This window comes from Pseudomonas aegrilactucae, assembly GCF_019168305.1.
In the GTDB taxonomy this organism is placed as follows: domain Bacteria; phylum Pseudomonadota; class Gammaproteobacteria; order Pseudomonadales; family Pseudomonadaceae; genus Aquipseudomonas; species Aquipseudomonas aegrilactucae.
Genome location: NZ_JAHTBI010000004.1, coordinates 1 through 56,795, shown reverse-complemented (window position 1 = coordinate 56,795; position 56,795 = coordinate 1). Strand labels below are relative to the sequence as shown.

50 protein-coding genes, 1 tRNA gene and 3 pseudogenes (1 of these 54 running past the window's edge) are annotated in these 56,795 nt (G+C 63.1%); 25 read left to right on the top strand and 29 right to left on the bottom strand.

What is annotated here, in order from left to right; genetic code table 11:
• Positions 1-366, top strand: partial view of a TonB-dependent siderophore receptor gene (locus KUO17_RS01440; RefSeq protein ID WP_255263344.1) — the end only. It extends 1,956 nt beyond the left edge of the window; 366 of the gene's 2,322 nt are visible here — the last part of the coding sequence; its start codon lies off the left edge, out of view; its stop codon occupies positions 364-366.
• 11 nt (positions 367-377) lie between these two features.
• Positions 378-1,217 carry an alpha/beta hydrolase gene (locus KUO17_RS01435; RefSeq protein WP_217973268.1) on the top strand — a complete coding sequence of 280 codons (840 nt, stop codon included), beginning with the start codon at positions 378-380 and terminating at the stop codon, positions 1,215-1,217.
• 172 nt (positions 1,218-1,389) lie between these two features.
• Here KUO17_RS01435 and KUO17_RS01430 read toward each other — a convergent pair.
• The 5 genes and pseudogenes from KUO17_RS01430 to rpsU form a co-directional block, all read right to left on the bottom strand.
• Positions 1,390-1,466: transfer RNA gene (locus KUO17_RS01430), tRNA-Ile, on the bottom strand.
• 13 nt (positions 1,467-1,479) lie between these two features.
• The gene (locus KUO17_RS01425) at positions 1,480-5,223 is read right to left on the bottom strand and encodes a bifunctional diguanylate cyclase/phosphodiesterase (RefSeq protein WP_217973267.1); all 3,744 of its coding nucleotides are present in this window, start codon (positions 5,221-5,223) and stop codon (positions 1,480-1,482) included.
• A 126-nt stretch (positions 5,224-5,349) separates the two neighbouring features.
• Positions 5,350-7,203: an RNA polymerase sigma factor RpoD gene (gene rpoD / locus KUO17_RS01420; protein ID WP_217973266.1), complete on the bottom strand. Its 1,854-nt coding sequence runs from the start codon at positions 7,201-7,203 to the stop codon at positions 5,350-5,352.
• A 67-nt stretch (positions 7,204-7,270) separates the two neighbouring features.
• Positions 7,271-9,251 (bottom strand): annotated as a pseudogene (dnaG, locus tag KUO17_RS01415) (DNA primase).
• 324 nt (positions 9,252-9,575) lie between these two features.
• Positions 9,576-9,791: a 30S ribosomal protein S21 gene (gene rpsU / locus KUO17_RS01410; protein ID WP_002551877.1), complete on the bottom strand. Its 216-nt coding sequence runs from the start codon at positions 9,789-9,791 to the stop codon at positions 9,576-9,578.
• Between the two features lie 202 nt (positions 9,792-9,993).
• On the opposite strand from rpsU, the gene tsaD reads away from it, so the two are divergent.
• Entirely contained in the window at positions 9,994-11,019 is a 1,026-nt protein-coding gene (gene tsaD / locus KUO17_RS01405) for a tRNA (adenosine(37)-N6)-threonylcarbamoyltransferase complex transferase subunit TsaD (RefSeq protein ID WP_217973265.1), read from the top strand.
• A 26-nt stretch (positions 11,020-11,045) separates the two neighbouring features.
• On the opposite strand, the gene plsY is transcribed toward tsaD, so the two are convergent.
• Positions 11,046-11,615, bottom strand: a complete 570-nt coding sequence (gene plsY / locus KUO17_RS01400) for a glycerol-3-phosphate 1-O-acyltransferase PlsY (RefSeq protein WP_217973264.1) — start codon at positions 11,613-11,615, stop codon at positions 11,046-11,048.
• Between the two features lie 74 nt (positions 11,616-11,689).
• On the opposite strand from plsY, the gene folB reads away from it, so the two are divergent.
• Together folB and folK are read left to right on the top strand one after the other, a co-directional pair.
• Positions 11,690-12,043 (top strand): dihydroneopterin aldolase, encoded by a 354-nt coding sequence (gene folB, locus KUO17_RS01395; RefSeq protein WP_217973263.1) that lies wholly within the window; start codon positions 11,690-11,692, stop codon positions 12,041-12,043.
• Complete coding sequence (gene folK, locus KUO17_RS01390) at positions 12,034-12,543, top strand: 2-amino-4-hydroxy-6-hydroxymethyldihydropteridine diphosphokinase (protein WP_217973262.1); 510 nt, start codon at positions 12,034-12,036, stop codon at positions 12,541-12,543. The genes folB and folK overlap by 10 nt, the downstream gene beginning before the upstream one ends.
• A 21-nt stretch (positions 12,544-12,564) precedes the next feature.
• Here folK and KUO17_RS01385 read toward each other — a convergent pair whose 3' ends face one another.
• The 11 genes and pseudogenes from KUO17_RS01385 to KUO17_RS01335 form a co-directional block, all read right to left on the bottom strand.
• Entirely contained in the window at positions 12,565-13,794 is a 1,230-nt protein-coding gene (locus KUO17_RS01385; protein ID WP_217973261.1) for a multifunctional CCA addition/repair protein, read from the bottom strand.
• Between the two features lie 61 nt (positions 13,795-13,855).
• A complete protein-coding gene (locus KUO17_RS01380; protein WP_217973260.1) occupies positions 13,856-15,418 on the bottom strand; it encodes a SpoVR family protein in 1,563 nt (520 codons plus the stop codon).
• Entirely contained in the window at positions 15,415-16,686 is a 1,272-nt protein-coding gene (locus KUO17_RS01375; RefSeq protein WP_217973259.1) for a YeaH/YhbH family protein, read from the bottom strand. Before KUO17_RS01375 ends, KUO17_RS01380 begins: the two co-directional genes overlap by 4 nt.
• A gap of 80 nt (positions 16,687-16,766) precedes the next feature.
• Positions 16,767-18,690 (bottom strand): annotated as a pseudogene (locus KUO17_RS01370) (PrkA family serine protein kinase).
• Positions 18,691-18,972: 282 nt separating this feature from the next.
• Entirely contained in the window at positions 18,973-19,302 is a 330-nt protein-coding gene (gene glpE / locus KUO17_RS01365; protein ID WP_217973258.1) for a thiosulfate sulfurtransferase GlpE, read from the bottom strand.
• Positions 19,303-19,315: 13 nt separating this feature from the next.
• A complete protein-coding gene (locus KUO17_RS01360; protein WP_217973257.1) occupies positions 19,316-20,191 on the bottom strand; it encodes a symmetrical bis(5'-nucleosyl)-tetraphosphatase in 876 nt (291 codons plus the stop codon).
• Positions 20,191-20,571, bottom strand: a complete 381-nt coding sequence (gene apaG, locus KUO17_RS01355; RefSeq protein WP_217973256.1) for a Co2+/Mg2+ efflux protein ApaG — start codon at positions 20,569-20,571, stop codon at positions 20,191-20,193. The genes KUO17_RS01360 and apaG overlap by 1 nt, the downstream gene beginning before the upstream one ends.
• A gap of 104 nt (positions 20,572-20,675) precedes the next feature.
• Positions 20,676-21,482, bottom strand: a complete 807-nt coding sequence (gene rsmA, locus KUO17_RS01350) for a 16S rRNA (adenine(1518)-N(6)/adenine(1519)-N(6))-dimethyltransferase RsmA (RefSeq protein ID WP_217973255.1) — start codon at positions 21,480-21,482, stop codon at positions 20,676-20,678.
• Positions 21,479-22,468, bottom strand: coding sequence for a 4-hydroxythreonine-4-phosphate dehydrogenase PdxA (gene pdxA / locus KUO17_RS01345; RefSeq protein ID WP_217973254.1), 990 nt, complete (start codon positions 22,466-22,468; stop codon positions 21,479-21,481). Before pdxA ends, rsmA begins: the two co-directional genes overlap by 4 nt.
• Complete coding sequence (gene surA / locus KUO17_RS01340) at positions 22,465-23,781, bottom strand: peptidylprolyl isomerase SurA (RefSeq protein WP_217973253.1); 1,317 nt, start codon at positions 23,779-23,781, stop codon at positions 22,465-22,467. The genes pdxA and surA overlap by 4 nt, the downstream gene beginning before the upstream one ends.
• Positions 23,762-26,542, bottom strand: a complete 2,781-nt coding sequence (locus KUO17_RS01335) for an LPS-assembly protein LptD (protein WP_217973252.1) — start codon at positions 26,540-26,542, stop codon at positions 23,762-23,764. Before KUO17_RS01335 ends, surA begins: the two co-directional genes overlap by 20 nt.
• 130 nt (positions 26,543-26,672) lie before the next feature.
• Between KUO17_RS01335 and KUO17_RS01330 the strand changes: the two genes are divergently transcribed.
• From KUO17_RS01330 to KUO17_RS01320, 3 genes are read left to right on the top strand one after another with little or no spacing between them, the layout of a single operon-like run.
• Entirely contained in the window at positions 26,673-27,698 is a 1,026-nt protein-coding gene (locus KUO17_RS01330; RefSeq protein ID WP_217973251.1) for an aminoglycoside phosphotransferase family protein, read from the top strand.
• On the top strand, positions 27,695-28,366 hold the full coding sequence (murU, locus tag KUO17_RS01325) for an N-acetylmuramate alpha-1-phosphate uridylyltransferase MurU (protein ID WP_217973250.1): 672 nt from the start codon (positions 27,695-27,697) through the stop codon (positions 28,364-28,366). The genes KUO17_RS01330 and murU overlap by 4 nt, the downstream gene beginning before the upstream one ends.
• Before the next feature lies 1 nt (position 28,367).
• Positions 28,368-29,132 carry a DnaJ domain-containing protein gene (locus KUO17_RS01320; RefSeq protein WP_217973249.1) on the top strand — a complete coding sequence of 255 codons (765 nt, stop codon included), beginning with the start codon at positions 28,368-28,370 and terminating at the stop codon, positions 29,130-29,132.
• On the opposite strand, the gene KUO17_RS01315 is transcribed toward KUO17_RS01320, so the two are convergent.
• Positions 29,129-30,130 (bottom strand): alpha/beta hydrolase family protein, encoded by a 1,002-nt coding sequence (locus tag KUO17_RS01315; RefSeq protein WP_217973248.1) that lies wholly within the window; start codon positions 30,128-30,130, stop codon positions 29,129-29,131. The genes KUO17_RS01320 and KUO17_RS01315 overlap by 4 nt on opposite strands.
• 94 nt (positions 30,131-30,224) lie before the next feature.
• On the opposite strand from KUO17_RS01315, the gene KUO17_RS01310 reads away from it, so the two are divergent.
• The 13 genes and pseudogenes from KUO17_RS01310 (at position 30,225) to KUO17_RS01250 (ending at position 44,416) form a co-directional block, all read left to right on the top strand.
• Entirely contained in the window at positions 30,225-32,627 is a 2,403-nt protein-coding gene (locus KUO17_RS01310) for a PAS domain-containing sensor histidine kinase (RefSeq protein ID WP_217973247.1), read from the top strand.
• A 2-nt stretch (positions 32,628-32,629) separates the two neighbouring features.
• Positions 32,630-33,259, top strand: coding sequence for a response regulator (locus KUO17_RS01305; RefSeq protein WP_217973246.1), 630 nt, complete (start codon positions 32,630-32,632; stop codon positions 33,257-33,259).
• 270 nt (positions 33,260-33,529) lie between these two features.
• Positions 33,530-34,654: an ABC transporter ATP-binding protein gene (locus tag KUO17_RS01300; protein WP_217973245.1), complete on the top strand. Its 1,125-nt coding sequence runs from the start codon at positions 33,530-33,532 to the stop codon at positions 34,652-34,654.
• Positions 34,655-34,695: 41 nt separating this feature from the next.
• Entirely contained in the window at positions 34,696-35,733 is a 1,038-nt protein-coding gene (locus tag KUO17_RS01295) for an ABC transporter substrate-binding protein (RefSeq protein WP_217973244.1), read from the top strand.
• A 65-nt stretch (positions 35,734-35,798) separates the two neighbouring features.
• On the top strand, positions 35,799-37,046 hold the full coding sequence (locus KUO17_RS01290) for an ABC transporter permease (RefSeq protein WP_163949917.1): 1,248 nt from the start codon (positions 35,799-35,801) through the stop codon (positions 37,044-37,046).
• An 11-nt stretch (positions 37,047-37,057) separates the two neighbouring features.
• Entirely contained in the window at positions 37,058-37,885 is an 828-nt protein-coding gene (locus KUO17_RS01285) for an ABC transporter permease (RefSeq protein ID WP_217973243.1), read from the top strand.
• 186 nt (positions 37,886-38,071) lie between these two features.
• The gene (rpe, locus tag KUO17_RS01280) at positions 38,072-38,746 is read left to right on the top strand and encodes a ribulose-phosphate 3-epimerase (RefSeq protein ID WP_043863783.1); all 675 of its coding nucleotides are present in this window, start codon (positions 38,072-38,074) and stop codon (positions 38,744-38,746) included.
• A complete protein-coding gene (locus KUO17_RS01275; protein WP_217973242.1) occupies positions 38,743-39,558 on the top strand; it encodes a phosphoglycolate phosphatase in 816 nt (271 codons plus the stop codon). The genes rpe and KUO17_RS01275 overlap by 4 nt, the downstream gene beginning before the upstream one ends.
• 70 nt (positions 39,559-39,628) lie before the next feature.
• Positions 39,629-41,110 carry an anthranilate synthase component I gene (gene trpE / locus KUO17_RS01270; protein WP_217973241.1) on the top strand — a complete coding sequence of 494 codons (1,482 nt, stop codon included), beginning with the start codon at positions 39,629-39,631 and terminating at the stop codon, positions 41,108-41,110.
• Positions 41,111-41,172: 62 nt separating this feature from the next.
• A complete protein-coding gene (locus KUO17_RS01265) occupies positions 41,173-41,766 on the top strand; it encodes an aminodeoxychorismate/anthranilate synthase component II (RefSeq protein ID WP_217973240.1) in 594 nt (197 codons plus the stop codon).
• 9 nt (positions 41,767-41,775) lie between these two features.
• Positions 41,776-42,825, top strand: coding sequence for an anthranilate phosphoribosyltransferase (gene trpD / locus KUO17_RS01260; protein WP_217973239.1), 1,050 nt, complete (start codon positions 41,776-41,778; stop codon positions 42,823-42,825).
• Positions 42,822-43,658, top strand: a complete 837-nt coding sequence (gene trpC / locus KUO17_RS01255; RefSeq protein ID WP_217973238.1) for an indole-3-glycerol phosphate synthase TrpC — start codon at positions 42,822-42,824, stop codon at positions 43,656-43,658. The genes trpD and trpC overlap by 4 nt, the downstream gene beginning before the upstream one ends.
• Before the next feature lie 52 nt (positions 43,659-43,710).
• Positions 43,711-44,416 (top strand): annotated as a pseudogene (locus KUO17_RS01250) (lipoate--protein ligase family protein).
• Here KUO17_RS01250 and crp read toward each other — a convergent pair.
• Positions 44,413-45,057: a cAMP-activated global transcriptional regulator CRP gene (gene crp / locus KUO17_RS01245; protein WP_217973237.1), complete on the bottom strand. Its 645-nt coding sequence runs from the start codon at positions 45,055-45,057 to the stop codon at positions 44,413-44,415. The pseudogene KUO17_RS01250 and the gene crp sit on opposite strands and share 4 nt — an antisense overlap.
• A gap of 189 nt (positions 45,058-45,246) precedes the next feature.
• Here crp and KUO17_RS01240 point away from each other — a divergent pair, with 189 nt between their 5' ends.
• The gene (locus KUO17_RS01240) at positions 45,247-45,669 is read left to right on the top strand and encodes an OsmC family protein (RefSeq protein WP_217973236.1); all 423 of its coding nucleotides are present in this window, start codon (positions 45,247-45,249) and stop codon (positions 45,667-45,669) included.
• Positions 45,670-45,701: 32 nt separating this feature from the next.
• Here KUO17_RS01240 and KUO17_RS01235 read toward each other — a convergent pair whose 3' ends face one another.
• From KUO17_RS01235 to hemJ, 8 genes are all read right to left on the bottom strand, one after another.
• Positions 45,702-46,157 carry a hypothetical protein gene (locus tag KUO17_RS01235; RefSeq protein WP_255263343.1) on the bottom strand — a complete coding sequence of 152 codons (456 nt, stop codon included), beginning with the start codon at positions 46,155-46,157 and terminating at the stop codon, positions 45,702-45,704.
• On the bottom strand, positions 46,154-47,194 hold the full coding sequence (locus KUO17_RS01230) for a DUF2157 domain-containing protein (RefSeq protein ID WP_217973313.1): 1,041 nt from the start codon (positions 47,192-47,194) through the stop codon (positions 46,154-46,156). The genes KUO17_RS01235 and KUO17_RS01230 overlap by 4 nt, the downstream gene beginning before the upstream one ends.
• Positions 47,191-47,838, bottom strand: coding sequence for a 2-polyprenyl-3-methyl-6-methoxy-1,4-benzoquinone monooxygenase (gene coq7 / locus KUO17_RS01225; protein WP_217973235.1), 648 nt, complete (start codon positions 47,836-47,838; stop codon positions 47,191-47,193). The genes KUO17_RS01230 and coq7 overlap by 4 nt, the downstream gene beginning before the upstream one ends.
• 65 nt (positions 47,839-47,903) lie before the next feature.
• On the bottom strand, positions 47,904-48,242 hold the full coding sequence (locus KUO17_RS01220; RefSeq protein WP_217973234.1) for a histidine triad nucleotide-binding protein: 339 nt from the start codon (positions 48,240-48,242) through the stop codon (positions 47,904-47,906).
• Positions 48,243-48,315: 73 nt separating this feature from the next.
• Positions 48,316-49,089, bottom strand: coding sequence for an SDR family NAD(P)-dependent oxidoreductase (locus tag KUO17_RS01215; RefSeq protein WP_217973233.1), 774 nt, complete (start codon positions 49,087-49,089; stop codon positions 48,316-48,318).
• Positions 49,090-49,161: 72 nt separating this feature from the next.
• Positions 49,162-49,623, bottom strand: a complete 462-nt coding sequence (locus KUO17_RS01210; RefSeq protein WP_217973232.1) for a DUF805 domain-containing protein — start codon at positions 49,621-49,623, stop codon at positions 49,162-49,164.
• A gap of 26 nt (positions 49,624-49,649) precedes the next feature.
• Complete coding sequence (locus KUO17_RS01205) at positions 49,650-50,606, bottom strand: NAD(P)H-dependent flavin oxidoreductase (RefSeq protein WP_217973231.1); 957 nt, start codon at positions 50,604-50,606, stop codon at positions 49,650-49,652.
• A gap of 23 nt (positions 50,607-50,629) precedes the next feature.
• A complete protein-coding gene (hemJ, locus tag KUO17_RS01200; RefSeq protein ID WP_217973230.1) occupies positions 50,630-51,055 on the bottom strand; it encodes a protoporphyrinogen oxidase HemJ in 426 nt (141 codons plus the stop codon).
• Between the two features lie 139 nt (positions 51,056-51,194).
• Between hemJ and argC the strand changes: the two genes are divergently transcribed.
• On the top strand, positions 51,195-52,229 hold the full coding sequence (argC, locus tag KUO17_RS01195; protein ID WP_217973229.1) for an N-acetyl-gamma-glutamyl-phosphate reductase: 1,035 nt from the start codon (positions 51,195-51,197) through the stop codon (positions 52,227-52,229).
• Positions 52,230-52,388: 159 nt separating this feature from the next.
• Positions 52,389-52,739 carry an iron-sulfur cluster insertion protein ErpA gene (gene erpA / locus KUO17_RS01190; protein ID WP_043859834.1) on the top strand — a complete coding sequence of 117 codons (351 nt, stop codon included), beginning with the start codon at positions 52,389-52,391 and terminating at the stop codon, positions 52,737-52,739.
• Positions 52,740-52,796: 57 nt separating this feature from the next.
• Here the strand turns inward: erpA and KUO17_RS01185 are convergent, their stop codons facing one another.
• A complete protein-coding gene (locus tag KUO17_RS01185) occupies positions 52,797-53,888 on the bottom strand; it encodes an anhydro-N-acetylmuramic acid kinase (RefSeq protein ID WP_217973228.1) in 1,092 nt (363 codons plus the stop codon).
• A 3-nt stretch (positions 53,889-53,891) separates the two neighbouring features.
• Entirely contained in the window at positions 53,892-55,310 is a 1,419-nt protein-coding gene (locus KUO17_RS01180) for a peptidoglycan DD-metalloendopeptidase family protein (protein ID WP_217973227.1), read from the bottom strand.
• Between the two features lie 210 nt (positions 55,311-55,520).
• Between KUO17_RS01180 and tyrS the strand changes: the two genes are divergently transcribed.
• Entirely contained in the window at positions 55,521-56,720 is a 1,200-nt protein-coding gene (gene tyrS, locus KUO17_RS01175; RefSeq protein ID WP_217973226.1) for a tyrosine--tRNA ligase, read from the top strand.
• The last annotated feature ends 75 nt before the right edge of the window (positions 56,721-56,795 follow it).

Sequence of the window (56,795 nt, the reverse complement as noted above, 5' to 3'; positions counted from 1 at the left end):
TACAGCTACAACGATGCCGAGGTGACCAGGAGCAACGACGGCAACGAGGGCAAGGCACCGCTCAACGTGCCGCGCCACCTGGCTTCGCTGTGGCTCGATTACCGCCTGCCGTTCGGCCTGGGCGTGTCGACGGGGGCGCGCTATACCGGCAGCAACTATGGCGACAATGACAACAGGGTGAAGAACGAGGGCTACACCCTGGTCGATGCCGGCGTGCATTACGACTTTGGCGGTGGCCTGGATGGGGTGCGCCTGGCCTTCAATGCCCGCAACCTGACCGACAAGCGCTACATCAATTGTCAGCAGGGTTACTGCTATCGGGGCGAGGCGCGCAGCCTGGTCACCAGTCTCAGCTATCGCTGGTAAGGAGTGCGAGCATGATTGGCAAGGTTATGGTCTGGTTGGGTGCGCTTGTGCTCAGTGGCATTTCGGCGGCCCAGGCGCAGCCGGTGACGCTCGAGGGTACCGAGCAGTGGATGATGAAAAGTGCCGAAGGGCGCGAGTACCGCATCATGGTCAGCCTGCCGGAGGGCGATGTGCCATGGACGGGCGGTTACCCGGTGATCTATCTGCTGGATGGCAACGCCTACTTTCCGGCCTTTCATGCGGCCAAGCGGGCGCAGGACCGGCTGCGCGGCTCGATTCTGGTGGCGATCGGCTACCCGAGCGACACGCCGCTGGACTTCGAACGTCGTGCGTTCGACCTGTCGCCGCCCCAGCCTGCCGAACGCAACACACCGCCACAAGGCGGGCAGGACCTGTTTCTGGATTTCATCGAGAAGCGCCTGATGCCCAGGGTGGCCGAGCGCTTCAAGGTCGACCAGGACCAGCGCAGCCTGGTGGGGCATTCTTTCGGCGGGATGTTCGGGGTGTATGCACTGTTCACCCGCCCGGCGTTGTTCCAGCATGTGGTGGCGGTGAGCCCGAGCCTGTGGTGGCGCGATCGCTACCTGATGGCGCCTGAGCGTGCGTTCACCAAGCAGGCGCATGCCGGGCAGGTTGACCTGACCCATCGCAGCCTGACGTTGCTGATGGGCGAGCGCGACATGGTGCAGGAGATCCAGGATGCGCGGGCGCTGCAGCAGCGCCTGCAGGACCTTTCGCAGTATGGGCTGCGCAGTGATTTCCAGATCGAGGCGGGTGAGGACCACATGTCGGTGCCGTTTCGCATTCCCACGCGGGTACTGGATGAGTTGATCAGTACGCGGCGGTTTTGAGGGGCGGCACGTTGGGACCGACCCACTTGGTGAGCCGATCAGAGCGGCTATTCGGCTCATTACATGAGCCGATTACGATGATTATTCGGCTCACCGTCGCTTATTGGGTAGCACAGGCAGCAACGCCGCTACGCTAGAAACGCAAAAGCCGCGCGATGCGCGGCTTTGAGTATGGTGGGCCCACACGGACTTGAACCGTGGACCAAAGGATTATGAGTCCTCTGCTCTAACCAACTGAGCTATAGGCCCCAGTGGACGCGGATTATAGCGAGGGTTTCGAGGCTGTGCTATCCGAAAGATCCGAAACTGCCCGACGCAGAAAGGTCGCGGCAAATTCCGCCGCCGGCAACGGCAGGCTGACGATGTAACCCTGGATCTGTTCGCACCCTTCGGCCGCCAGAAACTGCTGCTGCGCCTGGGTCTCCACACCCTCGGCAATGATGGTCAATTGCATGCTGCGCCCCAGCGCAATGATCGCCCGCGCAATCGCCGCGTCATGCGGGTCATCCGGCAGGCCGCGGATGAACGACTGGTCGATCTTGAGGATGTCCAGCGGCAGGCGCTTGAGGTAGCTGAGCGAGGAATAGCCGGTGCCGAAGTCGTCGATCGCCAACTGCACGCCCAGGCGCTTGAGCTGATGCAGGATGGCCAGGGCCTCTTCGGCCTGGCTCATGATGAAGTTCTCGGTGATCTCCAGTTGCAGCTCGCCGGCCTTGAGCTGGTGGGTCTTGAGCAGTTGCTCGATGCGTTTGACCAGCAGCGGCTGACGCAACTGGGCGCCTGCCAGGTTGACCGACAGCGGCCCGAACGTGCGGTAGTGCTGTTTCCACACCTGCATCTGCCGACACGCTTGCTCCAGTACCCAGTCACCCAGTTGCAGGATCATGCCGTTCTCTTCGGCCAACGGGATGAAGTGCTCCGGTGGTACGTCGCCAAAGGTCGGGTGATGCCAGCGAATCAGCGCTTCGGCACCCACCAGGCTCTGGGTCTTGAGGCTGAACTTGGGTTGGTAGCTCAAGGTCAGCTCGTTGCGCTCGATGGCCCGGCGCAGTTCATGCTCCAGGGCAATCCGCTCTGCCGCCTGGGCCGTGAGGTCGCGGGTGTAGCTCTCGACGCGGTTGCGCCCCTTGGCCTTGGACCGGTACATCGCTGCATCCGCGTTGCGGATCAGCGAGGCTACGTCGGTGCCGTCCTGCGGGTACAGGCTGGTACCGATGCTGGCACTGGTGAAGAACTCGTGCTCGCCGGCCTGGAACGGCGCACCGAAGCACGCCAGCAGCTTGTTGGCGATGTGTTCGGCATCACTGGCCTGGTGCAGGCCGGGCAGCAGGATGATGAACTCGTCACCGCCTAGCCGCGCCACGGTATCGATATCGCGCACCTGCTCCTTCAGGCGCTGGGCAATGGCCTTGAGCAGCAGGTCGCCGACCGGGTGGCCCAGGCTGTCGTTGATGTGCTTGAAACGGTCCAGGTCCAGGAACAATACCGCGCCCTGGCGGCTGGAAGCCTGCGCGCAGTTGAGCGCGGCCAGCAGCCGGCTCTCGAACAGGGTGCGGTTGGGCAGGCCGGTCAGCGGGTCGTGGTGCGCCTGGTAATCAAGCTTGGCCTGGGCATGCTTGAGGCTGGAGATGTCGGCGAACACCGCCACGAAATGGGTGATGGCGCGTTCGTGGTTGCGTACCGCGCTGATGGTCAGCCAGGCCGGGTAGAGTTCGCCATTCTTGCGCCGGTTCTGGATTTCGCCCTGCCAGTGGCCTTCGGCGGTCAACTGGTGCCACAGTGCGGCATAGAACGCGCTGTCGTGCTGGCCAGAGGCGAGCAGGCGCGGGGTCTGCCCGAGGGCTTCGAACTCGCTGTAGCCGGTGATCTCGCTGAAGGCACGGTTGACCGCGCTGATGTGCTGGTCGATGTCGGTGATCAGTACGCCTTCGGCGGTATTTTCGAAGACGGTGGCTGCCAGTTGCAGCTTTTCCTGCATCAGGTGCCGTTCGGTGATGTCGCGGGCAATGGTCAGCATGCAGTCGACACCGGCAATCGGCAGTGGTCGTGCCGACAGTTCGCACAGGCGGATCTGCCCATCTGCCCGGCGTATGTGGCAACTGAAGTCACGCACGAAGCCGTTCTTTTTCAACTGTTCGAGCAGGGTACGGCGCTCGTTCAGGTCGACCCAGATACCCAGGTCCAGGGAGGTGTGGTCCAGCGAGAGGTGGCTGTCGAAGCCGGTCAGGCGGCAGAACCCGTCGTTCACTTCGAGCAGCAGGCCGTCGCTCTGACGTGACAGCAGCAGGCCGTCGGGCGAGGCATGGAAGGCCTTGGCGAATTTTTCCTCGGAGGTTTGCAACTGCTCCTGAGTGTGTTTCAACTGGCTGATGTCGCGCACCGCCACCACCAGCGCCGGCGTGTTGTCCAGGTCGAAGATCTCGGCCGAGGTGAGGCCGGTGAACACCTGGCCGTTGCTGCGCCGGAAGGGCATTTCCAGGTTGCGGATATTGCCTGCCTGCAAGCGCTGCAGCACGCCAGGGCCTGCACCCTCGATGCCCCACAGGTTGAGCTCGGTGGCGGTGCGGCCGATCACCTGGTCCTGGCTCATGCCGATCTGCTCTTCGAACGCCTCGTTCACCTCCAGCAGGCAGCCGTCGCTGACCCGTGCGATGAGCAGGATGTCCGGGCATTGCTGGAACACCGAGGCAAACTTCTGTTCGGACAGGCGCAGGGCCTGTTCGGTGTTCTTGGTTTCACTGATGTCGATCATCAGCCCGCGCATCACCGGGGTGGGCCCGTGCTCGATGAGGCTGACGATGTCGCGCACCCAGAGGATGCTGCCGTCGGCGCGAATCACCCGGTAGTCGAGGCTGTGGTCGCGCCCTGCTGCGGTTTCGCTGTCGCAATAGGCCTGCGCCCACAAGGCGTCGTCCGGGTGCAGGATGTCGCGCCAGAAGCCTGCCTTGTGCCATTGGCTGACCGGATAGCCGAGCAGTTGCTCGGCATGCGGCGATACGTAGCTGTAGGTGAAGTTGTTGGCGTCGGCTTCCCAGGCAATCGCCGAGAGGCTTTCGACCAGGCCGCGGTAGTGGTACTCGCTGCTGCGCAATTCCTGTTCCAGGGCGATGCGTCGAGAAATTTCGGAGCTGAGCCGACGGTTCACGCGGATCACGGCGGCGAGGATGGCCACCAGCACCAGAACGCCGGGCAGGCCGTAGAGCAGCAGGTCGTGCCACAGGTTGCGGTTGTCCAGGACCTTGCCCACCCAGCGTTCCTGGATATCATTGACCTCGGCCGGGCTCATGTCGGAAAGCACCTTGTCGAGAATGCCGACCAGCATCTTCTGCTCGCGTGGCACGGCCATCGCCAGTTGATAGCGGTAGGGTGTTTCTCCACTGACGTAGAGCCCTTCGAGCCTTAGCTGGCGCAGGCTCCAGACACTCGAGGCGAGGTCGCCGACGACCGCATCGACTTCGTCGGTGGCCAGGGCCTGAAGGGCCGAGCTGACATTGGGCAGGGCCACCAGGTTGAGGTCGGGGTGGTGGGTGCGCAGCAATTCGTGGGGCGCGTAGTTCTCCACCACGGCCACCTTCAGCCCGTACAGGCCTTTGAGGTCGCGCGGTTTTGGGCCGCCCTCATGGGCAAGGATCACGATGGGGAAGTCCAGGTAGGGGCGGGTGAAGGCAAGGTAGCCCTGGCGCTCGGGAGTGGACATCACGCCTGGCAGCAGGTCCAGCTTGTTGTGCCGGGCCTGTTCGAGCACCGCCGACCAACTGACCGGTTCGATCGGCGTGAAGGTTGTGCCCAGACGCTTCTGGATCACGGCAATGTAGTCGGCGGCCAATCCCTGGTAGCGGCCCTCCTGGTCCCGGTATTCGAACGGTGGCCATGAGGCGTCGACGCCCAGGCGCAGCTGCGGGTGTGCGCTGAGCCAGGCCTGCTCTTCGTCGGTCAGGGTCAAGGCGCCGGCCGTTGCACTCCAGACCAGCAGGAGGTGCAGCATAAGGGCCGGCAGTCTGGGCATAGCGGCCTCGTCACACAAGTGGGTTGGTTCGAGTGTAGACGTGCCTTTCGCCCAAGGGCCAGTCGCCAAAGGCTTAAAGATGCGGGTGCAGAAAAGAAAAACCCCGGCCTGGGCCGGGGTTCGTCATTACTCGTCGAGGAAGGAGCGCAAATGCTCGCTTCGCGTCGGGTGGCGCAGCTTGCGCAGCGCCTTGGCCTCGATCTGACGGATCCGCTCGCGGGTCACGTCAAACTGCTTGCCTACCTCTTCGAGCGTGTGGTCGGTGTTCATGTCGATACCGAACCGCATGCGCAGCACCTTGGCTTCGCGGGCAGTCAGACCGGAGAGCACGTCACGGGTCGCTTCCTTCAGGCTTTCGACCGTGGCGACATCGATTGGCGACTGCATGGTCGAGTCTTCGATGAAGTCACCCAGGTGCGAGTCTTCGTCGTCACCGATCGGGGTTTCCATGGAGATCGGCTCTTTGGCGATCTTCAATACCTTGCGGATCTTGTCCTCAGGCATTTCCATGCGTTCACCCAGCTCTTCCGGGGTCGGTTCGCGACCCATTTCCTGCAACATCTGCCGGGAAATGCGGTTGAGCTTGTTGATCGTCTCGATCATGTGCACCGGAATACGGATGGTGCGGGCCTGGTCGGCGATCGAGCGAGTGATCGCCTGACGGATCCACCAGGTGGCATAGGTCGAGAACTTGTAGCCACGACGGTATTCGAACTTGTCCACCGCTTTCATCAAGCCGATGTTGCCTTCCTGGATCAGATCGAGGAATTGCAGGCCACGGTTGGTGTACTTCTTGGCGATGGAGATCACCAGACGCAAGTTCGCTTCGACCATCTCTTTCTTCGCGCGGCGGGCCTTGGCCTCACCGATCGACATGCGACGGTTGATGTCCTTGATCTCGGCGATCGTCAGACCGGTTTCGGTCTGCAGGTCGATCAGTTTCTGCTGGCAACGCACGATATCAGCGTCCAGACGGCCCAGTGCTTCGGCCCACTTGGTGCTGCGCTTGGAAAGATCGCCGCTCCAGGTGGTATCGACTTCGTTGCTCGGGAACAGACGCAGGAAGTCGGCACGTGGCATGCGGGCATCACGCACACACAGCTGCATGATGGCACGTTCCTGGGCACGCAGGCGCTCCAGGGCGCTGCGCACGCGCTCTACCAGTACTTCGAACTGCTTGGGCACCAGCTTGATCGGCATGAACAGCTCAGCCAGCAGCAGCAGTTCGGCAATGCCTTGCTTGCTGTTGCGACCATGCTTCTTCAGGATCTTGGCGGTGGCTTGCAACTGATCGGCGACAGCACCGAACCGTTGCTGGGCGACGACCGGATCGGGGCCGCTTTCGACCTCTTCCTCTTCGTCGCTGGCGCCTTCCTTTTCCTCTTCTTCGTCATCCTCGGCATCGGCCTTGGCCGGGGCTTTCGGATCGACAGGCGGTGGCACTTCGGCTGGCGGCGCAATGCCGTCATCCGGGTCGATGTAACCGCTGAGAACGTCGGACAGGCGGCCACCTTCGGTGGTCACACGGTCGTATTCACCGAGAATGTAGTCGACGGTGCCCGGGAAGTGAGCGATAGCGCCCATGACTTCACGGATACCTTCTTCGATACGCTTGGCGATTTCGATTTCGCCTTCACGGGTCAGAAGCTCGACGGTACCCATTTCACGCATGTACATGCGCACCGGGTCTGTCGTGCGACCGATATCGGTCTCCACAGCCGCCAACGCTGCGGCGGCTTCTTCAGCGGCGGCTTCGTCGGTATCGGCTTCGGCCAACAAAAGGGCATCCGCATCCGGAGCACTCTCGAATACGTTGATCCCCATGTCGTTGATCATGCGGATGATGTCTTCCACCTGCTCCGGATCTGAAATATCCTCAGGCAGGTGGTCGTTGACCTCCGCGTAAGTCAGGTAGCCCTGCTCACGACCGCGGGTGATCAACTCTTTGATGCGAGACTGCTGTTGCGCTTTTCCGGACATAACACCCTATCCACTGAAGGTCTTGGCGGGCAAAAAACAAGCCGAGGATTATACCCGAGCTAGGACCTCACGCGCCAGTTGAGGTCGGGGTTTGTGCGGGAACATTCCGCTGTAGCAGCTCGACGAGCTGTTTTTGCTCGTCGGCGTCCAATCCGCTTGCTCTCGCTTTTTTGAGCAATTTATCCAGCTTTTGTTCACGCTGGCGCGTCGACAGCCTAGTTATGGTGTCGAAAAACTGTTGTTCAAGGTTGTCGGCATCGATCAGCCATTCCTTTTCCGCCAATGCACGCAGTAATCGGCCCTGTTCGGTGCCGTGCCAGCGCGCGATCAGCTGTAGTGAGCGTAGCTCAGGATTCTTTTGCAAGGCTTCGAGCAGGGCCACCAGCAACTGGGCATACACATGCTCTTCGGCTGCGAAGTGGCTGGCGTCCTCGACTTTCTTGGCCAGCTGCGGGTGGTGCATCAAGGTGCGCAGGGCGCTCAAGGTTGGCGGCTCGACCGAGGTCGGCACCCGCGGCGGCTGGAAGTCGCGCTTGCCGTTCTTGTCCCACGGCTTGCCCTTCCTGTCCCAGGGTTTGCCTTCCCACTTTTTTTTTCTGCCCGCCGGCGTTCGGCGCCCATTGCTGCTGTTGCGGCTGGAAATGCTCGGCCTGGTGGAAGTCGCCGTAGTCGGGGCTGTACTCGGGCATCGCATCGTAGTCGATGCCCGGGTCGTACGCGGGCGGCGCATCGCCGGGGGCGCTGTGGGCGACCTGCTCGGCCTGCTGCAGGTCCAGCCCGGTGATTTCCTTGAGGCGATTGCGCATCAGCGCCTTGAGGTTGGCACCGGGTACTTTGTCGATCAGCGGCGCGGCCAGGGTGACCATGTGCGCCTTGCCTTCGAGTGAACGCGGGTCGGCTTCTTCGGTCAGTTGCTGGAAGAAGTAGTCGGCCAGCGGCTGGGCATGCTGGTTGATGCGGGCGCGGAAGGCGTCGGTGCCTTCGGCGCGTACCAGGGTGTCGGGGTCTTCGCCTTCGGGCAGGAACAGGAAGCGCGCCTTGCGTCCGTCCTGCAGGCTCGACAGCGTGGCTTCGAGGGCGCGCCAGGCGGCGTTGCGGCCGGCCTGGTCACCGTCGAAGCAGAACAGTACGCTCGGTACGACCCTGAACAGGCGCTTGAGGTGCTCTTCGCTGGTGGCGGTGCCCAGGGTGGCGACGGCATTGCGCAGGCCTTGCTGGGCCAGCGCGATGACGTCCATGTAGCCTTCGACCACGATGATTTCGTCGAGGTTGCGGTTGAACTTGCGCGCCTCATAGAGGCCGTACAGCTCCTGGCCCTTGTGGAACACCGGGGTTTCCGGAGAGTTCAGGTACTTGGGCTTGTCGTCGCCCAGTACCCGGCCGCCAAAGGCGATCACCCGGCCGCGGCTGTCGCGGATAGGGAACATCACGCGGTCGCGGAAGCGGTCGTAGCGCTTGCCGCTTTCGGCGTTCTCGATCAGCAGGCCGGCATCGATCATGGCCTTCTGCTGCAGGGTATCGCTGCTCAGGTGCTTGAACAGGTTGTCCCAGCCCGGTGGCGCGAAGCCCAGGCCGAAGTCGCGGGCGATCTCGCCGGACAGGCCGCGGCCCTTGAGGTACTCCACGGCCGAGCGGCGCGTCGGGTGGCTCTTGAGGGCCTGGCGATAGAACTCGGCGGCCGCTTCGAGCAGCGGGTACAGTGGCGAATCGGTAGGCTGGCGGGGTTTGTGCTGCCCGCGGCTGCTTTCTTCGCGCGGCACTTCCATGCCGGCCGCCTTGGCCAGCTCTTCGACGGCCTGGGGGAAGTCCAGGTTGTCGTGGTCCATGATGAAGCCGAGGGCGTTGCCACCTGCGCCGCAACCGAAGCAGTAGTAGAACTGCTTGTCGGGGCTGACGCTGAAGGAGGGGGTTTTCTCCTTGTGGAACGGGCAGCAGGCGGTGTGGTTCTTGCCAGCCTTTTTCAGGTTTACGCGCGAACTCACCACGTCGACGATGTCGGTGCGGTTGAGAAGGTCGTCGATAAAACTCTGGGGAATCAGCCCGGCCATGGCACTCTCGTCATCAGGCGACAATCAAGTGTAATCGCTAATGCTGCGGGAACAGCGACGCATCCGATGCAAGCTCGAATGACGTAACACAACGTAGTAGGGAAGGGGTGTGCTCGTCTGCAGCCGGTAAAGGCTCGTCAGGGGTGACGTGCACTGCTGGCGGTAAGGCCAGGTCTGACGTTTAAGGCAGGCTTGCCCTTGCTGCAGAGCAGTTTGGGCATCTCAGGCATCTTGACCCGAAGGTCCAGGCCAGAGGAAGCAGCATCAACCGCCGACAGCCCGGCTTGCACCGGGCATGACAGAAGTTGGCGACGAACGTCTGTATTAGTACAGACGAACGGCGCGGCGCTGTTCGCGCTGAACTTTCTTGGCGTGGCGTTTGACAGCGGCTGCTGCTTTGCGCTTACGCTCAGAAGTTGGCTTCTCGTAAAATTCGCGGCTACGAACTTCAGCCAGTACACCGGCTTTTTCGCAGGAGCGCTTGAAACGACGCAGAGCTACGTCGAAGGGTTCGTTCTCTTTAACTTTGACGGCTGGCATCCAGAGCTACCTTCATTCATTACCGGGGGTCAACGAACTCGTGGCAAATATGTGCACTGGAGAACGTCGGTTTTTAAGGGTTGCGGATGTTAACCCTTAGCTGGCCCGAATGCAAAGCCTCTGATCGAAAACCGCTGGTCGGCACCGGGAGCGAGGACTATCATGCGCGCCTTCGAATTCAGCCCCAACAAGGCGCAAACCCATGCTAGTACTGGGATTGGAAACATCCTGCGACGAGACCGGCGTCGCATTATACGACAGTGAACGCGGCCTGCTGGCCGATGCATTGTTCAGTCAGATCGACCTGCACCGTGCCTATGGCGGCGTGGTGCCGGAGCTGGCCTCGCGAGATCACGTCAAGCGCATGCTGCCGTTGATCCGCCAGGTGCTGGCCGAGGCCGACTGCGTGGCCACCGAGATCGATGCCATCGCCTACACCGCGGGCCCCGGGCTTGTCGGCGCGTTGCTGGTGGGGGCGTCCTGCGCCCAGGCACTGGCCTTCGCCTGGGGCATTCCGGCCCTGGGCGTGCACCACATGGAGGGCCACCTGCTGGCCCCGATGCTGGAGGCGCAGCCACCGGAATTCCCGTTCGTCGCCTTGTTGGTGTCGGGGGGGCACACCCAGCTGGTGCGCGTGGATGGCATCGGCCGCTACGCGCTGCTGGGCGAGACCCTGGACGATGCGGCAGGCGAGGCATTTGACAAGACTGCCAAGATGATGGGGCTCAATTATCCAGGTGGCCCGGAGATCGCGCGCCTGGCGCAGCAGGGCGTGGCGGGGCGCTTCAGCTTCCCGCGGCCGATGACCGACCGTCCAGGGCTCGAATTCAGTTTCAGCGGCCTCAAGACCTCGGCCCTCAACACCTGGCAGCAGTGCCAGCGTGCCGGGGACGACGGCGAGCAAACCCGCAGCGACATCGCTCTGGCCTTCCAGCAGGCAGTGGTGGAGACTTTGACCATCAAGTGCAAGCGTGCGCTCAAGCAGGCCGGGCTCAAGCGCCTGGTGATCGCGGGGGGCGTGAGTGCCAACAAGGCGTTGCGCGCCTCGCTCGAGGACATGCTGGCCGGGCTCAAGGGCAATGTGTTCTACGCTCGCCCCGAGTTCTGCACCGACAATGGCGCGATGATCGCCTACGCCGGCTGCCAGCGCCTGGTGGCCGGGCAGCAGGAAACCCTGGCGATCAGCGTGCAGGCACGCTGGCCGATGGAGCAGTTGCAGCCGCTGTAGACCTGAACAGGGTTCATGCGCGAGGTTCAGAAATGCCGTTCGCGCCCGGCAAACAGGTCGCGTAGATTGCCGCGATGGCGCCACACGATGAGCGCGGTCAGTACGCTGATCGGCAGCAGCGCCTCAGGTTCGCGCCAGGCCAGCAATGGCAGGGTCAGGGGCGTGGCGATCAGCGCCGCCAGCGAACTGGTGCGGGTGAGGTAGAAGGTCAGCAGCCAGGCGCAGATGGCCAGCAGCGCGGCCGGCGGATACAGGCCCAGCAGCATGCCGGCGGCAGTGGCCACGCCCTTGCCGCCGCGAAAGCGAAAGTACAGCGGGAGCAGGTGGCCGATCACCGCGCACAGGCCGATCCAGGCTTGCTGTTGCAGGCTCAGGCCGATCAGGCTGGCGATCAGCACGGGCAACAAGCCCTTGCACAGGTCGCCCAGCAGGGTCAGGATCGCCAGCTTGCGACCGGCCAGGCGCAGCATGTTGGTGGCGCCGGCATTGCCGGAGCCGCAGGCGCGCGGGTCGGGGCTGCCGCTCAGGCGACTGAGAACAATGGCGAAGGACAGCGAGCCGAGCAGGTAGGCGAGCAGCGCCAGTAACCAAAACATGCTAACTATTCCGGGCGAGGACGCCCTGATTCTAGCGGCGCAAGGCGCCCTTGTCGTGCTGTGGAGAGAAGTGCTTGGACAGAGTGTTCATCGAAGGGCTGGAAGTCGACACCGTGATCGGCGCCTATGACTGGGAGCGCGGCATTCGTCAGTGCCTGCGCCTGGACCTGCGGTTCGCCTGGGACAACCGCCCGGCAGCGGCCGGTGACGACCTGAGCCTGGCCCTGGACTACGCCAGCGTGTCCGCGCGTATCCAGGCATTTGCCGAGCAGGCCCAGTTCGAGCTGGTCGAAACCTTCGCCGAGCGCCTGGCCAAGGTGCTGATGGACGAATTCCAGATTCCCTGGCTGCAGTTGAAGCTGACCAAGCCTGGCGCCGTCGCGGCCGCCAGCGGGGTGGGCGTGGAGATCGAGCGCGGATGTCTCTGACCCCGGTATACCTAGGCCTGGGCAGCAACAGCGAGCGCGAGCTGCGCCTGAGTGCGGGCTTGGATGCGCTGGCGGTGTTGCTGCAGGACATGCGCTGTTCGACGGTGTTCGAGAGCGAGCCGGTGGGCATCAAGAGCGGGCCATTCTTCAATCTGGTAGTCACCGGTCTGACTGCGCTGCCGCTGCTGGAGCTGGACCGGCGCCTGAAGTTCATCGAGGCCGACAACGGCCGCTATGCACCTGAACGCAAGGGCCTGCCGCTGGACATCGACGTGTTGATGTACGGCGATCTGCACGGCAGTTTCGACGGGCTGGTGCTGCCGCGCGCCGAAATCCTCAAGAATGCCTTCGTGCTGTGGCCGCTGTCGCTGATTGCGCCGAACCTGGTGCACCCGGGTGTCGGCAAACCCATGGCGCAGCTGTGGGACGAGGCGCAGATCGATCAGGTGCTGGCACCGGTGGCCTTCGCCTGGCATGGCCGGCAGTTGCCGTTGGGCTGAGGGCCTCTTGCTGGCGCGGTGTCAGGTCTTGGCACTGTCCTTGTAGGCTTTCAGTGCTCTCAGGCGCTCACGCTTGATCGCCTCGCCCAGGCCTTGCCCGGTAAAGCCCCTTTCCACCAGCGGCTGCACTGCCACCGCGCGTGCCGCGGCTGCGGCGCCACGCAGGTAATCGGCCTGCGGGTAGTCGCGCTGCTCCAGCCCCAGGCGCCCGCGCGCGTCCATCTCGCAGGCCGCAATGAACGCCTCGAAGCGCTGCGGACGGCGGTACACATCGAAATGCTGCAGCAACTCCAGCAAGGTCGAGGCCTTCAGCTCCAGGGCGCGATGGCCATGGGTGTGGTACTCGCCCACCAGCAAGGCCAGCTCCTGGCAGTCACGCGGTACCTTGAAGCGCTGGTTGACCGCCTTGATCAGTTTCAGCCCACGTTTTTCATGGGCAATATGCCGTGGCCATTCCTCTTCGGGGGTCAGGCCCTTGCCCAGATCATGCAGCAGGCACGCCCAGCGCACGGTCAGCGGCTGCTGATGAATCGCCGCCTGTTCCAGCACCGACAGCGTATGCACGCCGCTGTCGATTTCCGGGTGGTGGGCCGGTGGCTGCGGTACGCCGAACAGGGCGTCCAGCTCGGGCATCAACTGCTTGAGCGCGCCGCAATCGCGCAGCACCTGGATAAACACCTGGGGCTGCGCCTCCATCAGCGCACGGGCGATTTCCTTCCAGCTGCGCTCGGCGGTCAGGGCCTGCAACTCGTCTGATTCGCTCAGCTCACGCATCAGCTGGAGTGTTTCCGGTGCCACCCGAAAGCCCAGTTCTGCGTACCGCGCGGCAAAGCGCGCAACGCGCAGAACACGCAGGGGATCTTCGGCAAACGCGGGGGAAACGTGACGTAATATCCGATCTTCAAGATCCTTCTGGCCGTTGTACGGATCGGTGATGCAACCGTTCTCGTCTTCAGCCATGGCATTGATCGTGAGGTCGCGTCGCACCAGGTCTTCCTGCAGGGTGACCTCGGGGCTGGCATGGAAGGTGAACCCGCCGTAGCCACGCCCACTTTTGCGCTCCGTGCGCGCCAGTGCGTATTCCTCGCCGCTGCTGGGGTGCAGGAACACCGGGAAGTCGGCGCCTACCGGGCGAAAGCCCTGAGCCTGCATCTGCTCGACGCTCGCGCCCACCACCACCCAGTCGATATCGGTGACCGGCCTGCCGAGCAGGCGGTCGCGTACGGCGCCGCCGACTTTATAGATCTGCATGAAAAAACCTCCGTTCAGGCCAACAGGATAACCTGTCTGGCCACCGCGGAGGTCTGCGGGCTTACAGGTGTACGACGGCCAGGTCCAGGCGCCCGTAGTCACCTTCGCCGTGTTCGCCCTTTGGGGGGACGTGGTGGGTTTTCATGAGCTGGTCACCCTGCAGGGTCTCCAGGTGGATGTCGAAACCCCACAGGCGATGCAGGTGCTTGAGCACCTCGTCGGTGGAGTCGCCCAACGGTTTGCGGTCATGTTGCTGGTGGCGCAGGGTCAGCGAACGATCGCCGCGCCGGTCGATGCTCCAGATCTGCACGTTGGGTTCACGATTGCCCAGGTTGTATTGCGCGGCCAGGATCTCGCGGATGGTGCGATAGCCCGCTTCGTCATGGATGGCGGGCACCAGCAGGTCGTCCTTCTGGTCGTCGTCCAGGATGCTGAACAGCTTGAGGTCGCGGATCACCGTGGGCGACAGGTACTGCAGGATGAAGCTCTCGTCCTTGAAGCTGCTCATGGCGAACTTGAGGGTCGACAGCCAGTCGCTGCCGGCAATGTCGGGAAACCAGTGGCGATCTTCGTCGGTAGGGTGCTCGCACATGCGCCGGATGTCGCGGTACATGGCAAAGCCCAGTGCATAGGGGTTGATACCGCTGTAATAGGGGCTGTCGAAGCCGGGCTGAAACACCACGCTGGTGTGCGACTGCAGGAACTCCATCATGAAGCCTTCGGTCACCAGCCCTTCGTCGTACAGGTCGTTCATCAGGGTGTAGTGCCAGAAGGTCGCCCAGCCTTCGTTCATCACCTGGGTCTGGCGCTGCGGATAGAAGTACTGCGCGATCTTGCGCACGATACGCACGATCTCGCGCTGCCAGGGTTCGAGCAGGGGCGCGTGCTTCTCGATGAAGTACAGGATGTTTTCCTGGGGCTCGGCGGGGAAGCGGGCGTTGTCCTTGTCGCTGTATTTGTCGGCGCCCTTGGGGATGGTGCGCCACAGGTCGTTGATCTGTTTCTGCAGGTGTTCTTCACGGTCCTTCTGGCGCCGCCGCTCTTCTTCGGCGGAAATCGGGTAGGGCCGCTTGTAGCGGTCGACACCGTAGTTCATCAGTGCATGGCAGGAGTCCAGCAGGTCTTCCACCGCATCGATGCCGTGGCGCTCCTCGCACTGGGTGATGTACTGCTTGGCGAACACCAGGTAGTCGATGATCGAGCTGGCGTCGGTCCAGGTGCGAAACAGGTAGTTGCCCTTGAAGAAGCTGTTGTGCCCGTAGCAGGCATGCGCCACCACCAGCGCCTGCATGCAGATGGTGTTCTCCTCCATCAGGTAGGCGATGCAGGGGTCGGAGTTGATCACGATCTCGTACGCCAGGCCCATCTGGCCGCGGCTGTAGGATTTCTCGGTACTCAGGAAATGCTTGCCGTAGGACCAATGGTGATAACCCAGCGGCATGCCGACCGACGCATAGGCGTCCATCATCTGCTCGGCGGTGATCACCTCGATCTGGTTGGGGTAGGTGTCCAGGGCGTAGCGCTCGGCCAGGCGGCTGATTTCACGGTCATACGCCTGGATCAGCTCGAACGTCCATTCGGACCCGGTGGAAAGGGGTTGGCGCTTCTGCTCTCTGGCGGTCATGTGGCTAACCTGCGCTGGAAGAGTTCACGGAAGACCGGATAGATATCGCCGGCCGACACCAGCTGCTGCTGGGCGAACGTATCGGCAAAGGCTTCGCCGATGCGCTCGTATTCGAACCACAAGGCCTGGTGCTCGCGGGGGGTGATTTCCACGTAAGTGTAGTACTGCACGAACGGCATGATCTGCTTGGTGAGAATCTCGCGGCAGATCGGCGAGTCGTCGTTCCAGTTGTCGCCGTCAGAAGCCTGGGCGGCATAGATGTTCCATTCGCTGGCCTGGTAGCGCTCGGCCATGATTTCCTGCATCAGTTTCAGCGCGCTGGAGACGATGGTGCCGCCGGTCTCGCGCGAGTAGAAGAACTCTTCTTCATCCACTTCGCGGGCGCTGGTGTGGTGGCGGATGAACACCACTTCGATCTTGTCGTAGTTGCGCTTGAGGAACAGGTACAACAGGATGAAAAAGCGCTTGGCAATGTCCTTGGTGGCCTGGGTCATGGAGCCTGAAACGTCCATCAGGCAGAACATCACCGCCTTGGAACTGGGGTTGGGCTGCTTGACCAGCAGGTTGTACTTGAGGTCGAAGGTGTCGAGGAACGGCACGCGATGGATGCGGGCACTCAATCGCTCGATTTCTAGCTCTATTTCCTGAATATCACCGAAGTTGTCCGGCTCTTCGCGCTTGAGTCGGGCCAGTTCCTCCTGTGCCTGACGCAGTTTTGCGCGGCTGCTGCCCGACAGCGCGATGCGCCGTGCATGGGCCGAGCGCAGGGTGCGGATGATATTGATGCGCGACGGGTTGCCTTCGTTGCTGATGCCCGCCCGTACGGTCTTGAAGGTGTCGGTACCGGTCAGGTGACGCTTGACCAGGTTGGGCAGTTCCAGGTCTTCGAACATGAACTCGAGGAACTCTTCCTGGGTGATCTGGAAGACGAATTCGTCCATGCCTTCGCCGGAGTTGCCGGCCTTGCCCTTGCCGCCACCGCCACCGCCGCCCTGTGGGCGTGCGATGTGTTCGCCGGCAGTGAATTCCTTGTTGCCCGGGTGCACGACGGTCTGCTTGCCGCCGCGCCCGTGGTGCAGTACCGGCTCGTCGATGTCGCGACCGGGAATGCTGATCTGCTCGCCATGCTCCATGTCGGTGATGGAGCGACGGCTCACGGCCTCTTCGACGGCCTTCTTGATGTGGTCACGGTAACGCCGCAAAAAGCGCTGGCGGTTGACCGTGCTCTTGTTCTTGCCGTTCAGGCGTCGGTCGATCACATAGCTCATAGGCCCCTCCGGGGAGCTGAATACTCAAGCTTCAAGCCGCAGCCCTGGCGCAGGGTTGCGGCTTGCCACTTACAGCTCGATCACTGCGATTTCCTGACCCGCAGGTACCATTCAGAGAGCAGCCGAACCTGTTTGTCGGTGTAGCCACGTTCGACCATCCGTGTGACGAAGTCGTTGTGTTTCTGCTGGTCCTCCTTGCTGGCCTTGGCGTTGAAGCTGATGACCGGCAGCAGGTCTTCGGTGTTGGAGAACATCTTCTTCTCGATCACCACCCGCAGTTTTTCGTAGCTCAGCCAGGTCGGGTTCTTGCCATTGTTGTTGGCCCGGGCGCGCAGCACGAAGTTGACGATCTCGTTGCGGAAATCCTTCGGATTGCTGATGCCGGCCGGTTTTTCGATCTTCTCCAGTTCCTCGTTGAGGGCGATGCGGTTGAGGATCTCGCCGGTTTCGGGGTCGCGGTATTCCTGGTCCTGAATCCAGAAGTCGGCGTACAGCACGTAGCGGTCGAAGATGTTCTGCCCGTACTCGCTGTAGGACTCCAGGTACGCGGTCTGGATTTCCTTGCCGATGAACTCGATGTAGCGCGGTGCCAGGTACTCCTTGAGGTAGCGCAGGTAGCGCTCGCGCACCTCGGCCGGGAACTGCTCCTGTTCGATCTGCTGTTCCAGCACATACAGCAGGTGTACCGGGTTGGCGGCGATCTCGTGCGGGTCGAAGTTGAACACCTTGGACAGGATCTTGAAGGCGAAGCGGGTCGACAGGCCGTTCATGCCTTCATCGACGCCGGCCGAGTCGCGGTACTCCTGGATCGACTTGGCCTTCGGGTCGGTGTCCTTGAGGTTTTCGCCGTCGTACACCCGCATCTTGGAGTAGATGTTCGAGTTTTCCGGCTCTTTCAGGCGCGACAGCACGGTGAACTGGGCCAGCATCTTGAGGGTGTCGGGGGCGCAATGGGCCTTGGCCAGCGAGCTGTTGAACAGCAGCTTGTCGTAGATCTTGATCTCGTCGCTGACACGCAGGCAGTACGGCACCTTGACGATGTAGATCCGGTCGATGAACGCCTCGTTGTTCTTGTTGTTGCGGAAGCTGTGCCATTCCGATTCGTTGGAGTGGGCCAGCAGGATCCCGGAGTAGGGGATCGCACCCAGGCCTTCGGTACTGTTGTAGTTGCCTTCCTGGGTTGCGGTGAGCAGGGGGGTGCAGTACCTTGATCGGCGCCTTGAACATCTCGACGAATTCCATCAGGCCCTGGTTGGCCCGGCACAGCGCGCCCGAGTAGCTATAGGCGTCGGCGTCGTTCTGCGGGTACTCCTCGAGCTTGCGAATGTCGACCTTGCCCACCAGTGCCGAGATGTCCTGGTTGTTCTCGTCACCCGGTTCGGTCTTGGCCACGGCGATCTGATTGAGGATCGAGGGGTACAGCTTGACCACCTTGAACTGGCTGATATCGCCGCCGAACTCGGCCAGGCGCTTGGTGGCCCAGGGCGACATGATGGTGCTCAGGTAGCGCCGCGGGATGCCGAAGTCCTCTTCGAGGATGGCGCCATCTTCGGTGGCGTTGAACAGCCCCAGCGGGGACTCGAACACCGGCGAACCCTTGATGGCGTAGAAGGGCACCTTTTCCATCAGTTGCTTGAGTTTTTCGGCCAGGGACGACTTGCCGCCACCCACGGGGCCGAGCAGGTAGAGGATCTGTTTCTTCTCTTCCAGGCCCTGCGCGGCATGGCGGAAGTAGGAGACGATCTGGTCGATGCATTCTTCCATGCCATGGAAGTCTTCAAAGGCCGGATAGCGCCGGATCACCTTGTTGGAGAAGATCCGCGACAGCCGCGAATTGTTCGACGTGTCGACCAGCTCCGGCTCGCCGATAGCCATCAACAGGCGTTCGGCCGCCGAAGCGTAGGCACTGCGGTCCTGCTTGCAGAGCTCAAGGTACTCCTGCAGCGAGAGCTCTTCCTGGCGGGTGGACTCGAAACGTTGTTGGAAGTGGCTAAAAATACTCATGACGTCACCTCGCTCGATACGTGGAGCCGACGCCGGATCAATCAGTTGATGCTGGCATGCAAGCGGCAATTGCCGATTGCTGTATACCCCCCAGAACACCCTTGAAGCGCTACCGATGACCCGCACGCCGGTGTACCGGCTCTCCCCTTTTTGGATGGCCTGGGCTTAAGGATAGTTGGTAATCGGCGAGGTCAAGGGCGGTTGGGCGATTAGTTCGCCACGACCGTTCGTCTGCTCAGGCGCGAGCCCGCACGGGACGCGGGCTGCAGGCACTGAAAAAAATTATTCGGCAGCGCCCTGGGCGATTTCTGCCGGGTAGGTGGCGCGCCACAGCTCGAAGCCACCGTCGAGGCTGTAGACATCCGAAAAGCCCTGGCTGATCAGGTAGGCCGCTGCACTCTGGCTGGAATTGCCGTGGTAGCAGACGACCACGGTGGGCGCATCGAGGTCGGCGCCGCGGATGAAGTCAGGTACCGACTGGTTGTCCAGGTGCCGGGCGCCGGTGATATGGCCCGCGGCAAAGGTGGGCTGGTCGCGAATGTCGACCACGACCGCGCCGTGCTCGCGCAGTGCCTGGGCCTGTTCGGGAGGGATACGTTTGAATTCGCTCATGGGGGCGCTTCCTTCAGGATTGATCGGCCATTCTAGCCGGTTGTACGGGCGCAGGCAGCGGGCGAGGACTGCCCTGCTCGGTGCACTCGCAGCGATGGTACTGGCCGCTGTCGACATTGAGCAGGGTCATCGCCCCGCCCCACACGCAGCCGGTGTCCAGGGCATACACTCCGGGCTCGGTGCAGCGCCCCTCGAGGGCTGCCCAGTGGCCGAAGATGATCTTCACATGGCGCGAGCGGCGGCCCTTGTGGGCGAACCATGGCTTGTAGCCAGGGGGCGCGGTATCGGCGCCTTCCTTGCCCTTGAGGTCGAGCTTGCCTTCGGCGGTGCAGAAGCGCATGCGTGTGAAGTAATTGGTGATGACCCGCAAGCGTTCTACGCCGCCCAGGTTCTTGCTCCACTTGTTCGGCTCGTTGCCGTACATGCCGTCCAGGTAGGGTTTGAGGCGGTTGTCGTCACGCAACACCTGCTCCACTTCGCCGGCCAGCTCCAGGGCCTTGCCCAGGGTCCATTGCGGCGGGATGCCGGCGTGCACCAGGGCGACATCGCGCTGCTCGTCGTAGTGCAGCAGCTTTTGCCGGCGTAGCCAGTCGAGCAGCACATCGGCATCCGGGGCGTCGAGAATCTCGCGCAGCGTATCGCTCTTCTTCAGGCGCTCGATGTTGTGCCAGGCGGCCAGCAGGTGCAGGTCGTGGTTGCCGAGCACACACACCAGCGAATCGCGCATCCCGTACAGAAAGCGCAAGGTCTCCAGCGATTGTGGGCCACGGTTGACCAGGTCGCCGACCAGCCACAGGCGGTCGACCGAGGGGTTGAAGCTGACCCGTTCGAGCAGGCATCTGAGCGGTTGCAGGCAGCCTTGCAGGTCGCCGACGGCATACACCGCCATCAGTGCAGCGACCCGGGCACAGCCAGGCGGAACGGCTTGATGGTGGCGTCGAAACGAATGCCGTCATCGGCAAACATCTGGTAACTGCCCTGCATGGTACCGACCTTGGTGCTCAGTACGGCGCCACTGCTGTAGGTGTGGCTCTGGCCCGGTTCGATCAAGGGCTGCTGGCCGATCACGCCGGGGCCGCTGACTTCCTCGACCTGGCCGTTGCCATTGGTGATTTTCCAATGCCGTGACATGAGCTTGGCGGGCACCGAGCCGTTGTTCTGCACGGTAATGGTGTAGGCAAAGGCAAAGCGGTCGTTTTCAGGATCGGATTGTTCTTTGAGAAAGCGGGTCACGACGCTGACGTCGATCTGGTAGCGGGGATCAGACATGCAAGGGGCCTTGGCAACAGACGCGGAATACGGCGATTGCCTCAGTCTAGGCCATCTGCAGGGTGGTCGGCCAGTCATGCGGGCATGACTGGCACTGGCAAGGCTCACGCGGCCGGCGGTTGCTCGGCGAGCTTGTCGGCCAGGCGCACGAAGGCGGCCAGGTCCAGTTGCTCGGGACGCAGGCTGCCATCGACACCGGCAGCGGCGATCTCGTCGCTGCTGAGCAGTGCCTTCAAGGTATTGCGCAGGGTCTTGCGGCGCTGGTTGAAGGCTTCGCGCACGATGCGCTCGAGCAGGCGGTGGTCCTTGGCCGGGTGCGGCAGGGTTGCATGCGGGACCAGGCGCACAATGGCCGAGTCGACCTTGGGCGGCGGATTGAACGCGCCCGGGCCCACATTGAACAGGTGTTCCACCCGGCAGTGGTACTGCACCATGATCGACAGGCGGCCCCAGTCACCACCGCCAGGGCCAGCGGCCAGGCGCTCGACCACTTCCTTCTGCAGCATGAAGTGCATGTCGCGGATCAGCCCGGCATTGGCCAGCAGGTGGAAGATCAGCGGGGTGGAGATGTTGTACGGCAGGTTGCCGACCACGCGCAGGCTGTTCGGCGCGGCGTCCAGGCTGGTGAAGTCGAATTTCAGCGCATCGCCCTGGTGCAGGCGGAAGTTGTCGCGGTCAGCGAACTGCTGGTTGAGGATCGGCACCAGATCCTTGTCCAGCTCGACCACGTCCAGTTGGCCGCCGCTGTTGAGCAGGCCTTTGGTCAGGGCGCCCTGGCCCGGGCCGATTTCCAGCAGGCGATCGCCAGGCTTGGCACTGATCGAACGCAGGATGCGGTCGATCACGCCGGCGTCGTGCAGGAAGTTCTGGCCAAAGCGCTTGCGCGCCTTGTGTTGGTAGTGCTCGGTCATAAATGGGTCTCGGCCATCTGGTAGGCGGTTTCCAGCGCGACTTGCAGGCTGCCGGTGTCGATCTTGCCGGTGCCGGCAAGGTCCAGGGCGGTGCCGTGATCGACCGATGTGCGGATGATCGGCAGGCCCAGGGTGACGTTCAAGGCGGCGCCGAAGCCCTTGTACTTGAGCACGGGCAGGCCCTGGTCGTGGTACATCGCCAGCACTGCATCGCAGTGCTCCAGATATTTGGGGGTAAACAGGGTGTCGGCGGGCAACGGGCCGCGCAGGTCCATGCCTTCGCTGCGCAGGCGCGCCAATGTAGGTTCGATGATGTCGATTTCTTCGCTGCCCAGGTGGCCACCTTCGCCGGCATGCGGGTTCAGCCCGCACACCAGGATGCGCGGGCTGGCGATGCCGAACTTGCTTTGCAGGTCGGCGTAGAGGATCCGCGTGACGCGCTCCAGGCGCTCGACGGTGATGGCGTCGGCCACCTCGCGCAGGGGCAGGTGAGTGGTCACCAGTGCCACGCGCAGGCCGCGGGTGGCGAGCATCATCACCACCTGCGCGGTGCCGGTCAGCTCGGCAAGAAATTCGGTGTGCCCGGAGAAGGCGATGCCGCTCTCGTTGATCACGCCCTTGTGCACCGGGGCGGTGATCATCCCCGCAAAATCACCGTCTAGGCAGCCTTGGCCGGCTCGTGTCAGGGTCTGCAGCACGAACGCCGCATTGGCCTTGTCCAGTTGCCCGGCCACTACGGGGCTGGCCAGCGGCGTATCCCATACGTACAGGCTGCCAGCGGGCGCCGGTGCGTTCGGAAACGCATCGCTGCTCACCGGCAGCAACGTGACGGCCACGCCCAGTTGCGCGGCCCGCTCGAGGAGCAGGTCGCGGCTGGTAATGGCGATCAGGGGGTGGGGCTGGGCGTGCTCGGCGAGCAGCAGGCACAGGTCAGGACCTATGCCGGCCGGCTCGCCGGGTGTCAGGGCGAAGCGCTGGTGTTTCACTGGGCTGCCTGGTCGGCGCCAGGAAGCTTGATTTCAACGTAGGCTTCGTCGCGGATCTGACGCAGCCAGGTTTGCAGCTCTTCGTCGTACTTGCGGTTGCGCAGCACGGTCATGGCTTGCTGTTCGCGGGCCTGTTCGGTGCTGTCGGTGGCGCGACGGCCGAGTACTTCCAGCACGTGCCAGCCGTATTGAGTCTGGAACGGCCTGGACAGCTGCCCTTGCGGGATGCTGGTCATGACTTCGCGGAACTCGGGTACCAGGGCGTTCGGGTCGACCCAGTTGAGGTCGCCACCATTGAGTGCCGAACCCGGGTCTTCGGAGAAGCTCTTCGCCAGTTCGGCGAAGTCTTCGCCTGCGCTGATGCGCTCGTAGAGTTTCTCGGCCAGTTGCTTGGTGGCCGCTTCGCTGCGGATCTCGCTTGGCTTGATCAGGATGTGGCGCACGTGCACTTCGTCACGCACCATGGCCTGGCCGCCACGCTTCTCCTGCAGCTTGAGGATGATGAAGCCGCCCGGGGTACGGATGGGTTCGGTCACCTCGCCAACGGCCATGGAACTGAGCAGGCGATCGAACGGTGGCGGCAGTTGCGCCGCCTTGCGCCAGCCCATCTCGCCGCCTTCCAGCGCGGTTTCGCTGGCCGAACGGGCGATGGCCAGTTGGGCGAAGTCGGCGCCTTGCTTGAGCTGCTGGTAGATCGCGCCGGCCTGCTGGGCCGCTGCCTGGATGGTGGCCGAGTTGGCACTTTCCGGGGTCGGGATCAGGATGTTGGCCAGGCGGAACTCTTCGGACAACTGCATCTTGCCCAGGTCCGAGGCGAGGAAATTCTTCACTTCCTGCTCGGACACCTGGATGCGTTCGGCCACCCGGCGCTGACGCACCCGGCTGATGATCATCTCGCGACGAACCTGCTCGCGAGCATCATCGTAGGACAGGCCGTCGCGGGCCAGGGCCGCACGGAACTGTTCGATGCTCATGCTGTTGCGCTGGGCAATGGTACCGATGGCCTGGTTGAGCTCTTCGTCGGTGATGCGGATGCCGGAGCGATCGCCGATCTGCAATTGCAGGTTTTCGACGATCAGACGCTCTAGCACCTGCTGGTCGAGCACGCCCGGCGGTGGCGTGGCGCCACCGCGCTTGGCGATGGTCTGCTCGACCTCGCGTACACGCTGGTCGAGTTGGCTTTTCATCACCACGTCGTTATCGACGATGGCCACGACGCTGTCCAGGGGTTGCACCGCGGCATGCACCGCGCTGCTCAGCAATACCGCGCCCAGCATCAGCGGGCGCAGACAATCAATAAGCTTGGTCTTCACGTGCACGGTAACCTTGAATGCCTTCGTCGAGGAAACTTTCAACCTTGTTGCCCACTACACCACCGAGGCCTTTCAGCACGATCTGCAGGAAGATCCCATGGTCGCCTTTTTCGTTGGATGGAGCGTTCTGGCTGAACTCGTCGTAATCGATCCAGTAGCGGTTGATCACACGCAGTTTCCAGCAGCAGTTGTCGTATTCGAAACCGCCCATGGCTTCCAGGGTGCGGTTGCGGTTGTAGTCATGCTGCCAGCGTGCGATCGCGGTCCACTGCGGGACGATCGGCCACATGACCGAGAAGTCATGCTGCTGGATCTTGTAGTAGTCCTTGACGTAGTTGGCGCTGCCCGGTGTGCCGTAGTCGCTTTGGCCCACTTGCCACAGACCGGTGCTCTGGTTGTAGCGCACCGCGTCGTTGCGATAGCGGTAGCCCAGGTTGACGATCTTGTTGACGTTGTCTTCCGGCTGGTAGTGGAACATGGTGCTGCCGGAGCGGGTGCGGTGGGTGTCCGGGTCCCAGTTGAAGTCGGCGTTCAGGCGCCAGTCGCGGTTGAAGCGGAACTGGTATTCGAGCGCGTACGGCGACACGTCCGACTGCGAGTCGGTGCGCGTGCGGTAATCGATGCGCGGCAGCTGGACCTTGCGGTCCTTGAAGTAGTAGGCCTGACCGACGCTGACACGCTGACGCTCGAAACCGTTCTCTTCGATCCAGCGGTTGGTGATGCCCAGCGACAGCTTGTTCTCGTCACCGATACGGTCCGAGCCGCTGAAGCGGTTTTCACGGAACAGCGAGGAGTAGCTGAACACCGATTCGCTGGTGTCGAACACCGGGATGTCGGTCTGGTCCTTGTAGGGAACGTTCAGGTAGAAAAGGCGTGGTTCGAGGGTCTGGCGGTAATCCTTGCCGAACCACTGGGTGTCGCGGTCGAAATACAGGCCGCTGTCGACACTGAAGATCGGCACGCTGCGGTCTTGAGAACTGCTGAAATCCTCGTTGGCGCGTAGGGTGTTCTTGCCACGCTGGTCCAGGTCGAGCTGGTAATTGGTATAAACGTATTTCAGCGAGGGTTTGACGAAACCATACGAAGCTTCCAGCGGAAGACTGATGGCCGGCGCGAGGTTGATACGGTCACCGTTGGCGCGGGCCAGGCCACGCACGCGTGTGTCATACCGGGGCTCCGACGAGCCGTCCTTGTCCACGAAGCTGCCTTTGCGCAGGTCACGATCAAACCGCACGAACTCAGTGTTGTACGTGAAGTTCAGTCCACCAGGCTCGTAAGGCAGTTTGCCATTGAACGTCACCTGCGGCAGACGATCATAGGGCGTGATCTTGCTGATGGTCGCCAGCTGATAAGCCTGCAGGTTCAACCGGGCAGTGTAGTCATCAGCACGATAGGTCAGTGCACCTTGCTGGTTCACATAGTCGCTGCTCTGGACACCGATCTGATCCGATTCCAGGTCCTGGAAGTAATACGGGTCACTGATCTTGGTATAGTCGACCTCGCTCATCAGGCGCTCGTCCAGCCCGCCCTTGTGCTGCCAGTTGACCATGTAGCGCTGGTCCCGGTAGTCGGACTGCAGCTTGCGCTCGTCTTCCTTGTCGTTCAGCCAGGCACCACCGAACTGTCCTTCGCTGGACTTGGTCAGGTAGCGGAACTCGCCTTCCATCAACAGGCCGCGCTTGGCCATGTAGCGTGGATACAACGTGGCGTCGTAGTTCGGCGCCAGGTTGAAGTAGTACGGGGTGACCAGCATGAAGCCGGTGTCGGTGCTGGTGCTGAACGACGGCGGCAGGAAGCCGGACTGGCGACGGTCGTCGATCGGGAAGTAGATATACGGGGTGTAGAACACCGGAATATCCTTGACCCGCAGCGTGACGTTGGTCGCGGTGCCAAAGCCGGTGGCCGGGTTCAGGGTGATGTTGTTGCCTTTGAGCTGCCAGGCGTTGCTGTTCGGCTCACAGGTGGTGTAGGTACCGTCCTTGAGGCGAATGATCGCGTTCTCGGCACGCTTGGCGTACAGCGCGTTACCGCGGATGCGCGATTTGTGCATCACGTATTCGGCGTTGTCGACCTTGGCTTCACCGGTGTCGAGCTGGATATCGGCGTGATCGCCGACCACCAGCGAACCGTTGTCGCGGATCTTCACGTTGCCGCTCAGCTCGCCACGGTTCTCGGCCTGGTACAGGTTGGCCTCGTCGGCTTCCACCTGCATGCTGCCCTGGCGCATCACGACGTCACCGGCGAGGGTGGCGATCTGCTGCTCCTGCTGGTAGCGCGAGACCTTGGCGCCGATGAAGGTCGGTGCTTCGTCCTTGGGCGTGGTGTCATCCATGCCCGGACGGGTCGGCTCGATATAGGCACCGGCACAGTACGGGCCGGCCTCGGCGAGCTGGGCCGGGGTCAGTTGCTCGCGCGGCACCCAGTCCAGGTGGCTGTAGTCGGCGCTGCGTGCCTTCAGTCCGCGGCCTTTGGCTTCGGTGACCAGCGCTGTCCCCTGACCAGGCGCTGCGGCACTGCCGTCGGCGTTCTGGGCTGGCGTTTCGGAGGACGAGCTGACAGCTGCACCGTCGTGCACAGGGCGCGGCGGCAGTTCAGCTGTACTGGTTTTGGGCTTGCAGTCCCAACCTCCGGCAGCGGAAACTTGGCAGTCGAACTGCTCGGCAGCCACCACGTACGACGTGGCCAGGGGTTGCATCGCCAGCAGACCGCCGGTGACGAGCAACGGGAATTTTTTACGAAACGCGGGGGATTTCAATGCCATCTTATTAGTCCGGGCTTCCTGCGTGCCATCTGCCCGCGTGTGGGGCCGCACGCCTCTCGATGGTCTGAAAAAGATGCTGGATAATAAAGCATGACCCGCTTGACGGCTAGCGCCGTCGGAGACCCTTGTAATGCCCGATCATGATGTACGCCTGCAAGACCTGAACGTATGGCTGGCTGAACAGCTGGCAAATCTTTTCCAAAACCAGGGCTGGGGTCCGGTTCCTGCGGGCTGCCTGACCGCTGCCAGCAGTGACGCGAGCTTTCGCCGGTACTTTCGCTGGGCGGTCGATGGCCGCAGTTTTATTGTGATGGACGCTCCGCCGCCGCAGGAAAACTGCCGGCCTTTCGTCCAGATCGCTCATTTGCTGGCCAGTGCCGAGGTCAATGTGCCGGTGATTCACGCTCAGGACCTGGAACGTGGCTTCCTGTTGCTCAGTGACCTGGGCAACCACACCTACCTTGATGTGATCAGTACCGATAACGCTGATGAACTGTTCGACGACGCCATCAAGGCGCTGCTGGCCTTCCAGCAGTTGCCGATGCAGGCGCCCTTGCCCAGTTATGACGTTGCCTTGCTGCGCCGCGAGCTGGAGCTGTTCCCTGAGTGGTACGTGGGGCGTGAGTTGGGCGTGGCACTGAGCAATGAGCAGCAGGCGATGTGGCAGCGCGTCAGCACCTTGCTGATCGACAGCGCCCTGGCTCAGCCCAAGGTGCTGGTGCATCGCGACTATATGCCACGCAACCTGATGCAGAGCGTGCCCAACCCTGGCGTGCTGGATTTTCAGGACGCGGTGTACGGCCCGGTCACCTACGACATCACCTGCCTGTTCAAGGACGCGTTCCTCAGTTGGCCGCAGCAGCGGGTACAGGGCTGGCTCAAGGCCTACTGGCAGCGTGCGAAGGTCAAGGGTGTGCCGGTGCAGGCTGATTTCGAGGACTTCCAGCGGGCCAGCGACCTGATGGGCGTGCAGCGCCACCTCAAGGTCATCGGGATCTTCGCGCGCATCTGCCACCGCGACGGCAAGCCGCGCTACCTGGCCGATGTGCCGCGTTTCTTTGCCTATATAGATGAAGTGATTGCCCGGCGCCCTGAACTGGCCGAGCTGGACACGCTGATCGAGAGTCTGCAGGCCGCAGGCGGAGCGCGCGCATGAAGGCGATGATCCTGGCCGCCGGCAAGGGCGAGCGCATGCGACCGCTGACCTTGCACACGCCCAAGCCACTGGTGCCGGTGGCCGGTGTGCCGCTGATCGAGTACCACCTGCGTGCGCTCGCCGCGGCAGGTATCACCGAGGTGGTGATCAATCATGCCTGGCTGGGCCGGCAGATCGAGGACCACCTGGGCGATGGCGCCCGCTTTGGCGTGAGCATTCGCTATTCGCCCGAAGGCGAGCCGCTGGAAACCGGAGGGGGCATCCACAAGGCCCTGCCCTTGCTCGGTGATGCGCCCTTCGTGCTGGTCAACGGCGATATCTGGACCACCTACGACTTCAGTCATCTGCCCAGGACGCTGAACGGCCTGGCGCATCTGGTGCTGGTGGACAACCCTGAGCATCACGGCAAAGGTGACTTCCGGCTGCACGACGGGCGCGTCTGGGACGCCGATACCGTCGCGCCGACCCTGACCTACAGCGGGATTGCCGTGCTGGCCCCGGCGCTGTTCGACGGCTGCCAGGCCGGCGCCTTCAAGCTTGCGCCGCTGTACCGCGAGGCCATGCACCAGGGGCAGGTCAGTGGCGAGCACTTCACCGGCCCCTGGGTCGATGTGGGCACCCTCGAGCGCCTGGCCGACGTCGAGCGCCTGCTCGCCGAGCGTCGCTGACATGTTGTGGCCAAGCACAGTGATCGGTGCGGGGGCGGGCTTTGTCGTTGCCAGTATTCCAGGGGCGTTACTGGGGGCATTGCTCGGTCAGGCGATGGATCGCCGTTTGCAGTTGCACAGCTGGGCGCACCTGCGTGAGCGTCTGGGCGGGCAGGCGGTGTTGCGCGATGACGAGGTGCTGTTCGTGTTGCTGGGGCGCCTGGCCAAGAGCGAGGGCCGGGTTGTGGATGGGCACATCCAGCAGGCGCGTCAGGAGATGCTGCGCCTGGAAATGAGCGAGCCGGCCCGCCTGCGCGCGATTGCTGCGTTCAACCGTGGCAAGAACGGCGGTGAACGGCTCAAGGGGCATTTTCGTCGTCTCAAGCAGCAACCGCATGCCGCGGAAGGCGTGTTGCGTGCCTGCTGGCGAATGGTCTGGGCCGATGGCCGGGTCGGTCGGCACGAGCGTGAGCTGATTCTAAAGTGGGGGCAACAGTTGGGCTGGTCACAGGCCAAGGTTCAGGCGCTGGCCATCGATTATGAACCCCACAAGGCCGCCCTGGACGGGCAGGGCATCAGTTATCCCGATGCCCTGCGCCTGCTGGGTGTGCTGGTGGAGGCCGAGCCTGCGCAGATCAAGCAGGCTTACCGCCGACTGCTCAGCCGGCACCACCCGGACAAGCTGGTGGGCAACGGCGCCAGCCCGGCGCAGGTGCGCGAGGCTACCGAGCGCACCCGTGAACTGCACCAGGCCTATGCGGTGATCCGCAAGCGTCGCGGCTTCTAGTTGGCCTGTTGCGGGCTCAGCCAGCCGCGGATACGCCGAAACAGCTGTTCTTGCTCGGCGGCCTGGTTGCCGGGCACGGCGGTCAGGGCGACCTGGCGGTATTGGCTGTCCTTGAGCCGCTTGCTGGCTTGCAGGCGGGCCACCGCGGCCTGTCTGGCCGAGGCCTGGCTGGCGTAGTAGAAGTCGGCAGTGGGCAGCTTGAGGGTCGGGGTCAGGCTGTCGAGGCTGTGTTCTACACGTGCCGGGGTTTGTGCCGCGACCATTACCAGCTTCTGCACCTGCGGCGGCTGGCGCTCGCTGATGTAGCGGGCGGCCCAATACGCGCCGCTGCCGTTGCCGAGCAATACGATGCTGCGTGCGTTCTGCTGCTGGGCATAGGCGACGGCGGCATCCAGCCGGGCGAAAATGCGCTCGGCGTCGGCCTTGTCGGCGGCTGCCGGGTCGGTGTGGGCTGGCGGCTGCGCACTGTCGGCGTTTTCGGTTTCTGCCGCGGTGGCCTGGGCGATGTTGGCGTTGGCATCGGCCGGGGTGTCCTTGGCCGGTGCGCCCTTGACGTCCTTTTCCGGTTGCGGGGCAGGCGCCGGGGTTTCGCTGCGCGCTACCGGGCTGTCGGCCAGCAGGTCGGGCAGGCTCACGCTCAGGCTGGCCCATTGTGCGTCGGGGAATTTGCGCCGCAACGGGCCGACGGTCCTGGGCCAGTCGGCGGTTTCTCCGGCCCCAGGCACGATCACCAGCACACCTTCGGGTGTGGGGCTGTTGGCGGGTTTCCACAAGGCCAGGAAGCTGTCGCTGCCGGCCTGCAGGGTTTGCTGCTCGTCCTTGGGGATTTGCCGCTCCAGCGCCTGGGCATCTTCCTGGCTGCGTTCGGCCAGCGCCTGACGCTGCACGGGCGGCGTGCCCGCTTCGGCGGGCGTTTCTTCAGCCAGTGCTTGTGCGGTACAAGGTAGTATCAAGGACAGGCATAGCGCTGAAAGCGCCGTGCGGTTGAGTACGAACATTGATCGATCCAGGCCAGAGTGATACCGGCAGCCTAATGGTATTTGTGCGCGACGGCCATGCTCGATGGCGGTCCCTGCAGTGACGAGAGTGAAGATGATGCGTTTGCGCTGCCTGTTGCTTATCGGCTGTTTCGGCTGGCCCTTGATGGTGGCTGCCACCACGCTGCCAGCGCCCGTCGCGGTGCCGCTGGACCCTGCCCAGCAGCAATGGCTGGATCAACACCGCAGCCTGCGTGTGGGGCTGGTACTGCAGGCGCCTTTTGCGCAATTCGACCGACGCCTGCAGCAGTTGTCCGGGGTCAACGTCGAATTGATGAACTGGTTGGGCAGGGCACTGGGGTTGGACCTGACCTGGCGCAATTTCACCGACCAGGCGGCGCTGGAACATGCGCTGGCCGGGGGCGAGATCGACCTGGCACCGGGGCTCACCCAGACCCCGGCCGGGCTGCGCCGCTGGCTGTTCAGCGACCCCTACATGCGTGTGCCGCAGTTGGTGGTCGGGCCGCGCAATGGGGCGATGGCGGTCGACCTGGAAAAGCTCGCCAGCAACGAGCGGGTGGCCGTACGCATGCCCAGCGCAGTGGCTGACTACCTGCGTGCGACCTACTCCAACCTGAATCTGCAGGGCGTGCCCATGGAGCGCCAGGCCCTGCAACTGCTGCTCAGCGAACAGGTGCGCTATGCGGTGGTGGACGAGGCGCAACTGAGCCGGCTGTCGCGCGAGAACGAATTCAGCGACCTGGTGGTGGTCGGTGACATCGGCCTGCCGCAACTGTTGCGGGTGGGTTCGCGGCGCGACTGGCCACAGTTGGCCGAGATCATCGAGCACGGCCTGCAGGCGATCCCGGCCAAGGACCTTGAACAACTGCACAACCGCTGGCTGCAACCCAAGTACCCGCGCCTGAGCGAGTCGCCAGGCTTCTGGCAGAACCTGGCGCTGTTGTTTGCAGCCCTGCTGTTGAGCTGTATCGCCATTGTGATCTGGCAGCGTCGCCAGCAACAGCAGCTGGAACTGAACCTGCTGGCCGCGCGGGAGAACATCGCCAAGCGCCTGGCGCGCGAAGAGGCCCTGCGCCTGAGCCAGTTCTCCCTTGACCAGAGCACCGTGGGCATCCTCTGGGTGCATTGGGACAGCCACGTGCGCTACGCCAACCGCGCCGCCGAAAGCATGCTCGGCTACACCGCCGGCGCGTTGATCGACCGGCCGCTGATTACCATCGAGCCCAACCTGCACATGGACCGCTGGCTGGACCTGTGGAAACGTGCGCGGGCCAGCGATGAAGCCGCACAGCGGTTCGAGACACAGTGCCTGCGCGCCGATGGCACCTTCTTGCCGGTGGATGTGTCACTGAGCTTCCTGCGTTTTCGCGATGCCGAGTACCTGGTGGTGTTCCTCAACGATGTGACCGAGCGGCGCCGCGCGCTGGCAGCGCTGCGCGAGAGCGAGGCGCGCCTGAAGGGTATTGCCGGCAACGTGCCGGGGCTGGTGTTTCGCCTGGAGCGCAACCCGGCGGAGGGCGAGCTCGAGTTCCCCTATATCAGTGAAGGCAGCGAGGCGCTGGTGGGCTACTCGCCGGCCGAGCTGCAGAACCCGCAGATGGGCTTGCGCAGCCTGGTGCATGGCGAGGACCGCGCCGATTACCACCGCGTGCAGGATCAGGCGCTGGCCACCGATCAGGACTGGTCGTGGCAGGGCCGCATGCTCACCCGCCAGGGCGAACAGCGCTGGGCCGACATCAAGGCCAGTACCCGCAGCCTGGGGGACGGCCGGGTGGTGTGGGATGGCGTGGTGTGGGACATCAGCCAGAGCAAGCGTGCCGAACTCGAACTGGCGCGCTCCCAGGAGCAGTTGCGCGAGCTGTCGGCGCACCTGGAAAGCGTGCGTGAGGAGGAGAAGGCGCGCATCGCCCGCGAGGTGCATGACGAGCTGGGGCAGATGCTCACCGTGCTCAAGCTGGAAACCTCGATGTGCGAACTGGCCTATGCCAGCCTGGACCCGGGCCTGAACGAGCGCCTGGGCAGCATGAAGCGCCTGATCGCGCAGCTGTTCCAGCTGGTGCGCGATGTGGCCACTGCGCTGCGCCCGCCCATCCTGGATGCCGGCATTGCCTCGGCCATCGAGTGGCAGGCACGGCGCTTCGAGGCGCGCACGCAGATCCCGTGCCTGGTGCAGGTGCCGGACAACCTGCCGCCCTTGAGCGACGCCAAGGCCACCAGCCTGTTCCGCATCCTGCAGGAGGCGCTGACCAACGTCATGCGCCACGCTCAGGCACATACGGTGGAGATCAGCCTGAGCCTGGACGACGCGATGCTGTGCCTGATCATCAGCGACGATGGCGTGGGTTTCGTGCACAGTGACCAGCGCCCCACCTCGTTCGGCCTGGTGGGCATGCGCGAGCGGGTGCTGATGCTGGGGGGCACCATGCACCTTGAGAGCGAGCCGGGCGAGGGCACCACGTTGAGCGTACGCGTCCCTCTGAACAACGACAGGAGCTGACAGTGATTCGAGTATTGGTTGCCGAAGACCACACCATCGTGCGTGAAGGCATCAAGCAGTTGATCGGCCTGGCCAAGGACATGCAGGTAGTGGGCGAGGCCGGTAATGGTGAGCAGTTGCTCGAGGCCTTGCGCCATACCGAGTGCGAGGTGGTGCTGCTGGATATCTCGATGCCGGGGGTGAACGGGCTGGAGGCCATCCCACGGATTCGTGCCTTGAGCGCGCCGCCGGCGATCCTGGTGCTGTCCATGCATGACGAGGCGCAGATGGCGGCGCGGGCGTTGAAGATCGGCGCGGCGGGGTATGCCACCAAGGACAGCGACCCGGCGCTGCTGCTGACCGCGATTCGACGGGTGGCCGGTGGTGGGCGCTATATCGACCCGGACCTGGCGGACCGCATGGTGTTCGAGGTGGGGCTGACTGATTCTCGGCCGCTGCATTCGCTGTTGTCGGAACGCGAGTTCTCGGTGTTCGAGCGCCTGGCCCAGGGCGCCAACGTCAACGACATCGCCCAGCAGCTGGCGCTGAGCAACAAGACCATCAGTACGCACAAGGCGCGCCTGATGCAGAAGCTCAACGTGAATTCGCTGGCGGAGCTGGTGAAGTATGCGATGGAGCACAAGCTGGTGTGAGTGTTCCAGAAGCGACACCGTGTTGATGCCTTCGCTGGCAAGCCAGCTCCCACAGGGATCGCCGGTGTACGCCAGATCTGTGGGCGCTGGCTTGCCGGCGACGGCGTCAGCACAGTCATCACCTTGTCTGAAAACGCCATCCTTGTAGGGCAATCCCTACCCTCAACGTTCCACCCGGCTGATGCGATTCTCTCAGCACCCCCGATTTGCGCCACCGTGCACCTTCTCTAGTCTTGGGTCACAGCAGTCATCCAACAAAAAGGTGCGGGTATGAGTGAGGTGAATTCGAGCGCTGCAACCGGCGAAGTGCTGGTCAGCTTCCGTGGTGTGCAGAAGAGCTACGACGGCGAGTCGCTGATCGTCAAAGACCTGAACCTGGATATTCGCAAAGGCGAATTCCTGACCCTGCTCGGCCCCTCGGGCTCGGGCAAGACCACCAGCCTGATGATGCTGGCCGGTTTCGAAACCCCCACTGCCGGAGAGATCCTGCTGGACGGTCGTTCGATCAACAACGTACCACCGCACAAGCGCGACATCGGCATGGTGTTCCAGAACTACGCACTGTTCCCGCACATGACCGTCGCCGAGAACCTGGCCTTCCCCCTGAGCGTGCGCAACCTGAGCAAGACCGACATCAGCGAGCGGGTCAAGCGTGTGCTCAGCATGGTCCAGCTCGATGCCTTCGCCCAGCGTTACCCCGGCCAGCTTTCCGGCGGCCAGCAGCAGCGTGTGGCACTGGCCCGCGCGCTGGTGTTCGAGCCGCAACTGGTACTGATGGACGAACCGCTGGGCGCACTCGACAAGCAACTGCGTGAGCACATGCAGATGGAGATCAAGCACCTGCACCAGCGTCTGGGCGTGACCGTGGTGTACGTGACCCACGACCAGGGCGAGGCGCTGACCATGTCCGACCGCGTCGCGGTGTTCCACCAGGGCGAGATCCAGCAGATCGCCGACCCGCGTACCCTCTACGAAGAGCCGAAGAACACCTTCGTCGCCAACTTCATCGGCGAGAACAACCGCATCAATGGCCGCCTGCTCAGCCAGACCGGCGACCGCTGCCTGGTGGCCCTGGCCCGTGGCGAGCAGGTCGAGGCGCTTGCAGTAAACGTCGGCCAGCCCGGCGAGCCGGTGACCCTGTCGATCCGCCCGGAGCGTGTACGCCTGAATGGCCACAGCGAAAGCTGCGTCAACCGTTTCTCCGGGCGTGTGGCTGAATTCATCTATCTGGGCGACCACGTGCGGGTGCGTCTGGAAGTGTGCGGCAAGGCCGATTTCTTCGTGAAGCAGCCGATCGCCGAACTCGACCCGGCGCTGGCCGTGGGCGACGTGGTACCGCTGGGCTGGGAGGTCGAGCACGGTCGTGCGCTCGATCCTATTCTGGAAGCCCACTGAGGTTTGCTTCACCAACCCCCTGCAACGTGGAGAGAATAATAATGCACAGACACTTGAAGCTGACCGCCCTGGCCCTGGGCCTGTTCGCTGCAACCCAGACGATGGCGGCGGCCGATCTTACCGTGATCTCTTTTGGTGGCGCGAACAAGGCAGCCCAGGTCAAGGCGTTCTACGAGCCGTGGGAAAAGGCGGGTAACGGCAAGATCGTGGCAGGCGAGTACAACGGCGAGATGGCCAAGGTCAAAGCCATGGTCGACACCAAGAGCGTGAGCTGGAACCTGGTGGAAGTGGAGTCGCCGGAACTGGCCCGAGGCTGTGACGAAGGCATGTTCGAACAGATCGATCCGGCGCTGTTCGGTGACGAAGCCGACTACGTGCCCGGTGCGATCCAGCCGTGTGGTGTGGGCTTCTTCGTGTGGTCGACGGTAATGGCCTACAACGCCGACAAGCTCAAGACCGCGCCGACCAGTTGGGCAGACTTCTGGGATACCAAGACCTTCCCGGGCAAGCGCGGCCTGCGCAAGGGCGCCAAGTACACCCTCGAGTTCGCCCTGATGGCCGACGGTGTCGCGCCCAAGGATGTGTACAAGGTGCTGGGTGACAAGGAAGGCCAGGACCGCGCCTTCAAGAAGCTCGATCAGCTCAAGCCAAGCATTCAGTGGTGGGAAGCCGGTGCACAGCCGCCGCAGTACCTGGCTTCGGGGGACGTGGTGATGAGCTCGGCCTACAACGGGCGCATCGCCGCCGTGCAGAAGGAAAGCAACCTGAAGGTGGTGTGGAACGGCGGCATCTACGACTTCGATGCCTGGGCCATTCCAAAAGGCGCGAAGAACGTCGAAGACGCGAAGAAATTCATCGCCTACTCGGTCCAGCCCGAGCAGCAGAAGGTCTATTCGCAGAACATCGCCTACGGTCCGGCCAATTCCAAGGCGGTCGCGCTGCTGTCCGACGAGATCAAGAAGGACATGCCGACCACCCCGGAAAACATCGCCAACCAGGTGCAGATCGACGTGGCGTTCTGGGCGGACAACAGCGAGCAGCTGGAACAACGCTTCAACGCCTGGGCGGCGGCCAAGTAAGCCGTGCCGACGGGGCGTCAGCATTGTGCTGACGCCTCCTGTTCCCAAGATTTTCGGAGTTCGTTATGGCCATCGCAGTGCCCCTGAACGAAGGCGCAGGTTCCAACCTCAAGAAGCGTCTGGCGCGCGCCGAGCGGGTAAACCGCTGGAAGGCGAAGGCGCTGATCGCGCCACTGGCGCTGTTTCTGTTGCTGGTTTTCCTCGTGCCGATTGCTGCGCTGCTGTACAAGAGCGTGGGTAACCCCGAGGTGGTCGGCGGCTTGCCGCGCACCGTGGTGGCCGTGGCTGAGTGGGATGGCAAGAGCCTCCCGGGCGAGCCGGTGTACAAGGCGCTCAGCGAGGACCTTGCCGAATCGCGCAAGAACCAGACCCTGGGCGACCTGTCCAAGCGCCTGAACATGGAGCTGGCCGGCTACCGCAGCCTGATCGCCAAGACGGCCCGGGCCTTGCCGTTCAAGACCGAGCCGGCCTCCTATAAAGAAGCACTGCAGGAACTCGATGAGCGCTGGGGCGACCCTGCGTACTGGCAGGCGATCCGCCGCAACACCAGCAGCGTGACCCCGTTCTACCTGCTGGCTTCGGTGGACCACCGCATCGATGACCTGGGCGAACTGGCGCCCACCACCCCGGACCAGGCGATCTACCTCGATATCTTCGCCCGCACCCTGTGGATGGGGCTGGTGATCACCGTGATCTGCCTGGCCCTGGCGTATCCGCTGGCCTACCTGCTGGCCAACCTGCCGACCCGGCAGAGCAACCTGCTGATGATCCTGGTACTGCTGCCGTTCTGGACGTCGATCCTGGTGCGGGTGGCGGCGTGGATCGTGCTGCTGCAGTCAGGCGGGCTGATCAACAGTGCGCTGATGGCCGTGGGGCTGATCGACAAGCCGCTGGAGCTGGTATTCAACCGTACCGGCGTGTACATCTCGATGGTGCACATCCTGCTGCCGTTCATGATCCTGCCGATCTACAGCGTGATGAAAGGGATTTCCCCGACCTACATGCGTGCAGCGATTTCCCTGGGTTGCCACCCGTTCGCCAGCTTCTGGCGTGTGTACCTGCCGCAGACCTATGCCGGTGTGGGCGCGGGTTGCCTGCTGGTGTTCATCCTGGCGATCGGCTACTACATCACCCCGGCGCTGCTGGGCAGCCCGAACGACCAGATGGTCAGCTACTTTGTCGCCTTCTACACCAACACCAGCATCAACTGGGGCATGGCCACCGCGTTGGGCGGGTTGCTGTTGCTGGCCACCGTGCTGCTGTACCTGATCTATAGCTGGCTGGTGGGCGCAAGCCGCCTGCGTCTGAGCTGAGGAGCGTTGTCATGCTGAGCCCTTACATGTCGCCCGTCGAGCGGGTCTGGTACTACAGCTTGCGCATCCTTTGCGGGCTGGTGCTGTTGTTCCTGGTGTTGCCGGTGCTGGTGATCATCCCGCTGTCGTTCAACTCGGGCAGCTTCCTGGTGTACCCGTTGCAGGGCTTCTCGCTGCAGTGGTACCAGGACTTCTTCGGCTCGGCCGAGTGGATGCGTGCGTTGAAGAACAGCATCATCGTGGCGCCGGCGGCGACCCTGCTGGCGATGGTGTTCGGCACCCTGGCCTCGATCGGCCTGACCCGTGGCGACTTCCCCGGCAAGTCACTGGTGATGGCGCTGGTGATTTCGCCCATGGTGGTGCCGGTGGTGATCATCGGTGTGGCCAGCTACCTGTTCTTTGCTCCGCTGGGCCTGGGCAACAGCTTTACCTCGTTGATCCTGGTGCATGCGGTGCTGGGTGTGCCGTTCGTGATCATCACGGTGTCGGCGACCTTGCAGGGCTTCAACCACAATCTGGTGCGCGCGGCGGCAAGCCTTGGCGCTTCGCCGGTGACGGCGTTCCGCCGGGTGACCCTGCCGTTGATCGCGCCGGGGGTGATCTCGGGGGCGCTGTTCGCGTTCGCGACCTCGTTCGATGAGGTGGTGGTGACGCTGTTCCTGGCCGGGCCTGAGCAGGCCACGCTGCCACGCCAGATGTTCAGCGGGATTCGCGAGAACCTGAGCCCGACCATCGCGGCGGCGGCGACCTTGCTGATCGCGTTCTCGGTGGTGCTGCTGTTGACGCTGGAATGGCTGCGTGGGCGCAGCGAGAAGATGCGTACCCAGCAGCCGGGTTGAGGCTGACGACCTCTTCGCTGGCAAGCCAGCTCCCACACGGTTCTGCGGCGTTCGCAAAACCTGTGGGAGCTGGCTTGCCAGCGAAGGCCACACTGCCGACTCACCGTCGGCTTGATGCCAGTCAGCCCCTGAGGGGTTGCCTGAGGTACAATGCGCGCCACCGTGATTCTGCCCAACAGGTGCGCCATGCAGCCCTACGCTATTGCTCCCTCCATTCTTTCTGCCGACTTCGCCCGCCTGGGCGAGGAAGTCGACAAGGTGCTCGAAGCCGGCGCCGATATCGTCCACTTCGACGTGATGGACAACCACTACGTACCCAACCTGACCATCGGCCCGATGGTCTGCAGCGCCTTGCGCAAGTACGGCGTGACCGCGCCGATCGACGCCCACCTGATGGTGACCCCGGTTGACCGCATCATTGGCGACTTCATCGAGGCCGGCGCCACCTACATCACCTTCCACCCCGATGCCACCCTGCACGTCGACCGCTCGCTGCAACTGATCCGTGACGGCGGCTGCAAGGCCGGGCTGGTGTTCAACCCGGCCGCCTCGCTGGACGCGCTCAAGTACGTGATGGACAAGGTCGACATGATCCTGCTCATGAGCGTCAACCCGGGCTTTGGTGGCCAGAAGTTCATCCCCGCCACCCTCGACAAGCTGCGCGAAGCACGCGCGCTGATCGATGCCAGCGGGCGTGATATCCGCCTGGAAATCGACGGCGGCGTCAACGTCAACAACATCCGCGAGATTGCGGCGGCCGGTGCCGATACCTTCGTGGCCGGCTCGGCGATCTTCAATGCCCCGGATTACAAAGAAGTGATTGCCAGGATGCACGCCGAATTGGCTCTGGCCCGCCCATGAGCGGCTTCGAGCAGCTGTTCCCCGGGAGCCTGCCCAAGCTGGTGATGTTCGATCTGGATGGCACCCTGATCGACTCGGTGCCGGACCTTGCGGCTGCCGTGGACCACATGCTGCTCGAAATGGGCCGCCCGCCGGCCGGCCTTGCCGCTGTGCGCGAGTGGGTCGGCAACGGTGCGCCGGTGCTGGTGCGCCGCGCCCTGGCCGGCAGCATCGAGCATGCCGAGGTGGACGACGACGAGGCCGCGCGCGGCCTCGAACTGTTCATGCAGGCCTACGCCGACGGTCATGAGCTGACGGTGGTGTACCCGGGCGTGCGCGACACGCTCAAATGGCTGCACAAGCAGGGCGTGGAAATGGCCCTGATCACCAACAAGCCGGAGCGTTTTGTCGCGCCGCTGCTGGACCAGATGAAAATCGGCCGGTATTTCCGCTGGATCATCGGCGGCGATACCCTGCCGCAGAAAAAGCCCGACCCTGCCGCGCTGCTGTTTGTCATGCAAATGGCCAACGTGCCGGCGCAGCAGGCACTGTTCGTGGGCGATTCGCGCAGTGATGTGCTCGCTGCCAAGGCCGCCGGCGTGCAGTGCGTGGCGCTCAGTTACGGCTACAACCATGGTCGCCCGATCAGCGAAGAGTCGCCTGCGCTGGTGATCGATGACCTGCGCGCACTGCTGCCTGGTTGCTTAGATTCGGCCACTGAGCTAATGTCGGACGATCAATCCCCCCCTGATAGAGATTCCATCGTGGTGGCACCCGGCAAACTCTGGATGAAAGTCATCAAGGCCCTGGCCCGTTGGCGTTGGCGCGCCTGACTTTTTTCTGGCCGGCCTGATCCGGCACGTTTGCCCGTACGACCTGTTGCCCCATTGCCACGAGGCTATCATGACCCGCGAAGAATTCCTGCGCCTGGCTGCTGCCGGCTACAACCGCATTCCCCTGGCCTGCGAAACCCTGGCCGATTTCGACACGCCGCTGTCGATCTACCTGAAACTGGCTGACCAGCCCAATTCCTACCTGCTCGAATCGGTGCAGGGCGGCGAAAAATGGGGCCGTTACTCGATCATCGGCCTGCCGTGCCGCACCGTGCTGCGTGTGCATGACCATCAGGTGCGCATCACCCACGACGGTGACCTGATCGAACAGCACGAGGTGGACGATCCGCTGGCCTTTGTCGAGGCCTTCAAGGAGCGCTACAACGTACCGACCATCACTGGCCTGCCGCGTTTCAATGGCGGCCTGGTGGGGTACTTCGGCTATGACTGCGTGCGCTATGTCGAGAAGCGCCTGGGCAAGTGCCCGAACCCGGACCCGCTGGGTGTGCCGGATATCCTGCTGATGGTCTCCGATGCGGTCGTGGTGTTCGACAACCTGGCGGGCAAGATGCACGCCATCGTGCTCGCCGACCCTGCGCAGGACAACGCCTACGAGAACGGCCTGGCGCGTCTTGAAGCGCTGCTCGAACAATTGCGCCAGCCGATCGCCCCGCGTCGCGGCCTGGCCCTGGGTGGCCCGCAGGCCGCCGAGCCGGAATTTCGCTCCAGCTTCACCCAGGCCGACTACGAGCGTGCCGTCGACACGGTCAAGGAATATATCCTGGCTGGCGACTGCATGCAGGTCGTGCCGTCGCAGCGCATGTCGATCGACTTCAAGGCGGCGCCCATCGATCTGTACCGCGCCCTGCGTTGCTTCAACCCGACGCCGTACATGTACTTCTTCAACTTTGGCGACTTTCACGTGGTGGGCAGCTCGCCGGAAGTACTGGTGCGGGTCGAGGACAACCTGGTGACGGTACGCCCCATCGCCGGTACCCGTCCTCGCGGTGCCACCGAAGAGGCCGATCGCGCCCTGGAAGAGGACCTGCTGTCGGATGACAAGGAAATCGCCGAGCACCTGATGCTCATCGACCTGGGGCGCAACGACACCGGCCGGGTGTCCGAGACCGGCTCGGTGAAGGTCACCGAGAAGATGGTCATCGAGCGTTACTCCAACGTGATGCACATCGTGTCCAACGTCACCGGCCAGCTCAAGAGTGGCCTGAGTGCCATGGACGCGCTGCGCGCCATCCTGCCGGCCGGCACGCTGTCGGGCGCACCGAAGATCCGCGCGATGGAAATCATCGACGAGCTGGAGCCGGTCAAGCGTGGTGTGTACGGCGGCGCGGTGGGCTACCTGGCCTGGAATGGCAACATGGACACCGCCATCGCGATACGCACCGCAGTGATCAAGGACGGCGAACTGCATGTGCAGGCCGGTGGCGGCATCGTCGCCGACTCGGTGCCGGCGCTGGAGTGGGAAGAGACCATCAACAAGCGTCGGGCGATGTTCCGCGCGGTAGCTTTGGCTGAACAGACGTCGCTCAGCTGAGAAGGGCGCCGCTGCGGCGCAACACAGAATTCAGAGTCGGCAGACTCAAGAGGTTGACCCAGATGTTACTGATGATCGACAACTATGACTCCTTCACCTACAACGTCGTGCAGTACTTCGGCGAGCTGGGTGCAGAGGTCAAGGTCATTCGCAATGACGAATTGACCATCGCCCAGATCGAAGCCCTGCAGCCCGAGCGCATTGTCGTGTCGCCTGGCCCTTGCACCCCGACCGAAGCCGGCGTGTCGCTGGAGGCCATCCGCCATTTTGCCGGCAAGCTGCCGATCCTGGGCGTATGCCTGGGCCACCAGTCCATCGGCCAGGCCTTTGGCGGTGACGTGGTGCGCGCGCGCCAGGTGATGCACGGCAAGACCAGCCCGGTGCTGCATAAAAACCAGGGCGTGTTCGAAGGCTTGAACAATCCGCTGACCGTGACCCGCTACCATTCGCTGGTGGTCAAGCGCGAAACCCTGCCCGAGTGCCTGGAACTGACTGCCTGGACTGCCCTGGAAGATGGCTCGATCGACGAGATCATGGGCCTGCGCCACACCACGCTGAACATCGAGGGGGTGCAGTTCCACCCCGAATCGATTCTGACCGAGCAGGGCCACGAGCTGTTCGCCAACTTCCTCAGACAGACCGGCGGCCGCCGCTAAGGATCGAATATGGATATCAAGAGCGCGCTGAGCCGGGTCGTTGACCACCTGGACCTGAGCACCGAGGAAATGCGCGATGTGATGCGCCAGATCATGACCGGTCAATGCACCGAGGCCCAGATCGGTGCCTTCATGATGGGCATGCGCATGAAGAGCGAGAGCATCGACGAGATCGTCGGCGCGGTATCGGTGATGCGCGAGCTGGCCGACAAGGTCGAGCTCAACACCCTCGACGGTGTGGTCGATGTGGTCGGTACCGGCGGTGATGGTGCCAATATCTTCAACGTGTCCACGGCGTCGTCGTTCGTGGTCGCGGCCGCAGGCTGCACCGTGGCCAAGCACGGCAACCGTGCGGTGTCGGGCAAGAGCGGTAGTGCCGACCTGCTCGAGGCGGCCGGTATCTACCTGAACCTGACGCCGGTGCAGGTGGGGCGTTGCATCGATTCGGTGGGCATCGGCTTCATGTTCGCCCAGACCCACCACAGCGCCATGAAGCATGCCGCCGGCCCGCGTCGCGACCTGGGCCTGCGCACGCTGTTCAACATGCTCGGCCCGCTTACGAATCCGGCCGGGGTCAAGCACCAGGTGGTGGGTGTGTTCAACAAGGCGCTGTGCCGGCCACTGGCTGAAGTGCTGCAGCGCCTGGGCAGCAAGCATGTACTGGTGGTGCACTCCAAGGACGGCCTGGACGAGTTCAGCCTGGCTGCGCCGACCTTCGTTGCCGAGCTGAAAAAGGGCGAGATCACCGAGTATTGGGTCGAGCCCGAAGACCTGGGCATGAAGAGCCAGAGCCTGCACGGCCTGGCGGTGGACAGCCCGGCCGCTTCGCTGGAACTGATTCGTGATGCACTGGGCCGGCGCAAGACCGAGAATGGCCAGAAAGCGGCGGAAATGATCGTGCTCAACGCCGGCGCCGCACTCTATGCCGCCGACCACGCCATGACCCTCAAGCAAGGTGTGGAGCTGGCCCACGATGCGCTGCACACCGGCCTTGCCCGTGAAAAACTCGAAGAGCTGGGTGCGTTCACCGCGGTCTTCAAGCAGGAGAATGAAGGATGAGTGTACCGACGGTTCTTGAGAACATTCTGGCACGCAAGGTTCAGGAAGTTGCCGAGCGTAGTGCACGGGTCAGCCTGGCCGAGCTTGAGCGTCTGGCGGCAGCGGCGGATGCTCCACGCGGGTTCGCCAATGCGTTGATCGAGCAGGCCAGGCGCAAGCAGCCGGCAGTGATTGCCGAGATCAAGAAGGCGTCGCCGAGCAAGGGCGTGATTCGCGAAGACTTCGTCCCGGCCGATATCGCCGTCAGCTACGAGAAGGGCGGGGCGACGTGCCTGTCGGTGCTCACCGATGTCGATTACTTCCAGGGCGCCGACGCCTATCTGCAGCAGGCACGCGCCGCGTGCAAGCTGCCGGTGATCCGCAAGGACTTCATGATCGACCCGTACCAGATCGTCGAAGCCCGCGCGCTGGGTGCCGACTGTGTGTTGTTGATCGTTTCGGCACTCGACGATGTGAAGATGGCGGAGTTGGCGGCCACCGCGAAGAGCGTCGGCCTGGATGTGCTGGTTGAAGTGCACGATGGCGACGAGCTGGAGCGCGCGCTGAAAACCCTCGATACACCGCTGGTGGGCGTCAACAACCGCAACCTGCACACCTTCGAGGTGAGCCTGGAGACTACGCTCGACCTGTTGCCGCGCATTCCCCGTGAGCGCCTGGCAATTACCGAGAGCGGCATCCTCAATCGCGCGGATGTCGAGTTGATGGAAATCAACGAGGTGTACTCGTTCCTGGTAGGCGAGGCGTTCATGCGTGCCGAGCATCCGGGGCTGGAACTGCAGCGCCTGTTCTTCCCGGAGCGTGTGGTGCACAACCCGGCGCAAGGCCTGGACTGATCCACACTGAAGCCGGCGTTGCCGGCTTTTTTGTATCGACAAGGTGGGTGCGATGACTGAGCAAGCGGTGGCGGTAACGGTAGAGGCGGGGTTGCAGGCCGAGCAGGACTTGTTGGCGGCGGTATGCAAGGGTGAGCAAGACCACGGCCTGTTGTTCTGGCGCCCCACCGATCGGGCGCTGGTGATGCCTCGGCGCATGAGCCGGCTCGAAGGTTTTGCCGCGGCCTGTGATGAACTGGCTGCTACCGGCTGGCCGGTGCTGTTGCGCGAGACCGGCGGTGAACCGGTGCCGCAGTCGAGTGCGACGATCAATATTGCACTGGTGTATGTGGCACCGCGCAGCGAAGGCGACCATGGGCGTATCGAGGCCGCGTACGAGCGCCTTTGCCTGCCGCTGTGCCAGGTGCTGCGCGAGTGGGGCGGGCTGGCGTCGGTGGGGGAGATCGAAGGGGCGTTCTGTGATGGGCGCTACAACGTCAACCTCAATGGTCGCAAGCTGGTGGGCACGGCCCAGCGCTGGCGCCAGGGCCTGGGTGGCAAGCGCCCGGTGGTGCTGGTGCATGGTGCGCTGTTGCTGCACAACGAGCGTGAGTCGATGGTGGCTGCGGTCAATCGGTTCAACGAATGCTGTGCGCTGGAGCAGCGTTGCCTGGCCGACAGCCATATCGCGTTGCACGAAGTGGTGCCCCCAGGCGCCCGTGATGGAGCGTCTGGGTCAGGCGTATGCCAAGGTGATCGAGGGCATTGCCCGCGACTAGCGGGTGCCGAAGACCACCATGGTCTTGCCTTTGACGTGTACCAGGCTGCGCTCTTCAAGGTCTTTGAGGACGCGGCCGACCATCTCCCGCGAGCAGCCGACGATACGGCCGATTTCCTGGCGGGTGATCTTGATCTGCATGCCGTCGGGATGGGTCATGGCGTCGGGTTGCTTGCACAGCTCCAGCAGGCAACGGGCCACGCGACCGGTCACGTCGAAGAAGGCCAGGTCACCGACCTTCTGTGTGGTGTTGCGCAGGCGCTGGGCCATCTGGCTGCCCAGGGCATACAGAATGTCCGGGTCCTGGCGGGCCAGTTCGCGGAATTTTTCGTAGCTGATCTCCGCCACCTCACACTCGGTCTTGGCGCGCACCCAGGCACTGCGTTGCTGCTCGTTGCCCGAGGGCTCGAACAAGCCCAGCTCGCCGAAGAAATCGCCGCTGTTGAGGTAGGCGATGATCATCTCGCGCCCCTCTTCGTCCTCGATCAGAATGGTTACCGAGCCCTTGATGATGAACGACAGGGTATCGGCCCGGTCACCGGCGCAGATGATGTTGCTCTTGGCGGCGAAGCGCCGGCGTTGGCAGTGGGCAAGCAACTTGTCGATGTTCTTGATCTTGGCTGGAAGGCTTGTTGCAACCATGGCTGAATCCCGGAGTGACGCGACGCGTGAGCATTTTTTAGACCGCTTGGCCGCAAGTGCCAGCGATTTGGCGCCAGCTTAGCAGACGCCTGATTGTGTATCGGCATATTTACTGGAACGCTTAGCCTTTTCGCACGTGCGCGCAGGGTCTAAGCTGACAGCCTTTTTTCAAGCAAGGGAATCCGGGTGATGAAGGCGCGTATCCAGTGGGCAGGCGAAGCCATGTTTCTTGGCGAATCGGGCAGCGGCCATGTCGTGGTCATGGATGGTCCACCCGAAAGCGGTGGGCGCAACCTGGGTGTACGGCCGATGGAAATGCTGTTGTTGGGCCTGGGCGGCTGCAGCAATTTCGATGTGGTGAGCATCCTCAAGAAGTCGCGTCAGGCGGTGGAAAGCTGCGAGGCGTTTCTTGAGGCAGAGCGTGCCGAGGAAGACCCGAAGGTCTTCACCAAGATCCATCTGCGCTTCGTGGTCAAGGGGCGTGGCTTGAAGGAAGCGCAGGTCAAGCGCGCGGTGGAACTGTCGGCAGAGAAGTATTGCTCGGCGTCGATCATGCTCGGGCGCGCTGGCGTCGAGATTACTCACGCCTACGAGATCGTCGAGCTGGGTTGACCTGCCCCGCCCCTCGCCGGCAAGAGCGGCTCCTACAAGCGTGTGTCACTCTCTTCGTAGGAGCCAGCCTTGCTGGCGAAGCGGTCCAGGGCAAACAGCAGTACCAGCCCCGGCACCAGCGCCAGCAACCACCAGTGCAAGTTCACCAGCAGCAACCCGACGATCTCGGCCGGGCTCCAGGTGTTGCCGAATGCTCGCGAGAACAGGTTGCACAGCAGCCATGCACTGAGCGTCGCGACTGTCACGAATAGCGCCCCGAGCCTGCGAGGCTTGCGTAAGAAGCTGCCCAGCAGCACGAACAGCAACATGCCCGGTACACAAAACAGCACCAGATCGACGGTCCGGCTGCCTGACTCGCCCATGTCCGGCAGTTGGGTGGTGAACGTCTGTTCGCGTACATCGGCGGTCATCAGCCAGACGAACGCATAACCGATCAGGGCAAGCAGCAGGCTTTGCAGTGTGCGAATCAATACCCGGCGCAAGATCATCGACGCAGCCCCGGTAACAGCATGAGCAGGCCCTGCGGCAGCGCGGCGCGCAAGCGGGTGCTCAAGCGATCTCGGTGTTTCTGGTAGAGCAACCCGAGGCCGATCACCCCCAGCCCGATCAGCGTCAGCACCACGGGAAACAGTAAAGAGTCGGCGAACACCTCATACGCCAGGTAGCCCAGGTAGGCGGCAACGCCCAGTGCACCGAACACCATGAACACCGGCCGGCGCAGCAGCATTGCAGTGGCGATCAGGCCCAGGTTGATGAGGCAATACAGCGCCTTGCCCAATTCGCTGGCGCTTTCCATCGAGCTCAAGCCACCCCAGAACGCCAGCAACCCGGCCAGGTAGCCCCAGAAGGCAAAGTCCTGGCGGGTGCGCCCGTCGATGCCGAGAAATACCAGCAGCAATCCCAGGCCGAACCACATCGATACCTGCTGGCGCTGTTCCCAGTTGAACTGATCGCCGTATACCCATTCAGTCAGGTCCATGGACATGAACCACAGCGCCAGGGCAATCGGCATCACGATGAACGGGAAGGGGATCAGACGCAGCATCAGCAGCCCGGCAAGCACGGTGGCCGCTTCCATCAGCAGCCAGCCGCCCTGCACGTAGGTGTAGTAGTTGTGATAGTTGGTCTGGGCATCGTCCAGCGGCCACAGGCCGGTGATGCGCTCCAGGGCGAACACCGCCAGCGGCACGATGCTCACCGCCACTGCCGCGAGCACACCGCCCGGGATGGTCTGGCCGCGACGTTGCAATACCAGGCCGCCGACCGTGAGTAGCGCAATGTAAGCCAGCGCGATCGACAGCAATGCACTGTCGCCGATACGCATCCACGCCTCGCTGAGCAGCCAGCCCATGGCGCCCATGATCAGCAGGGCACCGAAATAGAAGGCGACATGGGCCAACTGGAAGCTGGCCTGCTGCGCCGGCTGGCGCTGCAGAAACGCCAGCAGGGCCTGATCCTGGCCGGGGTTCAGTACGCCGGCATCAACGGCGCGGGCCAGGTCCCTGGCATCAAGACGGTCCATCAGATTCGGTAGGTGCTCTTGGTCATCACTTTGGCCATCAGGCTCATGCCGAACTTGATGGGGGCAGGGAAGCGCAAACCGCCGGCATCCAGCGCCGAGTCGGCATGCTGCTCTTCATCGACACGCATCTGTTCGAGGATTGCCCGGGACTTTTCATCCTCGGCGGGTATCTGCTCCAGGTGCTCATCCAGGTGCTTGCACACCTGGTGCTCGGTGGCGGCGACGAAACCGAGGCTGACCTTGTCGCTGATCAGGCCGGCGACGGCGCCGATGCCGAACGACATGCCATAGAACAGCGGGTTGAGCACGCTTGGGTGGCTGCCCAGCTGACGAATGCGTTGTTCACACCAGGCCAGGTGGTCGATTTCTTCTTCGGCAGCGTGTTCCATCGCCTTGCGTACCTGCGGCAGCTTGGCCGTCAGCGCCTGGCCCTGGTACAGCGCCTGGGCGCAGACTTCACCGGTGTGATTGATGCGCATCAGGCCGGCTACATGGCGGGTCTGGTCTTCGCTCAGATCGGCATCGGGCCGGATGATCGCAGGGGACGGGCGGGACGGTTGGCCGCTGAAGGGGAGCAAGGTGCGCATGGCGGTGTCGGCCTGCAGCAACAAGCGGTCGAGCGGCGAATAGTGACGTTCGGTAGCCATCGGGCACCTCCGCAAGAATGTGCCCGACAGTTTAACCCAATCCAGATGACAGGGCTTGCGTTGGATCAGCCCGGCGGCCAGGTCATCTGGCGCTGGCCAAGCACGTGCATATGAATGTGGTAGACGGTCTGCCCACCCTGCTCATTGCAGTTCATCACGACACGGAAGCCGTCCTCGCAGCCCAGTTCCTTGGCCAGGCGCTGCGCGGTGAACAGAATGTGTCCGGCCAGGCCCTTGTCTTCTTCGGTGAGGTCGTTGAGGGTGCGGATCGGCTTTTTCGGGATGACCAGAAAGTGCACCGGCGCCTGTGGGGCGATATCGTGGAAGGCCAGAACCTGGTCATCCTCATAGATGATCTTGGCCGGGATCTCCCGGTTGATGATCTTGGTGAACAAAGTTTCCACAACGCTTGCTCCATGGTGGGGGTCGGGCTTGAGTGTACTCAGGCGCCGGCTGCTCGCCCAGTGCCGATTGACGTCAGCGCGGGCAGTAGGCCCGGTTGATCGCACCGGCCAGCTTGCGCGTGAGCCAGCGCGACAGCAGGCGCGGGCTGGCGGCCAGCCAGCGGTTGCGTCGCCCGGGGATGATCAATGCGCGGTTCTTGGCCAGGGCGCGAACGGTATACAGCGCGACTTCCTCCGGGCTCAGGCAGCGCTTGCCGGTGTCCAGCCGGGGAATGCGCCGCAGCGGCGAGCGCACCGGGCCGGGGCAGAGTACCGAGACCTTGATCCCGGTCTGCTTGAGCTCTTCACGCAAGGCCTCGGAAAAATGCAGCACATAGGCCTTGCTCGCCGCATAGGTCGTCATCCATGGGCCCGGTGCAAAGCCTGCCAGCGAGGCGACGTTGAGAATCTGTCCGCCGCCCTGTACCGCCATGGCGTTGCCCAGTGCATGGCACAGGCGGGTTAGGGCGAGGATATTGACCTCGATGACGTCCTGCTCGTCGCCCCATTCCTGGGCCAGAAAATGCCCATAGGAGCGAATGCCGGCGCAGTTGACCAGCAGGTCGATCTGACGCTCGCCTTCCTCGAGTTCGAGCAGAAAACCCGACAGACGCAGTGGCTCCCCCAGGTCGCAGGCCCGGAACAGCACCTCGACGCCGAAGCGCTGGGTGAGCTCGATGGCGATGCCCTCCAGCGGGTCGCGCTGGCGGGCGACCAGGATCAGGTTGCGTCCCCGGCGCGCCAGAGCCTCGGCCAATGCCAGGCCCAGGCCGCTGGAGGCACCGGTGATCATGGCGTAACGGGTCATGCAGTTCTCCAATCGGGGGCTATGCAGCTGATTGCCCAGTTTACAGACTGGAGCGGGTAAAGGCTGCCGACCTCAGCCGTTCTGACTGGCCAGGAACATGGCGCCTACCAGCAACGGCACCCACAGCCATGCCAGCACGATCACCGCCTTGCTGTTGGGCGGTGGCGGTGGGCCGTACCGGTTGCTGGCACGGTTGCCGGGCAGCAACAGCAACGCCAGGAAAATCAGGTTGCCGATGTAGTAGGGGATCAGGGTCAGCAGGCTGTACCAGCCATTAAAGCCCAGGTCGTTCATCCGGCGGGCGACAAACACCAGGCTGAGAATCTTGGCCGCCAGCAAGATGGGGATGATCGCACCGGCAAGGTCCTTGACCATCGATGACATGAGCGCAAACAGGAGGATCGACCCCAGGCCTGCGGCCACCAGCAGCAGGCTCCAGGCCAGCAGGCGCACGCGGCCGATGCGTCCGCGCACGCTGATGATCCTGAGTTTTTCGGAGCTCAGTTGAAGGGAGTTGATATAAGAATCGCGCATCGGGCTTCCTTTGCCGTAGAGAGGTTTCAGCCGGGCCAGTGTTGGCCCAGGCGGGTCGCCGAGGCCTGGGCCTGGCGGTATTCATGGTCGAGCCGGGTGATCAGTTGATCGACCGTGGTTACACGATCGATGGCGCCGACGCCCTGGCCCGCGGACCACACGGTCTTCCAGGCCTTGGCTTCGTCGTCCAGAGGTTTGAGCCGGCCGTCGCCTGCCTGGCCCAGTGCCTTCGGGCCCAAGCCTGCATTCTCCAGGCTCTGGCGCATGAAGCTGGCCGGTACCCCGGACACTGCGGCGGTGTGGATGATATCGGCTGCCTTGGCATCCAGCAGCATTTGTTTGTAGGCGTCAGGGGCCTGACTTTCGTCACTGGCGATGAAGTGGGTGCCCATGTACGCCAGATCTGCGCCCAGCAGTTGGGCTGCAAGTACCTCGTGGCCGCGATTGAGGCAGCCTGCCAGTAACAGGGTCTTGTCGAAGAACTGGCGTATTTCGGCGATCAGCGCGAACGGGCTCCAGGTGCCAGCGTGCCCGCCAGCGCCTGCCGCGACGGCGATCAAGCCGTCCACGCCGGCTTGCGCGGCTTTCTCTGCATGGCGTCGGGTAGTGACATCGTGGAACACCAGCCCACCATAGGCGTGCACGGCATCGACCACCTCTTTCGCCGCACCCAGGCTGGTGATGACGATGGGCACGCGGTGTTCGATGCAGATCGCAAGGTCCGCCTGCAGGCGCGGGTTGCTGGCGTGAACGATGAGGTTCACCGCATAGGGCGCCGGCTTGTCGAACCCGGCCAGGCCCGCCTCGATCTCCTCCAGCCAGGCCTTGAAGCCGGCACTGTCACGCTGGTTGAGCGCCGGGAAGCTGCCCACCACGCCATTGCGACAGCAGGCCAGTACCAGCTGCGGGTTGGAGATCAGGAACATGGGGGCTGCCACCACGGGCAGGCGCAGACGTTGTTCAAGCAAGGCGGGCAGTGACATGGCGGGCTCTCGTAGTGGAACGATCAGAACGGTTTGACCACGACCAGGATGACAATGAGCAGCAGGATGACTACGGGCACTTCATTGAACCAGCGAAAGTACACATGACTGCGGGTGTTCTCGCCGCGCGCGAAGCGCTTGAGGTTGGCGCCGCACACATGATGGTAGCCGGTCAGCAGGATGATCAGGGTCAGCTTGGCGTGCATCCAGCCTTGCTTGAGAAAGTCCGGGGCGAGGCTGAGCAGCCAGATGCCGAAGACGAATGTGGCGATCATCGCAGGGCCCATGATGCCGCGATACAGCTTGCGCTCCATGGTCACGAAGCGTTCCTGGCTGATGCTGTCCTGGCTCTGAGCGTGGTAGACGAACAGGCGGGGGAGGTAGAACAGCCCGGCAAACCAGCAGACCATGCTGATGATGTGCAGGGCTTTGATCCATAGAAAAAGCATTTTTGGGTAATCCTTCAGGTTCACGGTCGTCAGATAGTAGTGGCTCGGGCGGTCGGGCGTCATCTGAACGGTTGTTACCAAGGCTGTAGGCCCATATTATCCGTGGTTTTCCAGTCGGTTCGTTGAAAGGGGCAGGTTTATGGTCAAGGTCGGTATCGTCGGCGGCACGGGTTACACCGGTGTCGAGCTGCTGCGTCTGTTGGCACAGCATCCACAGGCTGAAGTGGCAGTCATCACCTCGCGTTCCGAGGCAGGCCTGCCGGTCGCCGAAATGTACCCGAACCTGCGCGGCCACTATGACAACCTGGCGTTCAGCGTACCGGATACCAAGACCCTGGCAGCCTGCGACGTGGTGTTCTTCGCCACGCCACACGGGGTTGCGCATGCGCTGGCCGGTGAGCTGCTGGCGGCCGGCACCAAGGTCATCGACCTGTCGGCCGACTTCCGCCTCCAGGACGCCGATGAGTGGGCACAGTGGTACGGCCAGCCGCACGGCGCGCCAGAGCTGCTCAAGGACGCGGTATACGGCCTGCCTGAGGTCAATCGCGAGCAGATTCGCAGCGCCCGCCTGATCGCGGTCCCGGGTTGCTACCCGACTGCAACCCAGCTGGGGTTCCTGCCGTTGCTGGAAGCAGGCATCGCTGATGCGTCGCGCCTGATCGCCGACTGCAAGTCGGGTGTCAGTGGCGCTGGTCGCGGCGCTGCCGTGGGGTCGTTGTTCTGCGAGGCGGGCGAAAGCATGAAAGCCTACGCGGTCAAGGGCCATCGTCACCTGCCGGAGATCCGCCAAGGGCTGCGCCGTGCTGCCGGTGGGGAGGTGGGCCTGACGTTCGTGCCGCACCTCACGCCGATGATCCGCGGTATTCACTCCACACTGTATGCCACGGTGGCCGATACGTCGGTCGACCTGCAGGCGCTGTTCGAGAAACGCTACGCCGATGAGCCGTTCGTCGACGTGATGCCTGCCGGCAGCCACCCTGAAACCCGTAGCGTGCGCGGCGCCAACGTGTGCCGGATCGCAGTGCACCGTCCGCAGGGCGGTGACCTGGTGGTGGTGCTGTCGGTCATCGACAATCTGGTCAAGGGCGCGTCGGGCCAGGCGGTGCAGAACCTGAATATCCTCTTCGGCCTGGATGAGCGCCTGGGCCTGTCCCATGCAGGGCTGTTGCCTTGACCGGGCGTTGAGCGGCTGGCGGCAAGAGGGGCGCTGCGCTTCTTGCCGCTTGTCGCTTGCAGCGTGCCGCTGCTTCTATTGTTGACCGATTTTCTCGGAGAAGCGGATAATGCGCGTCATCACGCATTAAGGCGGCAACAGCGCCGGGAGAAAGTCAGCATGAGCGTCGAATCCTTCACCCCTACGATTTTGCAATTCACGCAGGGTGCCGCGCACAAGGTGAAGACCCTGGTCGATGAAGAGGGCAATGATCGCCTCAAGTTGCGCGTGTTCGTGACCGGTGGCGGTTGCTCGGGTTTCCAGTACGGTTTCACCTTCGATGAAGATGTGGCCGAAGATGACACCATCGTCGAGCGCGAAGGGGTTGCGCTGGTGGTCGACCCGATGAGCTTCCAGTACCTTGCCGGTGCTGAAGTGGACTACCAGGAAGGTCTGGAGGGTTCGCGCTTTGTCATCAAGAACCCTAACGCCACCACCACCTGTGGTTGCGGCTCTTCGTTTTCGATCTGAGTTTCAGGCCACACAGCAAAACGCCGCGCAGTTGCGCGGCGTTTTGCTGTGTGGGGTTCAGGCCGGGTAGATCGCGCCCAGCACCCGCAGGCCTGCGGCGCCCGTGACACTCGGCCGGTTGGCGGCGATGCCTTCCAGGCAGCAGTGCGCCAGCCAGGCAAAGGCCATGGCCTCCACCCAGTCGGGGTCGACGCCGCTGGCTGCGGTGCTGCTGACCCGTGCGTTGGGTAGCAGGCCGGCCAGACGACGCATCAGGGCCCCGTTGTGCGCGCCGCCGCCACAGACCAGCAGCGCCTCGGTGTCTTGCTGCGCGGCTTGCAGGGCGCTGACGATGGAGTGCGCGGTCAGTTCCAGCAAGGTGGCCTGTACATCGGCGTCCGGGCTCGCGGGCACGGTGTTCAAGTGGCGCTTGAGCCACGTGAGGTTGAACACCTCGCGGCCGGTGCTCTTGGGGCCGGTGCCGGCGAAGAACGGATCGCTCAGCAGGCGGCTGAGCAGCTCCGGGACGACCTTGCCGCTGGCCGCCCAGGCGCCGTCTGCGTCATAGCTGCGACCCTGCTTGTCATGGATCCAGGCGTCCAGCAGAACGTTCCCCGGGCCACAGTCGAAGCCGCTGACGGGCGTACCCGCCTCGATCAGGCTGAGGTTGCTGAAACCTCCGACGTTGAGTACTGCCAGGCGTTTGCCCTGGGTGTCGAACAGTGACTCGTGGAAGGCCGGTACCAGCGGGGCGCCCTGACCGCCGGCGGCGACGTCACGACGACGGAAGTCGCTGACCACCGTGATCCCCGTCAGCTCTGCCAACAGGGCGGGGTTGCCGATCTGTACGGTGAAGCCGCGGGCAGGCTCGTGGCGGATGGTCTGGCCATGGCTGCCGATGGCGCGGATGTGCGCTGGTTGCAGGTGTTGCTCGGCCAGCAACTGGTTGATCCCTTGGGCGGCGAGCTGTACCCAGGCGGCCTCGGCCAGGGCGGCTCGGGCAATTTCGTCGGGGCCGCTGGCGCACAGCGCGAGCAGGTCGTCGCGCAGTGCCGAGGGCATGGGAATGTAGTGGGTGGCGAGCAGCGTCAGGCGCTGCTCCTGCTTGATCAAGGCGATGTCCAGGCCGTCGAGGCTGGTGCCGGACATCACTCCCAGATACAGAGCCATGGCTTAGCGCTTGGCCGAGGCCAGCATGGTGGCCTTCTCTTGGTCCATGCGGGCGATCAGCGGCTGGCTTTGCTGGAGGAAGCGCTGACGTTCTGTCTTGGCGATCGGGTCGGCCATCGGCAGCTTCTGACCCAGCGGGTCGACGTGCACACCATTGACCTGGAACTCGTAGTGCAGGTGCGGCCCGGTGGACAGGCCGGTGGTGCCGATGTAGCCGATGACCTGGCCCTGCTTGACTGTGCCACCGGTTTTCACGCCCTTGGCGAAGCCCTGCATGTGCCCGTAGAGGGTCTGGTAGCTGTTGCCGTGCTTGATGATAACGGTATTGCCGTAACCGCCACGGCGACCGGCCAACAGTACCTTGCCATCACCCGCCGCCTTGATTGGCGTACCGCGTGGCGCCGCGTAGTCGACGCCTTTGTGCGCGCGGATCTTGTTGAGGATCGGGTGCTTGCGGCCTGCCGAGAAGCGCGAGCTGATGCGTGCGAAGTCCACCGGCGTGCGGATGAATGCCTTGCGCATGCTGTTGCCATCGGCGGTGTAGTAGCTGGTGTTGCCCTGCTTGTTGGTGTACCGCACCGCGCTGAAGCTCTTGCCGCGGTTGGTGAAGCGCGCGGACAGGATGTTGCCGTTGCCGACGACCTTGCCGTTGACCACCTTCTGCTCGTAGATCACGTCGAATTCGTCGCCCTGGCGGATGTCCTGGGCGAAGTCGATGTCGTAGCCAAAGATGCGTGCCATGTCCATGGTCAGCGCGTGGCTCATGCCGGCGCGCTGGCCAGAGGCCGACAGGGAGCTTTTGATCACGCCGTGCACGTAGGCCGAGCGCACCACCGGTTTGGTGACTTCGCGATTGAATGCATAGCCTTTGTCGCTTTTGGTCAGGCGGATGGTCTCCAGGTCGCTGACCTTGCTGTGCAGGCTGGCCAGTTGGCCGTCCTTGTCCAATTCGATCTGCAGTACCTGGCCGTGCTTGAGCTGGCTGAACTGTTTGGCCTGCTTGTTGCTGGCCAGCACGTCGTGCACCACGTTGGAGGGCAGGCCAACCTTGGCGAACAGGGTCGACAGCGTGTCGCCCCGTGCCACGGTGACTTCGCGGTGGCTGGGGGCCTTGGCGGCTTCGGCAGTGGCAGCTGGTGCCTGTTCGGTCTTGGCGGTTGCTTCGGCAGAGGCGGCCGGGTTGTCGATCTGGGCGAATGGTGACGCAGCCGTTTGCTGGTTGGCGTCGGCCGAGGCGTTTTCCTGTTGCTTGAGCTGCTCTGCCGGGGTTTCCAGCTCTAGATTGAGGGTGGTTTTCTTGGCTTCGACTTCGCTTGAAGGGAATACCAGCAAGGCCAGGCTGAGGAGGGCGGCGATGCCGCTGGCGGCCAGCAGGTGGCTCTTCGGATAAAGCGGGGGCGCTTTAGGCGGTTCGTTGATCATAGGTAGATTGACTTTGAAAAAGATGGAATGGAAAAGATGAATGACATGATGAAGATGAAATAACTGTATAAAATATAACCAAATCCCCTTCAGTGCAAGCGCGCAGACGTCATCAGCCGGGTGTGTGGTCACATCCGGGGCAAAAACTTGTATTTGATGGCTGATCTTGTATGGTTGGGGCCCTTTGAATCTGAGCCTTGCGGGTCTGTTATGAAGTCGGTTGAAGAGCAGCTAGCGCTGATCAAGCGTGGAGCGGAAGAGGTACTGGTCGAGGCCGAGCTGGTCGAGAAGCTCAAGCGTGGGCAGCCGCTGCGTATCAAGGCGGGTTTCGACCCGACTGCGCCGGACCTGCACCTGGGGCATACCGTCCTTATCAACAAGCTGCGCCAGTTCCAGGAGCTGGGGCATCAGGTGATCTTTCTGATCGGTGACTTCACCGGCATGATCGGTGATCCAAGCGGCAAGAGTGTCACGCGTCCGCCGCTGACCCGCGAGCAGGTGCTGGATAACGCCGAGACCTATAAGCAGCAGGTGTTCAAGATTCTTGACCCGGCCAGGACCGAGGTCGCCTTCAACTCCACCTGGATGGACGCCATGACGCCTGCCGATTTCATTCGGCTGGCGTCGCAGTACACGGTGGCACGCATGCTCGAGCGCGACGATTTCGACAAGCGTTACACCAGCAATCAGCCGATCGCGATCCACGAGTTTCTGTACCCGCTGGTTCAGGGTTACGACTCGGTGGCGTTGAAGGCGGATGTCGAGCTCGGGGGAACCGATCAGAAGTTCAACCTGCTGATGGGGCGCGAGCTGCAGCGCGGTTACGGCCAGGAGGCCCAGAACATCGTCACCATGCCGCTGCTCGAGGGGCTGGATGGCGTGAAGAAGATGTCCAAGTCGCTGGGTAACTATGTCGGCATCCAGGAAGCGCCGGGTGTGATGTACAGCAAGTTGGTGTCGATCCCGGATACGCTGATGTGGCGCTATTTCGAGCTGCTCAGCTTCCGCTCCATGGAGGAAATCGAAGGGTTTCGTGCCGATGTGGCTGGCGGGGCGAACCCGCGTGATATCAAGATCAAGCTGGCTGAGGAAATCGTGGCGCGCTTCCATGGGGAAGAGGCCGCGGCCAATGCGCACCGCGGTGCGGGCAATCGCATGAAGGATGGCGAGCTTCCCGAAGATCTGCCGGAGGTAGAAGTGCTGGCGGCGGAAGATATGCCGATCTCGGCTGTACTGAACAAGGCAGGCCTGGTGAAGAACTCGGCGGCGGCCCGTGACCTGCTGGCGGCGGGTGGCGTGAAGGTCGATGGTGAAGTGGTCGATCGCGGCTTTGTATTTGCCCTGGGTTCTACTCATGTGTGTCAGGCCGGCAAGAAGGCATTCGCACGCATCAGTCTGAAGGCTGAATAAGAAGAAGGCGGCGCAAGCCGCCTTCTTCTATATAGAGGGAAAAGAGCGCTTAGAGGTTGTTTTGAGAAAGTTTGA

Coding starts and splice junctions, on each gene's coding strand:
- KUO17_RS01435 (WP_217973268.1), top strand. CDS start 378: ATGATTGGCAAGGTTATGGTCTGGTTGGGTGCGCTTGTGCTCAGTGGC.
- KUO17_RS01425 (WP_217973267.1), bottom strand. CDS start 5,223: ATGCCCAGACTGCCGGCCCTTATGCTGCACCTCCTGCTGGTCTGGAGT.
- rpoD (WP_217973266.1), bottom strand. CDS start 7,203: ATGTCCGGAAAAGCGCAACAGCAGTCTCGCATCAAAGAGTTGATCACC.
- rpsU (WP_002551877.1), bottom strand. CDS start 9,791: ATGCCAGCCGTCAAAGTTAAAGAGAACGAACCCTTCGACGTAGCTCTG.
- tsaD (WP_217973265.1), top strand. CDS start 9,994: ATGCTAGTACTGGGATTGGAAACATCCTGCGACGAGACCGGCGTCGCA.
- plsY (WP_217973264.1), bottom strand. CDS start 11,615: ATGTTTTGGTTACTGGCGCTGCTCGCCTACCTGCTCGGCTCGCTGTCC.
- folK (WP_217973262.1), top strand. CDS start 12,034: ATGTCTCTGACCCCGGTATACCTAGGCCTGGGCAGCAACAGCGAGCGC.
- KUO17_RS01385 (WP_217973261.1), bottom strand. CDS start 13,794: ATGCAGATCTATAAAGTCGGCGGCGCCGTACGCGACCGCCTGCTCGGC.
- KUO17_RS01380 (WP_217973260.1), bottom strand. CDS start 15,418: ATGACCGCCAGAGAGCAGAAGCGCCAACCCCTTTCCACCGGGTCCGAA.
- KUO17_RS01375 (WP_217973259.1), bottom strand. CDS start 16,686: ATGAGCTATGTGATCGACCGACGCCTGAACGGCAAGAACAAGAGCACG.
- glpE (WP_217973258.1), bottom strand. CDS start 19,302: ATGAGCGAATTCAAACGTATCCCTCCCGAACAGGCCCAGGCACTGCGC.
- KUO17_RS01360 (WP_217973257.1), bottom strand. CDS start 20,191: ATGGCGGTGTATGCCGTCGGCGACCTGCAAGGCTGCCTGCAACCGCTC.
- apaG (WP_217973256.1), bottom strand. CDS start 20,571: ATGTCTGATCCCCGCTACCAGATCGACGTCAGCGTCGTGACCCGCTTT.
- rsmA (WP_217973255.1), bottom strand. CDS start 21,482: ATGACCGAGCACTACCAACACAAGGCGCGCAAGCGCTTTGGCCAGAAC.
- KUO17_RS01335 (WP_217973252.1), bottom strand. CDS start 26,542: ATGGCATTGAAATCCCCCGCGTTTCGTAAAAAATTCCCGTTGCTCGTC.
- KUO17_RS01330 (WP_217973251.1), top strand. CDS start 26,673: ATGCCCGATCATGATGTACGCCTGCAAGACCTGAACGTATGGCTGGCT.
- murU (WP_217973250.1), top strand. CDS start 27,695: ATGAAGGCGATGATCCTGGCCGCCGGCAAGGGCGAGCGCATGCGACCG.
- KUO17_RS01320 (WP_217973249.1), top strand. CDS start 28,368: ATGTTGTGGCCAAGCACAGTGATCGGTGCGGGGGCGGGCTTTGTCGTT.
- KUO17_RS01315 (WP_217973248.1), bottom strand. CDS start 30,130: ATGTTCGTACTCAACCGCACGGCGCTTTCAGCGCTATGCCTGTCCTTG.
- KUO17_RS01310 (WP_217973247.1), top strand. CDS start 30,225: ATGATGCGTTTGCGCTGCCTGTTGCTTATCGGCTGTTTCGGCTGGCCC.
- KUO17_RS01300 (WP_217973245.1), top strand. CDS start 33,530: ATGAGTGAGGTGAATTCGAGCGCTGCAACCGGCGAAGTGCTGGTCAGC.
- KUO17_RS01295 (WP_217973244.1), top strand. CDS start 34,696: ATGCACAGACACTTGAAGCTGACCGCCCTGGCCCTGGGCCTGTTCGCT.
- KUO17_RS01290 (WP_163949917.1), top strand. CDS start 35,799: ATGGCCATCGCAGTGCCCCTGAACGAAGGCGCAGGTTCCAACCTCAAG.
- KUO17_RS01285 (WP_217973243.1), top strand. CDS start 37,058: ATGCTGAGCCCTTACATGTCGCCCGTCGAGCGGGTCTGGTACTACAGC.
- rpe (WP_043863783.1), top strand. CDS start 38,072: ATGCAGCCCTACGCTATTGCTCCCTCCATTCTTTCTGCCGACTTCGCC.
- KUO17_RS01275 (WP_217973242.1), top strand. CDS start 38,743: ATGAGCGGCTTCGAGCAGCTGTTCCCCGGGAGCCTGCCCAAGCTGGTG.
- trpE (WP_217973241.1), top strand. CDS start 39,629: ATGACCCGCGAAGAATTCCTGCGCCTGGCTGCTGCCGGCTACAACCGC.
- KUO17_RS01265 (WP_217973240.1), top strand. CDS start 41,173: ATGTTACTGATGATCGACAACTATGACTCCTTCACCTACAACGTCGTG.
- trpD (WP_217973239.1), top strand. CDS start 41,776: ATGGATATCAAGAGCGCGCTGAGCCGGGTCGTTGACCACCTGGACCTG.
- trpC (WP_217973238.1), top strand. CDS start 42,822: ATGAGTGTACCGACGGTTCTTGAGAACATTCTGGCACGCAAGGTTCAG.
- crp (WP_217973237.1), bottom strand. CDS start 45,057: ATGGTTGCAACAAGCCTTCCAGCCAAGATCAAGAACATCGACAAGTTG.
- KUO17_RS01240 (WP_217973236.1), top strand. CDS start 45,247: ATGAAGGCGCGTATCCAGTGGGCAGGCGAAGCCATGTTTCTTGGCGAA.
- KUO17_RS01235 (WP_255263343.1), bottom strand. CDS start 46,157: ATGATCTTGCGCCGGGTATTGATTCGCACACTGCAAAGCCTGCTGCTT.
- coq7 (WP_217973235.1), bottom strand. CDS start 47,838: ATGGCTACCGAACGTCACTATTCGCCGCTCGACCGCTTGTTGCTGCAG.
- KUO17_RS01215 (WP_217973233.1), bottom strand. CDS start 49,089: ATGACCCGTTACGCCATGATCACCGGTGCCTCCAGCGGCCTGGGCCTG.
- KUO17_RS01210 (WP_217973232.1), bottom strand. CDS start 49,623: ATGCGCGATTCTTATATCAACTCCCTTCAACTGAGCTCCGAAAAACTC.
- KUO17_RS01205 (WP_217973231.1), bottom strand. CDS start 50,606: ATGTCACTGCCCGCCTTGCTTGAACAACGTCTGCGCCTGCCCGTGGTG.
- hemJ (WP_217973230.1), bottom strand. CDS start 51,055: ATGCTTTTTCTATGGATCAAAGCCCTGCACATCATCAGCATGGTCTGC.
- argC (WP_217973229.1), top strand. CDS start 51,195: ATGGTCAAGGTCGGTATCGTCGGCGGCACGGGTTACACCGGTGTCGAG.
- erpA (WP_043859834.1), top strand. CDS start 52,389: ATGAGCGTCGAATCCTTCACCCCTACGATTTTGCAATTCACGCAGGGT.
- KUO17_RS01185 (WP_217973228.1), bottom strand. CDS start 53,888: ATGGCTCTGTATCTGGGAGTGATGTCCGGCACCAGCCTCGACGGCCTG.
- KUO17_RS01180 (WP_217973227.1), bottom strand. CDS start 55,310: ATGATCAACGAACCGCCTAAAGCGCCCCCGCTTTATCCGAAGAGCCAC.
- tyrS (WP_217973226.1), top strand. CDS start 55,521: ATGAAGTCGGTTGAAGAGCAGCTAGCGCTGATCAAGCGTGGAGCGGAA.